This window comes from Janthinobacterium sp. CG3 (genome assembly GCF_000344615.1).
GTDB lineage: Bacteria > Pseudomonadota > Gammaproteobacteria > Burkholderiales > Burkholderiaceae_D > Janthinobacterium.
The window spans coordinates 957,939-1,013,797 of sequence record NZ_KB467824.1 but is presented as its reverse complement, the minus strand read 5'-3'; the positions used below and the strand labels follow the sequence as shown (position 1 = coordinate 1,013,797).

General features: G+C 66.2%; 53 protein-coding genes (1 of these 53 only partly in view). 21 read left to right on the top strand and 32 right to left on the bottom strand.

Annotated elements, in window-relative coordinates:
- Nucleotides 1-128 precede the first annotated feature (128 nt).
- On the bottom strand, nt 129-611 hold the full coding sequence (locus JANGC3_RS0104500; RefSeq protein WP_017875290.1) for an RrF2 family transcriptional regulator: 483 nt from the start codon (nt 609-611) through the stop codon (nt 129-131).
- 214 nt (nt 612-825) lie between these two features.
- On the opposite strand from JANGC3_RS0104500, the gene JANGC3_RS0104495 reads away from it, so the two are divergent.
- The 3 genes from JANGC3_RS0104495 (at nt 826) to JANGC3_RS0104485 (ending at nt 4,019) form a co-directional block, all read left to right on the top strand.
- Nucleotides 826-3,102, top strand: coding sequence for a nitric-oxide reductase large subunit (locus tag JANGC3_RS0104495; protein WP_026132543.1), 2,277 nt, complete (start codon nt 826-828; stop codon nt 3,100-3,102).
- A gap of 77 nt (nt 3,103-3,179) precedes the next feature.
- Nucleotides 3,180-3,443, top strand: a complete 264-nt coding sequence (locus JANGC3_RS0104490) for a DUF2249 domain-containing protein (RefSeq protein WP_017875288.1) — start codon at nt 3,180-3,182, stop codon at nt 3,441-3,443.
- Between the two features lie 276 nt (nt 3,444-3,719).
- Nucleotides 3,720-4,019: a hypothetical protein gene (locus JANGC3_RS0104485; protein WP_017875287.1), complete on the top strand. Its 300-nt coding sequence runs from the start codon at nt 3,720-3,722 to the stop codon at nt 4,017-4,019.
- Between the two features lie 126 nt (nt 4,020-4,145).
- Here JANGC3_RS0104485 and JANGC3_RS28365 read toward each other — a convergent pair whose 3' ends face one another.
- Complete coding sequence (locus tag JANGC3_RS28365; protein WP_157406447.1) at nt 4,146-5,030, bottom strand: hypothetical protein; 885 nt, start codon at nt 5,028-5,030, stop codon at nt 4,146-4,148.
- 401 nt (nt 5,031-5,431) lie between these two features.
- Between JANGC3_RS28365 and JANGC3_RS32315 the strand changes: the two genes are divergently transcribed.
- On the top strand, nt 5,432-5,593 hold the full coding sequence (locus JANGC3_RS32315; RefSeq protein WP_157406446.1) for a hypothetical protein: 162 nt from the start codon (nt 5,432-5,434) through the stop codon (nt 5,591-5,593).
- A 249-nt stretch (nt 5,594-5,842) separates the two neighbouring features.
- On the opposite strand, the gene JANGC3_RS0104470 is transcribed toward JANGC3_RS32315, so the two are convergent.
- From JANGC3_RS0104470 to JANGC3_RS33505, 3 genes are all read right to left on the bottom strand, one after another.
- On the bottom strand, nt 5,843-6,946 hold the full coding sequence (locus JANGC3_RS0104470; RefSeq protein ID WP_157406445.1) for a hypothetical protein: 1,104 nt from the start codon (nt 6,944-6,946) through the stop codon (nt 5,843-5,845).
- A 77-nt stretch (nt 6,947-7,023) separates the two neighbouring features.
- A complete protein-coding gene (locus tag JANGC3_RS0104465) occupies nt 7,024-7,458 on the bottom strand; it encodes a hypothetical protein (RefSeq protein WP_157406444.1) in 435 nt (144 codons plus the stop codon).
- Between the two features lie 106 nt (nt 7,459-7,564).
- On the bottom strand, nt 7,565-7,714 hold the full coding sequence (locus JANGC3_RS33505; protein WP_232429653.1) for a hypothetical protein: 150 nt from the start codon (nt 7,712-7,714) through the stop codon (nt 7,565-7,567).
- A 230-nt stretch (nt 7,715-7,944) separates the two neighbouring features.
- Between JANGC3_RS33505 and JANGC3_RS0104460 the strand changes: the two genes are divergently transcribed.
- Genes JANGC3_RS0104460 through JANGC3_RS0104450 form a run of 3 tightly spaced genes read left to right on the top strand, consistent with a single transcriptional unit; the run spans nt 7,945 to nt 10,896 of the window.
- Nucleotides 7,945-9,996 carry a ribonucleoside triphosphate reductase gene (locus JANGC3_RS0104460; RefSeq protein ID WP_051068218.1) on the top strand — a complete coding sequence of 684 codons (2,052 nt, stop codon included), beginning with the start codon at nt 7,945-7,947 and terminating at the stop codon, nt 9,994-9,996.
- On the top strand, nt 9,993-10,187 hold the full coding sequence (gene nrdD / locus JANGC3_RS0104455) for an anaerobic ribonucleoside-triphosphate reductase (protein ID WP_017875282.1): 195 nt from the start codon (nt 9,993-9,995) through the stop codon (nt 10,185-10,187). Before JANGC3_RS0104460 ends, nrdD begins: the two co-directional genes overlap by 4 nt.
- Before the next feature lies 1 nt (nt 10,188).
- Nucleotides 10,189-10,896, top strand: coding sequence for an anaerobic ribonucleoside-triphosphate reductase activating protein (locus JANGC3_RS0104450; RefSeq protein WP_017875281.1), 708 nt, complete (start codon nt 10,189-10,191; stop codon nt 10,894-10,896).
- A 107-nt stretch (nt 10,897-11,003) separates the two neighbouring features.
- Here the strand turns inward: JANGC3_RS0104450 and JANGC3_RS28360 are convergent, their stop codons facing one another.
- Nucleotides 11,004-14,777: a response regulator gene (locus tag JANGC3_RS28360; RefSeq protein ID WP_017875280.1), complete on the bottom strand. Its 3,774-nt coding sequence runs from the start codon at nt 14,775-14,777 to the stop codon at nt 11,004-11,006.
- A 320-nt stretch (nt 14,778-15,097) separates the two neighbouring features.
- Between JANGC3_RS28360 and nirK the strand changes: the two genes are divergently transcribed.
- Genes nirK through JANGC3_RS28355 form a run of 3 tightly spaced genes read left to right on the top strand, consistent with a single transcriptional unit; the run spans nt 15,098 to nt 18,107 of the window.
- Nucleotides 15,098-16,588 carry a copper-containing nitrite reductase gene (nirK, locus tag JANGC3_RS0104440; protein ID WP_017875279.1) on the top strand — a complete coding sequence of 497 codons (1,491 nt, stop codon included), beginning with the start codon at nt 15,098-15,100 and terminating at the stop codon, nt 16,586-16,588.
- 14 nt (nt 16,589-16,602) lie between these two features.
- On the top strand, nt 16,603-17,391 hold the full coding sequence (locus JANGC3_RS0104435) for a formylglycine-generating enzyme family protein (protein WP_017875278.1): 789 nt from the start codon (nt 16,603-16,605) through the stop codon (nt 17,389-17,391).
- Nucleotides 17,388-18,107, top strand: a complete 720-nt coding sequence (locus JANGC3_RS28355) for an SCO family protein (RefSeq protein WP_085945287.1) — start codon at nt 17,388-17,390, stop codon at nt 18,105-18,107. Before JANGC3_RS0104435 ends, JANGC3_RS28355 begins: the two co-directional genes overlap by 4 nt.
- A 7-nt stretch (nt 18,108-18,114) precedes the next feature.
- Here JANGC3_RS28355 and JANGC3_RS0104425 read toward each other — a convergent pair whose 3' ends face one another.
- The gene (locus JANGC3_RS0104425; protein WP_017875276.1) at nt 18,115-18,822 is read right to left on the bottom strand and encodes a histidine phosphatase family protein; all 708 of its coding nucleotides are present in this window, start codon (nt 18,820-18,822) and stop codon (nt 18,115-18,117) included.
- A gap of 123 nt (nt 18,823-18,945) precedes the next feature.
- Here JANGC3_RS0104425 and JANGC3_RS0104420 point away from each other — a divergent pair, with 123 nt between their 5' ends.
- Entirely contained in the window at nt 18,946-19,866 is a 921-nt protein-coding gene (locus tag JANGC3_RS0104420; protein WP_017875275.1) for a LysR family transcriptional regulator, read from the top strand.
- A gap of 36 nt (nt 19,867-19,902) precedes the next feature.
- On the opposite strand, the gene JANGC3_RS0104415 is transcribed toward JANGC3_RS0104420, so the two are convergent.
- On the bottom strand, nt 19,903-21,591 hold the full coding sequence (locus tag JANGC3_RS0104415; RefSeq protein ID WP_026132539.1) for an AMP-binding protein: 1,689 nt from the start codon (nt 21,589-21,591) through the stop codon (nt 19,903-19,905).
- A 310-nt stretch (nt 21,592-21,901) separates the two neighbouring features.
- Between JANGC3_RS0104415 and JANGC3_RS0104410 the strand changes: the two genes are divergently transcribed.
- Nucleotides 21,902-22,558 (top strand): hypothetical protein, encoded by a 657-nt coding sequence (locus JANGC3_RS0104410; RefSeq protein ID WP_157406443.1) that lies wholly within the window; start codon nt 21,902-21,904, stop codon nt 22,556-22,558.
- Nucleotides 22,559-22,884: 326 nt separating this feature from the next.
- On the opposite strand, the gene JANGC3_RS0104400 is transcribed toward JANGC3_RS0104410, so the two are convergent.
- Nucleotides 22,885-23,040 carry a hypothetical protein gene (locus tag JANGC3_RS0104400; protein WP_157406442.1) on the bottom strand — a complete coding sequence of 52 codons (156 nt, stop codon included), beginning with the start codon at nt 23,038-23,040 and terminating at the stop codon, nt 22,885-22,887.
- An 89-nt stretch (nt 23,041-23,129) separates the two neighbouring features.
- On the opposite strand from JANGC3_RS0104400, the gene JANGC3_RS0104395 reads away from it, so the two are divergent.
- Nucleotides 23,130-23,492, top strand: a complete 363-nt coding sequence (locus JANGC3_RS0104395) for a DUF4870 family protein (RefSeq protein ID WP_017875272.1) — start codon at nt 23,130-23,132, stop codon at nt 23,490-23,492.
- 155 nt (nt 23,493-23,647) lie between these two features.
- Here the strand turns inward: JANGC3_RS0104395 and JANGC3_RS0104390 are convergent, their stop codons facing one another.
- The 4 genes from JANGC3_RS0104390 to phaC form a co-directional block, all read right to left on the bottom strand.
- Nucleotides 23,648-24,817, bottom strand: a complete 1,170-nt coding sequence (locus JANGC3_RS0104390) for a cystathionine beta-lyase (RefSeq protein ID WP_017875271.1) — start codon at nt 24,815-24,817, stop codon at nt 23,648-23,650.
- Nucleotides 24,818-24,965: 148 nt separating this feature from the next.
- The gene (rimO, locus tag JANGC3_RS0104385) at nt 24,966-26,321 is read right to left on the bottom strand and encodes a 30S ribosomal protein S12 methylthiotransferase RimO (protein ID WP_017875270.1); all 1,356 of its coding nucleotides are present in this window, start codon (nt 26,319-26,321) and stop codon (nt 24,966-24,968) included.
- Nucleotides 26,322-26,566: 245 nt separating this feature from the next.
- Complete coding sequence (gene phaR, locus JANGC3_RS0104380; protein WP_017875269.1) at nt 26,567-27,121, bottom strand: polyhydroxyalkanoate synthesis repressor PhaR; 555 nt, start codon at nt 27,119-27,121, stop codon at nt 26,567-26,569.
- Nucleotides 27,122-27,338: 217 nt separating this feature from the next.
- Nucleotides 27,339-29,090: a class I poly(R)-hydroxyalkanoic acid synthase gene (phaC, locus tag JANGC3_RS0104375; protein ID WP_026132537.1), complete on the bottom strand. Its 1,752-nt coding sequence runs from the start codon at nt 29,088-29,090 to the stop codon at nt 27,339-27,341.
- Between the two features lie 51 nt (nt 29,091-29,141).
- On the opposite strand from phaC, the gene JANGC3_RS0104370 reads away from it, so the two are divergent.
- Nucleotides 29,142-29,333, top strand: a complete 192-nt coding sequence (locus JANGC3_RS0104370; RefSeq protein WP_017875267.1) for a hypothetical protein — start codon at nt 29,142-29,144, stop codon at nt 29,331-29,333.
- 127 nt (nt 29,334-29,460) lie between these two features.
- On the opposite strand, the gene pgeF is transcribed toward JANGC3_RS0104370, so the two are convergent.
- Nucleotides 29,461-30,255, bottom strand: a complete 795-nt coding sequence (gene pgeF, locus JANGC3_RS0104365) for a peptidoglycan editing factor PgeF (RefSeq protein WP_017875266.1) — start codon at nt 30,253-30,255, stop codon at nt 29,461-29,463.
- A 2-nt stretch (nt 30,256-30,257) separates the two neighbouring features.
- Nucleotides 30,258-31,280: an RluA family pseudouridine synthase gene (locus JANGC3_RS0104360; RefSeq protein WP_017875265.1), complete on the bottom strand. Its 1,023-nt coding sequence runs from the start codon at nt 31,278-31,280 to the stop codon at nt 30,258-30,260.
- A gap of 89 nt (nt 31,281-31,369) precedes the next feature.
- Here JANGC3_RS0104360 and JANGC3_RS0104355 point away from each other — a divergent pair, with 89 nt between their 5' ends.
- Entirely contained in the window at nt 31,370-32,173 is an 804-nt protein-coding gene (locus JANGC3_RS0104355; protein ID WP_026132535.1) for an outer membrane protein assembly factor BamD, read from the top strand.
- A 125-nt stretch (nt 32,174-32,298) separates the two neighbouring features.
- Here the strand turns inward: JANGC3_RS0104355 and yaaA are convergent, their stop codons facing one another.
- The gene (gene yaaA / locus JANGC3_RS0104350; RefSeq protein WP_017875263.1) at nt 32,299-33,069 is read right to left on the bottom strand and encodes a peroxide stress protein YaaA; all 771 of its coding nucleotides are present in this window, start codon (nt 33,067-33,069) and stop codon (nt 32,299-32,301) included.
- A 38-nt stretch (nt 33,070-33,107) separates the two neighbouring features.
- Here yaaA and JANGC3_RS0104345 point away from each other — a divergent pair, with 38 nt between their 5' ends.
- The 4 genes from JANGC3_RS0104345 to JANGC3_RS0104330 all read left to right on the top strand — a co-directional run bounded on the left by JANGC3_RS0104345 (nt 33,108) and on the right by JANGC3_RS0104330 (nt 36,841).
- Nucleotides 33,108-33,542 (top strand): putative toxin-antitoxin system toxin component, PIN family, encoded by a 435-nt coding sequence (locus JANGC3_RS0104345; protein WP_017875262.1) that lies wholly within the window; start codon nt 33,108-33,110, stop codon nt 33,540-33,542.
- An 81-nt stretch (nt 33,543-33,623) separates the two neighbouring features.
- On the top strand, nt 33,624-34,802 hold the full coding sequence (locus JANGC3_RS0104340) for a pyridoxal phosphate-dependent aminotransferase (RefSeq protein WP_017875261.1): 1,179 nt from the start codon (nt 33,624-33,626) through the stop codon (nt 34,800-34,802).
- Between the two features lie 37 nt (nt 34,803-34,839).
- A complete protein-coding gene (locus JANGC3_RS0104335; protein WP_017875260.1) occupies nt 34,840-35,943 on the top strand; it encodes an HD-GYP domain-containing protein in 1,104 nt (367 codons plus the stop codon).
- A 157-nt stretch (nt 35,944-36,100) separates the two neighbouring features.
- Complete coding sequence (locus JANGC3_RS0104330; RefSeq protein ID WP_017875259.1) at nt 36,101-36,841, top strand: hypothetical protein; 741 nt, start codon at nt 36,101-36,103, stop codon at nt 36,839-36,841.
- A gap of 261 nt (nt 36,842-37,102) precedes the next feature.
- On the opposite strand, the gene JANGC3_RS0104325 is transcribed toward JANGC3_RS0104330, so the two are convergent.
- The 16 genes from JANGC3_RS0104325 to JANGC3_RS0104250 all read right to left on the bottom strand — a co-directional run bounded on the left by JANGC3_RS0104325 (nt 37,103) and on the right by JANGC3_RS0104250 (nt 53,618).
- Entirely contained in the window at nt 37,103-38,215 is a 1,113-nt protein-coding gene (locus JANGC3_RS0104325; protein ID WP_017875258.1) for a tetratricopeptide repeat protein, read from the bottom strand.
- Entirely contained in the window at nt 38,212-39,105 is an 894-nt protein-coding gene (locus JANGC3_RS0104320; protein WP_017875257.1) for an ExeA family protein, read from the bottom strand. The genes JANGC3_RS0104325 and JANGC3_RS0104320 overlap by 4 nt, the downstream gene beginning before the upstream one ends.
- 1 nt (nt 39,106) lies before the next feature.
- Nucleotides 39,107-40,900, bottom strand: coding sequence for a pilus (MSHA type) biogenesis protein MshL (gene mshL, locus JANGC3_RS0104315; protein WP_017875256.1), 1,794 nt, complete (start codon nt 40,898-40,900; stop codon nt 39,107-39,109).
- A gap of 32 nt (nt 40,901-40,932) precedes the next feature.
- The gene (locus JANGC3_RS0104310; protein WP_081611754.1) at nt 40,933-41,319 is read right to left on the bottom strand and encodes an MSHA biogenesis protein MshK; all 387 of its coding nucleotides are present in this window, start codon (nt 41,317-41,319) and stop codon (nt 40,933-40,935) included.
- Nucleotides 41,304-42,059, bottom strand: coding sequence for a type II secretion system protein GspM (gene gspM, locus JANGC3_RS0104305; RefSeq protein ID WP_017875254.1), 756 nt, complete (start codon nt 42,057-42,059; stop codon nt 41,304-41,306). The genes JANGC3_RS0104310 and gspM overlap by 16 nt, the downstream gene beginning before the upstream one ends.
- Entirely contained in the window at nt 42,056-42,742 is a 687-nt protein-coding gene (locus JANGC3_RS0104300; protein WP_017875253.1) for a hypothetical protein, read from the bottom strand. The genes gspM and JANGC3_RS0104300 overlap by 4 nt, the downstream gene beginning before the upstream one ends.
- Nucleotides 42,739-43,683, bottom strand: a complete 945-nt coding sequence (gene pilM, locus JANGC3_RS0104295; protein ID WP_017875252.1) for a type IV pilus biogenesis protein PilM — start codon at nt 43,681-43,683, stop codon at nt 42,739-42,741. The genes JANGC3_RS0104300 and pilM overlap by 4 nt, the downstream gene beginning before the upstream one ends.
- Nucleotides 43,684-43,838: 155 nt before the next feature.
- A complete protein-coding gene (locus tag JANGC3_RS0104290; RefSeq protein ID WP_026132533.1) occupies nt 43,839-46,991 on the bottom strand; it encodes a DUF11 domain-containing protein in 3,153 nt (1,050 codons plus the stop codon).
- Complete coding sequence (locus tag JANGC3_RS0104285) at nt 46,978-47,463, bottom strand: hypothetical protein (protein WP_017875250.1); 486 nt, start codon at nt 47,461-47,463, stop codon at nt 46,978-46,980. Before JANGC3_RS0104285 ends, JANGC3_RS0104290 begins: the two co-directional genes overlap by 14 nt.
- Nucleotides 47,460-48,338: a prepilin-type N-terminal cleavage/methylation domain-containing protein gene (locus JANGC3_RS0104280; RefSeq protein WP_017875249.1), complete on the bottom strand. Its 879-nt coding sequence runs from the start codon at nt 48,336-48,338 to the stop codon at nt 47,460-47,462. Before JANGC3_RS0104280 ends, JANGC3_RS0104285 begins: the two co-directional genes overlap by 4 nt.
- Entirely contained in the window at nt 48,335-48,934 is a 600-nt protein-coding gene (locus JANGC3_RS0104275) for a prepilin-type N-terminal cleavage/methylation domain-containing protein (protein ID WP_017875248.1), read from the bottom strand. Before JANGC3_RS0104275 ends, JANGC3_RS0104280 begins: the two co-directional genes overlap by 4 nt.
- Nucleotides 48,924-49,508 (bottom strand): pilus assembly FimT family protein, encoded by a 585-nt coding sequence (locus JANGC3_RS0104270; protein ID WP_232429652.1) that lies wholly within the window; start codon nt 49,506-49,508, stop codon nt 48,924-48,926. The genes JANGC3_RS0104275 and JANGC3_RS0104270 overlap by 11 nt, the downstream gene beginning before the upstream one ends.
- A 104-nt stretch (nt 49,509-49,612) precedes the next feature.
- Nucleotides 49,613-50,086 (bottom strand): prepilin-type N-terminal cleavage/methylation domain-containing protein, encoded by a 474-nt coding sequence (locus tag JANGC3_RS34040; protein WP_026132531.1) that lies wholly within the window; start codon nt 50,084-50,086, stop codon nt 49,613-49,615.
- 70 nt (nt 50,087-50,156) lie between these two features.
- A complete protein-coding gene (locus JANGC3_RS28345) occupies nt 50,157-50,681 on the bottom strand; it encodes a type II secretion system protein (RefSeq protein WP_157406441.1) in 525 nt (174 codons plus the stop codon).
- On the bottom strand, nt 50,678-51,913 hold the full coding sequence (locus tag JANGC3_RS0104255) for a type II secretion system F family protein (RefSeq protein ID WP_017875244.1): 1,236 nt from the start codon (nt 51,911-51,913) through the stop codon (nt 50,678-50,680). The genes JANGC3_RS28345 and JANGC3_RS0104255 overlap by 4 nt, the downstream gene beginning before the upstream one ends.
- A gap of 1 nt (nt 51,914) precedes the next feature.
- Nucleotides 51,915-53,618, bottom strand: a complete 1,704-nt coding sequence (locus tag JANGC3_RS0104250) for a GspE/PulE family protein (RefSeq protein ID WP_026132530.1) — start codon at nt 53,616-53,618, stop codon at nt 51,915-51,917.
- 301 nt (nt 53,619-53,919) lie between these two features.
- Here JANGC3_RS0104250 and JANGC3_RS0104245 point away from each other — a divergent pair, with 301 nt between their 5' ends.
- A complete protein-coding gene (locus JANGC3_RS0104245; protein WP_026132529.1) occupies nt 53,920-54,636 on the top strand; it encodes an ABC transporter ATP-binding protein in 717 nt (238 codons plus the stop codon).
- Nucleotides 54,637-54,650: 14 nt separating this feature from the next.
- Nucleotides 54,651-55,859: the 5' portion of an ExeA family protein gene (locus JANGC3_RS0104240; protein ID WP_017875241.1), read on the top strand. 66 nt of this gene lie beyond the right edge of the window; only the first 1,209 of its 1,275 coding nucleotides appear in the window; its start codon is at nt 54,651-54,653; the stop codon falls past the right edge of the window.

The window sequence follows — 55,859 nt, the reverse complement described above, 5'->3', positions numbered from 1 at the left end:
ACCCTCCTTAGACGCAGCAACCGATACGGCACAGCTTACGTCGCGGGCGGCAACGGCACTATTGGCCGTAGGGGTACTTCGGCGAAGGCAAGCTACCTAGCCGAGTCGTCCGAATGGAGTAGGTCGGATTACGCCGTGCGGGCTAGGCGAGGCTTCGGATTTTCATAGGTCGGGTTAGCTGTTGCCAGCGCCACCGGCTGGAAGCGCTGCTCGCCGCCGATCAGGTCGGCCAGCGAGACGCCGTCGAGCACGGCCAGATAGGCCGCCGTCGCCGCGCACAGCGCACTCTTGAGTTTGCACGCCGACGCGTACGCGCAGCCCGCCTGGCCCGCCTTGAAGCACTCGGCCATGAAAAAATCGGTTTCGGTGCCGCGCACCACCGCGCCGACGTTGATGCTGGCCGGCTCGGCGCCCAGTCGCAAGCCGCCGTTGCGCCCGCGTACGGTCTTCACCAGCCCGCTCTGGCCCAACTGGTGCACGACCTTCATCAGGTGGTTCTTGGAGATGTCGTGTAACTCGGCAATATCCTGGATCGTCACCAGCCGGCCCCGGTGCAATCCCAGATAGATCAGCGTACGCAAGGCGTAGTCGGTATAGGCGGTGAGTCTCATCGCTGGCAAAGCTCCTTGTGTCATGCCCTTCAGGCCGGGACTGGAAACGGTCGCGACAAATAGAGTATGCATAATATTTGTTTAAAGGACTACACGGCAATACTCCCGAATGCCTATGGTCAAAGTCGTATTAAGGTAGATAAGATACATCTTTAACGGTGCAGGCACCCCTGCAACGCTCCGCTTTTTCAACCTCCGATAAGGAACCCCCATCATGCATGCCACACGCAAACTATGGACCTGGCTCGCAGTCATCTGCGTGCTGTCCTTTGCCGTCCTCGGCTGGGTAGGCACAGAGATTTATTTGACGGCGCCGCCGATCCACAAGCAAGTCGTCAGCACCGACGGCTCCGTGCTGTTCGAAGAAGGTTCGGTCCAGCGCGGGCAGCAAGCCTGGCTGACCGCCGGCGGGCAGCAACTCGGCTCGGTCTGGGGCCACGGCAGCTACCTCGCGCCGGACTGGTCGGCCGATTGGCTGCACCGCGAAGCTGTGGCGCTGCGCGCCATCTGGGCGCAACAGGACTTCGGCAAGCCGTTCGAGCAGTTGAGCGTCGGCCAGCAGGCCGAACTGGGCGCCCGCCTGAAAGGCGAAATGCGCCGCAACACCCATGACGCCGTCACCGGCGTGGTCACGTTGTCGCCGCAGCGCGCCGCCGCCGTGCGCGAAGTCACGGCCCACTACACGGCCCTGTTCGGCAACGACCCGAACCTCGACAAGCTGCGCGAACAGTACGCGATGAACCCGGGCACCCTGCCCGACCCGGCCGATTTGAAGGCGCTGCCGTCGTTCTTCTTCTGGTCGGCCTGGTCGGCCGCCACCGACCGTCCCGGCGAAACCGAGCTGAGCTACACCAGCAACTGGCCGCACGAACCGCTGGTGGCCAACACGCCGACCGCCGGCGCCGGCATGTGGTCGATCGCCAGCATCATCTTCATGATCGCCGCCATTGCCGGCATGATCCTGTTCCACTCGGCCAGCAAGGAAGAAGGCGACCCGACGCCGCCGAAGGCCGATCCGCTGTTCGACCTGAAACCGACGCCGTCGATGCGCGCCACCAAGAAGTACTTCTTCGTCGTCATCGGCCTGATCCTGGCCCAGGTCGGCATGGGCGTCATCACCGCCCACTACGCCGTCGAGGGCCAGAGTTTCTTCGGCTTCCCGCTGGGCCAGATCCTGCCGTTCACCGTCAGCCGCACCATCCACACCCAGTTCGCGGTACTGTGGATCGCCACCGCCTGGCTGGCCACCGGCCTGTACATCGCCCCGGCGATCTCCGGCCACGAGCCGAAATTCCAGAAACTCGGCGTCGACATGCTGTTCTACGCGCTGCTGTTCATCGTCGTCGGCTCGACCGCCTTCGGCTGGCTCGGCACGCTGCAACACCAGGGCAACGACTTTAGCTTCTGGATCGGCAACCAGGGCCTGGAATTCACCAGCATGGGCCGGGTCTGGCAAATCCTGTTGTTCGTCGGCCTGCTGTTCTGGGTCCTGCTGCTGGGCCGCGGCTTGATGCCGGCGCTGAAAAAACCGTCGGAAAGCCGCGGCCTGATCGCCATGGTGTTCCTGGCGGCGATGTGCATAGGCGGTTTCTACGCCACCTCGCTGACCTGGGGTCCGCATACCCACTATTCGATGGTCGAATACTGGCGCTGGTGGTTGGTCCACCTGTGGGTCGAGGGTTTCTTTGAAGTGTTCGCCACCGCCGTCATCGCGCTGCTGTTCACCCGTCTGGGCCTGATCCGCGCGGCCACCGCGAATACCGCCATCGTGCTCGAAACCATCGTGTTCCTGTTCGGCGGCATCCTCGGCACCCTGCACCACCTGTACTTCACCGGCACGCCGACCTTCGTCATCGCCATCGGCGCCATGTTCTCGGCCCTGGAAGTGGTGCCGCTGGCCATGATCGGCGTGGAAGCGCTGCGCAACTACCAGCGCTCGAAAGCGGCGCCATGGGTGCAGGCGTACAAATGGCCGATCCTGTGCTTTATCGCCGTGGGCTTCTGGAACGTGATCGGCGCCGGCCTGCTGGGCTTCACCATCAACACGCCGATCGCGCTGTACTACATGCAAGGCTTGAACATGACGGCGGCGCACGGCCACGCCGCGCTGTTCGGCGTCTACGGCATGCTCGGCATCGGCCTGCTGCTGTTCTGTCTGCGCGGCCTGAGCGAGCGCGCCGCTTGGTCCGACAAGTTGTTGGCGCCGATGTTCTGGATGCTCAACATCGGCCTGGCCATGATGGTGTTCATCTCGCTGGTTCCGGCCGGCATCTACCAGGCTTGGGCCAGCATCACCAAGGGCATGTGGTACGCCCGCTCGCCGGAGCTGGTCCACTCGCCGTTTATGGAAACGCTGGTGTGGATGCGGGTGCCGGGCGACGTCGTCTTCGCCATCGGCTGCGGCTTGCTGGCGCTGTTCGCGCTGCGCCTGCTGACCAAGGGCCGCAAGCAGCCGCAACTGGTGCCGGTCGCTGGCGCCAAGCAGGCGTAAGCAAGTAAGAGCAAAGCAATAGCAGCAACGCCGCGGGCGACTCGCCCGCGGCGTCAACCAAGACAAGGAGTTCCACCATGGCACACGATTGTTACAACCCGGTCCGCCACGACGCAGTCTATCCGTTCGACGCCCGCGGCGTCGCCAAGCGCTTCCGCCACGCCGCCATCTTCGGCGCCCTCGACGCGCTGCGCCAAGGCGAAGTGATGCGTTTTTGCAACGACCACGATCCCCTGCCGCTGCTCGACCAGATCGGCCAATACTTCGGCGACCGCGTCAAGATGGCCTACGTCTCGCGCGCGCCCGGCGAAATCGTCATCGACTTCCTGATCGCGGCATAAACCGTGCGGCGGCGCCGCTTGGCGGCAGCCTTTCTCGCGCCGGCTGGCGGCAAGTCTCGTCGGGCAGCCTTGCCCCGCCCAGTGAAGCGGTAAAACTTGCTAAAAATCAATTCGCAAAATCGCCAGTCGGCGACTCTATGGAGGTGGGCGCGGAGCTGGCAGGCCTTGCACCCGCACATGTTGGTAAAACTGTAGGGCAAATTTGTTGCAGATATGTTACTTTCGTATCTAGCACTGTTAACTGATAAATATCGAAACCATAACGGGGAACTCCAGATGGCTCTCAGGGACGACGTCAAAACAGATGTAGTTTTAGTATTCGATATCATTTGCTCGCTCAGCCTGGCGCACATGGCCGGGGACGAGGTCGAGGTTATCCGGATCAAGGAAACCGCCGGCGTGTTGGCGCCTATGACAAAGGCGCTCAACGTGCCCTTCTCCCGCATTGCGCGGATGTATGGCAAGGAAAACAGCAGGACCATTTCATCGATTGAAACCGGCCGGCTGAAAACGGTCGGCGGCGCGATCAACCTCACCATGGCCGCCGCGGAGGGCAGAACGTTCGACGGCGAGTAGCCCGCCACCGCGTGCCATACCGGCAAAGAGTTTCGCAGGTCGGCTCAGCCCGCCATCCTTTACACAGCGTCGGTAAGCCGACCGGCGCAGCGGCGGCTTGGTTTGCAAAAGTTTGTAGCCCCGGCGTCACGGCGCTGTGGCGTTAGCAATTCCACCCAGCCGCAGCCGCTTGAGCAAGCTCGCGACCGCGCCGGCAAAACGACGCAGCTCGAAATTTTGAGGGTCGTCGTGGCCGTCGGGAATGCCCTCATCGAGCGCCGCGTGAAACGCCGGAATCATAAACACGCCGCTACGCGCGCTTGCCGCCGCATACAGCAAAGCGAGTTTTTCATACTGGGCGGCGGTAAACCCGGGTTTCGGCGCAATGGCGTCGTTGTTACGGTTGACGGACGCATCGCGGCGTCGCGGCTGCAGCAACTCAACATGCAAAAACATGCCCTTTGCCGGCTCGCCCACGACGTCGTTTTCCAGTTTCGTGCCGCGCCAGGGTATGCCGAAATCATGACCTTGCAAGGTATTGCCAAGGCGATCCACGAATACATGCGCGACCGACTCCGGCCCGGCGTACCGGTCCAAGGCGTTGAGCTCCGCCGTTTTATCACCCGGGAATTTTTTGGCATTGGCATACAATGGCCAGCTCGTGTCATGGATAACGAAATAACGCGCGACGGGCGCGCTGGCGGCGCCATCCCGGCCGCGCGAAAGCTCGGCGTCGAGCGACCCACCTATCTCGTTCTCGCTCATTTTTGTCGCGACGAGGTAGCGGCCCAAGTCTGCCCGCAGCGTATTGACCGGCTTTCCGATAATGGCATCCAAAGGCGCCGGCAAAGTAGCCGCGCCCGGCTGCACCTTTCCCCATTTGGCCACATGCCGCAACAAGCACGAGGCTTGTTCGCGTGGAGCGCCGGAGAACTGAAGATCGGCTTGATCAAAACGGCAACGTCCAAGTTCGCTCGCCTCCGACAATGGCGCAACAAGCACTAACAGCGGCAACCAGAACGACGTTCTCATTTATATCTCTTCAATATCCTTCGCATTTGAATCGCGCACCTGCCCTGGGGCGCCGTGGCAAACAGCTCAATGTGCCTCGGCACGCTCCTTCCACAGCTTATCATTGATTTCTTGGCTTCACCCTCGACATAGCCTCGCTCGACAAGCTGGTGCTCAAACCCGTTGAGAAAAGGCCGAAGCGAGCGTCGGAGGACAATTGACGAAATTGGCGGCTTTCTCCAATAGCCGCGGATAGTCCCTCGCAAATAGCCATCGTCCTCACTGCCTGGCGTCCACCATCATTGCTGTTGAGCAACATCAACCTACACTCCGCGCAGCGGGACGATAATGGTAAGCAACATTCCTCCCACACCATAGCCGGGCGGCAGTCTCTCACAGGCTAAAAACAAGGAAGCACCAAGATGAAATCCCGTCAACTCGCGGTATTGATGATCGCCGGCATCGCCATGGCAACCCAGCTGGGCAGCATGGCGCCGCCGAAGCGGCCCTGGCCCGGCGCGACGATGGTGGCGTTCTCCGGGGAGCCAAGCGGCGCCTCAAACAACACCTACCCCCGCCAATAACAAGCTTGTGGACATGCGTGCTGGCCGCGGGTACTGTCCGCTGCTCCGCAAAATCGGGGCGCCCGGCAAATCCGGTGAAAAATAAGACGGCGTTGATCCACCGCGCCCGCGACACCTCTCCCTGAGGCTGAGGCGGTTCGGGAATCCGAAGGGGTTTGCTGGCCATTGGCCATTGGTATACGCGCAGCGATTGCCCCCTGCCCGTCCACGGCGACGGCAACGCCGCGACGCACCGGAAAAATTATCACTTTATAGCTCAACACGCACCACAAAAGTGCGCCTGAGCGCTTCCGTCGGCTCCTCCCCGGCGACCGGCACAAAGCTGCCGGCCAATTCGTAGTCGCCCGCCGGTATTCCCTTCGGCAGTTCGACGTCGACCGACACCCGGTCGGGCCGCAGCGAAAACAGCGGCGCCAGGCCCGGCACGGCCGGCGTCATCTGCAAGAACGCCGCCTCGCGCAGCAAGCGGTTCGCCTTCACGGTGGCCGTCAGCGCGGCGGTCCTGGCCAGCGGGCGCACCACCTGCGCGGCCGGCATCAGCTCCAGCGCCGCCTGCGCCGGATCGGCCCTCGGCGCCGTCCACGTCGCCCGGTCCGACTGCGCGAACGCCTGGCGCAGCGCGACCGAGTCCGCGCTCATGTCGACGCGAAAAAAGACCGGCTCCGGCGCCGTGCGCGGCGCATGAGCGGCCGGCCCGTGCGCCGCCGCCAGCCCGTGCGCCACGGCCGTGCGCGCCCACGCGGCCGCGTCCAGCCGCACCAGCATCTCCGCCAACGCCAGCCTGGCCGTGAAAATCTGCGTGGCGATACTCGACGGCGCGCCCGGCTGGCCGCGCAATTCCAGCAACAGCGCCAGCTTGCGCTGCGCGATGTCGACATCGAGCTGCGCGTCCCGCCGCAGCTTGTCGGCGCCGGCCAGCGCGGCGCGCTCGCGCTCGGCGGCGGCCTTCTCGGCGGCGGCCTCCGCCTTGGCCCGCGCGGCGGCGGCGTCGGCCCCGGCGGCGCGCGCGCTCGCCGCCGTCTGCACCAGTTGCTTGCCGATGCCGCTGCCGTCACCGTTGAACGACACGGTGTCGAGAAAGCCCTTCTCGTTGCGCTCCACCGCCAGCGTATAGTTGCCCAGCACCGACTTGGCCGAAATTACATACTCGTTGTCGGGGTCGGGCAGATACACCTTCTCGACCGAGAGCGTGCCGTCCAGGTTCGGCGTGACCAAAATGAAAGGCTGCGGCAGGAAGTAGTGGATGCCGGCGCTATCCGGCGTGGCCCTCTGGCTACCGATCACCGACACGCAGCCCGGCAGGCAGAGCGCGGCGAAGGCGGCGGCGAGCGCGGAGCGCAGGGGCAATCGCATGGCCCGCCCTACTCCGGCAAATAGCGAATGACGGCGGGCCGGCCGTCGAGGTCGAGCGCCTGGCCGCCGGCCAGCGCCTAGTTGCCGTTCCTTTTGACGATACGAAACAAATACGGCGCCGGGATCTGCTTGCCGGGGCCGGCCGCCATGCCGCCGGCCAGCGCCGCCTTCTCCAGCGCCGCCAGCACGCCGACGGGAATGGCCGCCTCGTTGACGACCGCCTTCGCCTCGACCAGCCGACCGTTGTCGAAGCGGAAAGTGCTGTCGTTGGAAGCCGCGTAGTTGTACGGCCGGATCGAGCGCTTCTTGCTCGTGTCCGGCAGGTAGAGCAGCTCGGACTTTACGCCGCCTCTGGTGTCGGTATAGACCAGCAGGAATGGCGAGGTGTCGTAGTAGCGGAAGCCGGTGGCCCTGGCGTCGGCCGCCGCGTCGGGGATGGAGAGCACTTCCACCCCCGCGCAGCCGGTGAGCGCCAGCAGGCCAAGGCAGAGGGGTAGTGTGCAGGTGGGCATGTTTTATCTCCCGTGGCGGCTTTGCGAATTTGGCGCCGCTCCAGCACGGCGGTCTCGGGCAACATCGCAGTAAATCATGGCTCTCCTAGGCCACTGTAGATTCACATCAATACTTACGGAAGTAAACAGCCAACAAATCGAGGCGCTTGCCGCTTGTCCGGCCCGCCGGCCCTGCCGGCGAAAGCACGAAGCTATCCCCAAAGCGGTCGCTGCTGACATGTTCGCCTTTTTCCAAAACAATTATCGTGGTTCTCAAGTTTTCCTCGAAACAATTCCATGGTTCTTTTTGATGTCATCATGGGACTCAGGCGGCAGACCACTTATTGCGAGATAAGCAAACCTCCCAACATCCACATTCGCGCGAGCGGCGCGTCAAATTAACCCAAGTCAAGGATTTTAAAAACAAGCTGCGCTTTCGTTGACCACACTACATCTAGTGGCTATTCTGCTTCCCAACACCACATCTTGTGTTCATACGGAGCCACAATGTCAGCCACAGCAGCAATTTCAACTCTCAGCAGCATCATCAAGCGCGACGGCAGCTTGCAGCCTTTCGACGCCGGCAAAATCGAGTCGGCGCTGCTGCGCGCCGGCCTGGCCAGCGGCGAGTACAACATCCACGAAGCGGTTTGCCTAGGCGCCAGCGTGCTGTTGCAACATGTCGCCGCCCACGGCCGCGACACCGCGCAGATCGAGCAGATCCAGGACGCGGTCGAAGCCGTGCTGTACGACGCCGGCTACCGCCAGACGCTGCGCGCCTTCATCCTCTACCGCGAGCAGCACCACGCGCTGCGGCGCGAGCGCCAGAGCCAGATCGACGTCGAATCGTCGATGAACGAATACCTGAACCAGCTCGACTGGCGCGTCAACGCCAACGCCAACCAGGGTTATTCGCTGGGCGGGCTGATCCTCAACGTCTCGGGCAAGGTCATCGCCAATTACTGGCTGAACCACGTCTATCCGCCGGAAGTCGGCGCCGCCCACCGCAACGCCGACCTGCACATCCACGACCTCGACATGCTGTCGGGCTATTGCGCCGGCTGGTCGCTGCGCACCTTGCTGCACGAGGGTTTGAACGGCGTGCCCGGCAAGATCGAGTCGAGCCCGCCGAAGCATATGTCGAGCGCCATCGGGCAGATCGTCAATTTCCTCGGCACGCTGCAAAACGAGTGGGCCGGCGCGCAGGCCTTCAGTTCCTTCGACACCTACATGGCGCCCTACATCCGCAAGGACAACCTGTGCTACGCCGACGTCAAGCAGTACATCCAGGAACTGATCTACAACCTCAACGTGCCGTCGCGCTGGGGCACGCAGACGCCGTTCACCAACCTGACCTTCGACTGGGTCTGCCCGGAGGATTTGCGCGAGCAGGTGCCGCTGATCGGCGGCGTCGAGATGCCGTTCACCTACGGCGACCTGCGCCCGGAGATGGACATGATCAACCGCGCCTATATCGAGATCATGATGGCCGGCGACGCCAAGGGCCGCGTGTTCACCTTCCCCATTCCGACCTACAACATCACCGAGGATTTCGACTGGCACAGCGCCAACGCCGACCTGCTGTTCGAGATGACGGCGCGCTACGGCCTGCCCTACTTCCAGAACTTCATCAACTCGGAGCTGAAGCCGAACATGATCCGCTCGATGTGCTGCCGCCTGCAACTGGACCTGCGCGAATTGCTCAAGCGCGGCAACGGCCTGTTCGGCTCGGCCGAGCAAACCGGCTCGCTCGGCGTGGTGACGATCAACTGCGCCCGCCTGGGCCACCTGTGCCAGGGCGACGAGGCGGCGCTGCTGGCGCGCCTGGACGTGCTGCTGGACCTGGGCAAGACCAGCCTGGAGATCAAGCGCAAGGTGATCCAGCGCCACATGGACGACGGCCTGTTCCCGTACACCAAGCGCTACCTCGGCACGCTGCGCAACCATTTTTCGACCTTGGGCGTGAACGGCGTCAACGAAATGGTGCGCAACTTCACCGACGACGCGCACGACATCACCAGCGAGTTCGGCCACGCGCTGGCGATCCGCCTGCTCGACCATGTGCGCGCGCGCATGCTGGCGTTCCAGGATGAAACCGGCCACATGTACAACCTGGAGGCGACGCCGGCCGAGGGCACCACCTATCGTTTTGCCAAGGAGGACCGCAAGCGCTATCCGGGCATCCTGCAGGCGGGCACCAAGGACATGCCGTACTACACCAACTCGTCGCAGTTGCCGGTCGGCTTCACCGACGACCCGTTCGAGGCGCTGGAGCGCCAGGACGATTTGCAGCGCAAGTACACCGGCGGCACCGTGCTGCATTTATACATGACCGAGCCGCTGTCGAGCGCCGACGCCTGCCGCACGCTGGTCAAGCGCGCGCTGAGCCGCTTCCGCCTGCCCTACATCACGGTCACGCCGACGTTTTCGATTTGCCCGCGCCACGGCTACCTGGGCGGCAAGCACGAGTTTTGTCCGAAATGCGATGAGGAAATCATCGCCCGCAAGCGGCGCGAAGCCGCGTCGCCAACCTTAACCACCAAGAAGGAAACAGCATGACCAACCCGAGCCATCCCGTTTTTATCGCGCCGCAAAGCGTCACCCTCGCCGATTCCGAGCGCCAGCCGTGCGAAATCTGGACCCGCGTCATGGGGTATCACCGGCCGCTGTCGTCGTTCAACATCGGCAAGAAGGGCGAGTTCCACGAGCGCACCTACTTCGATGAGCAATGTTCGGGCATGATCAGCTAGCATGGGCGCGCGCTTGCTGAAGGTGGGCGGCGTGACCGCGTTCACCGCAACGGACTATCCCGGCCAGTTGGCCGCGGTGGTCTTCGTGCAGGGGTGCCCGTGGCGCTGCGCTTACTGCCACAACCCGCATTTGCAGGCGCGCCCGCCGCGGGGCGCGCTGCATTGGTCGGCGCTGCTGGCCAAGCTGGCGCGCCGCGTCGGCCTGGTCGACGCCGTGGTGTTCAGCGGCGGCGAGCCGACCATGGACCCGGCGCTGCCCGACGCTATCGCCGAGGTGAAGGCGCTGGGCTTCAAGATTGGCTTGCACACGGCCTGCGTTTACCCAAAACGGTTGGCGGCGGTGCTGCCGCTGGTCGATTGGGTGGGCTTTGATATCAAGGCGCCGTTTGACCGCTACGCCCGCATTACCGGCGTGGCCGACAGCGGCGCGCAGGCGCGCGCCTGCGCCGAGGCGGTCATCGCCAGTGGCGTCGAGTACGAGTGCCGCACGACGATTCATCCAAGCTTGCTGGCCGAGGCGGAGGTGCTGGAGCTGGCCGATACCCTGGCCGGCATGGGCGTCGACAATTACGCCTTGCAGATTTTCCGGCCGCAGGGCTGCGGCGACGGCGCCTTGAACGCGGTGGCGACGGCGGGCTATCCGAGCCAGGCCGCGCTGGCGCGCATCGGCGCGCGGTTCACCCGCTTTACGCTGCGCCGCAACGGCTAGTCGCGTATTTCCGCAGGTCGGATCGGCGCAACGCCCCATCCGACGCCGGGCCGCCGCCGGCGCCAGTCGGGTTACGCGTTGCGCTACCCCGGCCTACCAATGCCCATTCACCCGGAAATGCCGCTGACGCGCTTTGCCGCGTCCTGGAAGTCGAGGCTGTCCATGGCGCGGTCGAGGGCGGCGGCGTCCACCGCGTCCAGGCGGACGTGCAGCGCCAGCCGCAGTCCCGCGTACAGCTCGCACGCGGCCAGGTCGCGCTCGGCCAACAGGCGGCGGAAGCGTTGCAGTTGCGCCTCGTCCGCCGTCACGGCGGCATACGCCTGCCCTTCAACCCCTTGTTCGTTCAACCAGGCGCGCGCCGCGCTCAGCGTCGCGGCGAATTCCTGCTCGACGCTGAACAGCAGCGCGGCCAGCGCGGCCGGTTCGGCATGGCCATCGCTTAACGCCTCCTCCAGCGCCAGGGCCACGTGCACGAATCGTTGCGCGCCCAGCGTGCCGATCACGCCGCGCATGGTGTGCAGCAGGCGAACGGCGTCCTCGCTCCGCCCGGCGTTCCACGCCTGGCGCACTTGCGCCAGCCGGTCGGCGCCGTTGTCGGTAACCCGGCGCACCAAATCGGCGGTGTCGCGCAGGTGCGTGGGCTTGCCCTCCGATACCGACAGCAGCGTCGCGACGTTGAACACGCCGCTGCGTTCCACGCCGGCGCGCATCGGCGCCGGCGGCGCCTCGGGCGAACTGTCCGGCAAATGCCGCAGTATCGTGTCGAGCAATTGTTCGACGTCGATCGGCTTGCCGATAAAATCGTTCATGCCCGCCGCGATGCACTGCTCGCGCTCGTATTCCAGGACGCCGGCCGTCATCGCCAGTATCGGCACGCTCAGCCGCAGTTCCTGGCGGATCAGCCGGGTCGCGCTGAAGCCGTCCATGACCGGCATCTGCACGTCCATCAGCACCAGGTCGTAGGCCGCCCCGTTGGCGCGCAACAGCTCCAGCGCGATCTGGCCGTTGTCGGCGACGTCGACGGTGGCGCCGGCGTGCTCCAAAATGCCTTTCGCCACCATTTGGTTGATCGGATTGTCCTCCACCAGCAGCAGGCGCGCGGCCATGCGCCTGTCCATCAGCGGCGTCGGCCTGCGCTCGGTCGCCGTGCCGCCGCGCTGCGTTAGCGCTTCGTGCACGGTGTCGAACAGGCTCGAGGCCGTGACGGGCTTGGTCAGCAGCACGAACGGGTCGTCCGTCGCCTGCTCCTGCAGCAGTTTGCCGCGGCCGAAGGCGCTCGCCATGATCACCACCGGCATCGCCGACGACGGCAGCAGTGTGCGGATCGCCTGCATCGTGGCCGCGCCGTCCATGCCCGGCATGCGCCAGTCGACCAGCACGACGTCGTAGCCGGCGCCGTCCGCTTGCAGCCGGCGGATGCTGTCGAGCGCCTGCGGCCCCGATGCCACGCTGTCGACGTCCCAATTCCACGCCCGGATGGTCATGCCCAGATAGGCGCGGCTGGTCGGGTTGTCGTCCACCACCAGCACGCGCAGGCGCCCCAGGTCGGACGACGGCGCGCGCGCGACCCCGCCGGCGGCCAGCGCAAACGGCAGCGTGACGCAAAATTCGCTGCCCTCGCCCGGCGCGCTGCGCAAGGCGACGGTGCCCTGCAACAAGTCGATCAAGCCCTTCGAGATCGTCAGGCCCAGCCCGGTGCCGCCATAGCGGCGCGTGGTCGACGAGTCCGCCTGCGTGAAGGGCGAGAACAGGCGTTCCTGTTGCTCGGCGCTGATGCCGATGCCGGTGTCGCGCACGATGAAGCGCAGCGTGGCGCCGCCGTCGCCCTGCCCGGCCAGTTCCACCAGCACCGACACTTCGCCCTCGTGGGTGAATTTGACGGCGTTGCCGGTCAGGTTGACCAGCACTTGTTGCAGGCGCATGGCGTCGCCCACCAGGGCGTCGGGCACGTCCGGCTGCACGCCGATGGCCAATTCCAGGTCCCTGTCGCCGGCGCTCACGCTCATGATCGCCGCCACCTCGTGCAGCACCTCGCTCAACTGGAATGGCGCCGGCGACAGTTCCACCTTGCCCGCTTCGATTTTAGAGAAGTCGAGGATGTCGTTGAGTATCACCAGCAGCGAATTGCCGGAGCTGCGGATCATGTCGAGGTAGCGCCGCTGTTCCATCGACAGCCGCGTCGTCCCCATCAGGTGCGCCATGCCCAGCACCGCGTTCATCGGCGTGCGCAGCTCGTGGCTCATGTGCGCCACGAAAGCGCTCTTGGCGCTGTTGGCCAGTTGCGCCTGTTCCATGGCGACCCGCACGTCCTGTTCGGCGCGCTTTTTCTCGGTAACGTCGCGCACGATGCCGACGAACAGGCCGCGCCCCTGGATTTCAATGGCGTTGACGGCCAGCTCCAGCAGGAAGGTGCTGCCGTCCTTGTGCAAGCCCGGCAACTCGACGCGCTCGCGCCCGACCACCCGCGGCGCGCCGCCGGCCAGATAGCGCGCCATGCCGTCCCGGTGCATGGCGCGCATCGCCGGCGGCATCAGGCGCTGGATGTTGGCGCCGATGATTTCCTGCGCCGCGTAGCCGAAAATGCGCGACGCGGCGCGGTTGAACGACTCGATGTCGCCATGTTCGTCAAGCGTGATGATGCCTTCGCCGACGTTTTCAACGACCGTGCGTATGCGCAATTCGTTGTCGGTTGCCTCGCGTTCGGAGTCGAGCAGCTTGCGGTTGCTGTCCTCGGCGGTGTCGCGCGCCGCCTGCATTTGCTCGTTGGCCTCCTTCAGTTGCAAGGTGCGCTCGGCGATCTGGCTTTCCAGGTGGTTGCGGTGGCGCAGCAATTCCGCCTCGACGTTGAGCAAGGTCGCCGCCGCCTGGTCCGCCTCCAGGAACACCGAGTTTTCAATGCTCAGCGGGCGGCCGGACCCCAGCGCCGCGGCCGAGGTCGACAGCGCGCGCACCGAGCGGCTGATTTTTCCGCCGAGGAACCAGGCCATGCCGAAGCCGGCCGCGAACAACAACAGCACCGTCCAGCCGATCCACTCCAGCGACGCCAGCATGCCCGTCAGCACGGCGCTGCGCGGCACGCCGACGACGACGGTCCAGCCCGATGTCGGCGAGCGGCTGAACATCGAGTACACCGGAATGCCTTCCAGCGTGGTCGCTTCGATGGTGTCCTCGCCGGCGTGGCGCAAGCGCTCCAGCAGCGCGGGCGCGGCTTTTTTGCCGACGAACTTCTGCGGGTCGTGCGTGCGCGCCACGATCACCCCGCGGCTGTCGAGAATGGCGACGACGCGGTTGGCGGCAAGGCGCTGCTCGGAGATCGCCTGTCCCAGGCGTTCCGGCACCAGAGCGATCGACAGGCAATACACCACCGCGCCGTTGCGCACCACCGGCACGTGCACGGCGACCAGGGGCCGGCGCAGGGCGGCGCCGATGAACAGGTCGGAAATGACCGGTTTGCCGGTCTGGAACACGCGGCGGATGCGTTCGAGGCTGCCGGGGTCGGACATGGTCTCGCCGAACGGGCGCACGGTGTTGAGCAGTTGCAGTGCATCGCGGTCGCTGAGCACCACGTTGAAACCGGGGAATTGCGGGCGCAAGGCGCCCCGGGCTTGCGCGTAAAAGGCGCCCAGGTCGTTGGCGTCGAGGCTGGGCGAACCGGCGAGCGCGAACGCCACGCTGATGCCGGCGTTCAAGTCGCGGTCGACCGCTTGCACCAGCGCGCGGGCGGTGATCAGCGAGCCGGCCTGTATTTGGGCCCATTCCCGCCCATAAAAATGATGGGTGAGCAGCGCGAATCCCACCGCCGCCGGCAACGCGCACACCAGTACCACGACCGCCAGTTTTTTGCGTATCGTCGGAAGCCGGTGCTGAAAACGAACTCGCAAAATAGTCCCTAAAATGGTCAACTGTCTTAATAGCCCGTAGTGTATCTGTTTCTGCGGCAAGATGGCTGACAGTTCAACCGTCCCCGCAAGCGCCGCCTTGCGCCGCCCCGCCGCGCCCGCTACTCCTTTCTGCCTAAGCACCTAGCTACCCTGCGTGGGCCGGCAAGCCGGTAGGCGAATGGTGCGTTTCCAACAAACAACATAATCTGATAACACGACGGTCGGTTTGGCAAAACGCCATCCGAGCAACCCGCGCGGGGCGGCCACCAGCACTGCGCCGGCGGCGTTCGCAGCGGTTTTTTTCACCACCAGGGGCATTTATGACACTGTTACCCAAATCCATCGCCGCGCTGTTTGCGGCTTGCACCATGCTGCTCGGCGCCAGCGCCGGCGCCGCCGCCGTGTCCGCCAAGGCCGGGACCGGCGGCGACTTCGGCCCGCCGCAGGGCATGCCGATCCAGGCGATACTCACCAGCCCGCCAATGGTACCGCCGCCGATCACGCGCAAGTATCCGGCCAAGGTCGTTGTCGAACTCGAAGTCATCGAGAAGGAGATGCCGATTTCCGAAGGCGTCGGCTATACCTTCTGGACCTTCGGCGGCACGGTGCCGGGCAGCTTCATCCGCGTGCGCCAGGGCGACACGGTCGAGTTCCACCTGAAGAACCACCCCAGCAGCAAGATGCCGCACAATATCGACCTGCACGGCGTTACCGGCCCTGGCGGCGGCGCGGCGTCCAGTTTCACCGCGCCGGGCCACCAGTCGCAGTTCACCTTCAAGGCGCTCAACGAGGGCATCTACGTCTACCACTGCGCCACCGCGCCGGTCGGCATGCACATCGCCAACGGCATGTACGGCCTGATCCTGGTCGAGCCGCCGGGGGGCCTGGCGAAGGTCGACCACGAATATTATGTGATGCAGGGCGATTTCTACACCGAGGGCAGATACCGCGAAAAAGGCCTGCAGGGTTTCGACATGGCCAAAGCCATCGACGAACGGCCTAGTTACGTGCTGTTCAACGGCGCCGAGGGCGCGCTCACCGGCGACAAGGCCCTAAAGGCCAAAGTCAACGAATCGGTGCGCCTGTTCGTCGGCAACGGCGGCCCGAACCTGGTGTCGAGCTTCCACGTCATCGGCGCCATCTTCGACAAGGTGCGCTACGAGGGCGGCAGCAACTTCCAGAAAAACGTCCAGACCACGCTGATTCCGGCCGGCGGCGCGGCCGTCGTCGAGTACCGCACCCGCGTGCCGGGCAGTTATGTGATCGTCGACCATTCGATTTTCCGCGCCTTTAACAAGGGCGCGCTGGCCATCATGAAAGTGGAAGGCAAGGAGGACAAGGCCATCTATTCCGGCAAGGAAGTCGATTCGGTGTACCTGGGCGACCGCGCCGCGCCGGACATGAAGTCGATCACCACCGCCACCGCCAACGCCGCCAGCGGCAAGCTGACCCTGCAAGACCAGATGGCCGCGGGCAAGTCGCTGTTCAACGGCACCTGCTCGGTGTGCCACCAGTCGAACGGCGCCGGCATGGCGGGCGTGTTCCCGCCGCTGGCCAAGTCGGACTATCTGAACGCCGATCCGAAGCGCGCCGCCAGCCTGGTGCTGCACGGCCTGTCCGGCAAGGTCAGCGTCAACGGCAAGGAGTACGACTCGGTCATGCCGCCGATGAACCAGCTGAACGACGACGCCGTGGCCAATATCATCACCTACGTGCTGAACAGCTGGGACAACAAGGGCGGCAAGGTCTCGACCGAGGAAGTGAAGGCGATCCGCGCCAAGGGCGGCCCGAAATCGACCGCTGAACACTGAGCCGGGAGTATGCCGTGACCCTCTACGCGATATGCGCGGCGGCGCTCGCCGCCACCCTGCTGGCGCCGGCCGCGCCGGCGTTGGCGGCGACCGGCGGCGACTATGTGGCGGTGGCCGCCGGCCGCTTCGCCAGCGTGCTGTCCGGCGGCGGCAACGCCAACGCCCCGGTCGACGTGGCGGCGTTCGCGCTGCGCGCCGCGCCGGTCAGCACCGGCGAATTCATCGCCTTCACCGCGCGACACCCCGAATGGCAGCGCGGCCGGGCGCCGGCGATCTTCGCCGACGCTAGTTACCTGCATGCCCTGGACACCGCGCCCGCCGCGGCGCGGCAAGCCGTCACCAGCGTCAGCTGGTTCGCCGCGCAGGCGTTTTGCGCCAGCGAGGGCGCGCGCTTGCCAAGCTGGTACGAGTGGGAGTATGTCGCCGCCGCCGACGCCAACAACGCCGACGCGCGCGGCAACCCGGCCTGGCGCGCGACGATTCTGGCCTGGTATGCGCAGTCGTCCAGCGTGGCGCGGCCGGGCGTGGGCGGCGCCGCCAATTTTTACGGCGTGCGCGACATGCACGGCCTGATCTGGGAATGGGTGGACGACTTCAACGCCCTGCTGGTCGCCGCCGACAGCCGCAACCAGGGCGACCCGGAGCAGTTGCAATTTTGCGGCGCCGGCGCCATCAGCCTGCAGGACCGCGACAACTACGCGATTTTGATGCGCATCGCGCTGCTATCGGCGCTCAACGGCGCCGACACCACCAACAACCTGGGCTTTCGTTGCGCCCGCAACCTTATCAAGGAACTACCATGAACGCTACGATGACGACGCGCCGACGGCCCACCCTGCCGCTACTGCCGCTGCTGATGCTGGCCGCGCTGGGATGCTCGGCGCCGGCCTCGGCGCAGACCGACGCCGCCGCCGCCGCGCATGCCGACCATGCGGCGCATAGGGCGCATATGGCGCAGGACGACGCGACCGAGTCCGCCGCCGACGCCAAGCCGGCGGCCGTGCCGGGCGCCTCGCTTTACCACTTGAAGGGAGCGCTGGTCGACCAGGACGGCCGCTCGTTCAAGCTGGAACAGCGGCGCGGCCAACCCATGTTGGTAAGCATGTTCTACAACTCGTGCAAATTCGTCTGTCCGATGTTGATCGACACGCTGCGCGCCACCGAGCAGACGCTGACGGCCGAGGAACGGGCCAAGGTGTCGGTGCTGCTCATTACGTTTGATCCGGCGCGCGACGACGTCAAGGCGCTGAAGGCGGTGGCGCGGCAGCGCGGCCTGGCGCCGGGACATTGGACGCTGGCGCGCACCGACGCCGGCAACGTGCGGCAGATCGCCGCCGCGCTCGACATTCAGTACCGCCAGCTGGCCGACGGCGAATACAACCACACCACGGTGCTGCTGTTGCTGGACGGCGAGGGGCGCATTGTCGGGCGCACCAAAAAGCTGGGCGCGGTCGATCCCGCGTTCCAGAAGCTGCTGCGGCAAACCATCCGGGCCGCGGGCAACGCCAAAGCCGGCTAACCCGCGCCTAGCGGTAAGTGACGGCGTCGGCCTCCCCCAGCCACTCCAAATGCGCGAAGTTGTTCAGGTAGCTCAGGCCGACCTTGCCCGGTTGGTACTGCAGCTTGGTCACCGAGCAGTTGGCCAGCGAACTGGTCAGCTCGAACAGGCCGTCGTCCGGCAGGCCCAGCAGGTGATGGCACAGGGTCGCGATGGTGCCGCCCGAGGTGAACACGACAATGGTCTGCGACGGCGCGGCGCTTTCCGCCAACCGCGTCAGCGCGCCAACGCAGCGGGCGCGGAACGCCGGCCACGATTCGCTGTAGTCGGCGTCGTGGGCGCCGCCCATCCAGCGCGCCATCGCCGCCTCGAAAATGCCGCGAAAGACGCGCTCGCCGTCGCCCTGCCGCGCCAGGAAGGGCTGGTAGCCGGCCGGATCGGCGAAGTCCGGGTGGTGCCGCACCAGCACCTGCTGGTGGTCGAACTCGTCGAAGCCGGCGTCGGTCTGCCAGTCGGTCTCGGTCAGCAGCGCCTTCGGCAATTGCGCCAGGCAGGCGTCGGCGGTCTGCCGGTGCCGCTTCATGGCGCCGGTAACGACGCGGTGGAACACCTGGCGCGAGTTGGCGAACCACTGCCCCAGCAGGCGCGCCTGTTCGACGCCCAACGTCGAGAGCTGGTCATAATCGGCGCTGCCGAAGGAGGCTTGGCCGTGCCGTACCAGGTAAATTTGTCCCATGGCGGGTATGCTTTCGTCTAGGTACTGGAGAGGAGGCGCCGCGCGGCGCCCATTTGTACAAAGCTTAGCGCACGCGGGTACAATTCATCAAATGAATAGTATTTATCCACTAATATCAATCTCGTGCATATATCCAGAGTCGACCTGAACCTCTTCATTGTCTTCGAGGCGATTTACGACGAGGGTAGCATTACCCGCGCCAGCCAGAAGATGAACCTGACCCAGCCGGCCATCAGCCACGCGCTGGGGCGGCTGCGCGAGCTGTTCGGCGATCCGCTGTTCGTGCGGCGCGACAAGACGATGGTGCCGACGCCGCTGGCGCGCAGCATCATCGAGCCGGTGCGGCAGTCGCTGCGCGGCTTCGAGCTGACCTTGACCGGCCTCGACCGCTTCGACCCGGCCAGCGCCAAGCGCCAGTTCACGCTGGCGCTGCGGCCGGTGCTGGAGCCGAGCCTGCTGCCGCCGCTGATGGCGCGCCTGGCCGCCAACGCGCCGCAGGTCGACCTGGCGGTGCTGCAAAGCGAACGGGGCGCGCTCGAAAGCGAACTGGCCGCCGGCACCCTCGACGCCGCCATCGACGTGCTGGTGCCGCTGTCGGGCGACATCCGGCACAGCCGCATCGGCACCGACAACACCGTGGTGCTGGCGCGCCAAGAGCACCCGCGGGTCGGCGCCGGGCTCGACCTGTACACGTATCTGCAACAGGAACATATATTAGTCAGTTCGCGCCGGCGCGGGCCGGGCTTCGAGGATTTCGAGCTCAGCCGCCTGGGGCTACAGCGCCGCGTGCGCCTGCGCTGCCAGCATTACTTCGCCGCCTGCCGCGTGGTCAGCCAGACCGACCTGGTGCTGGCGATGCCGGAGCGCTACGCGCGCGTCGTCAACCAGCAATTCGGCAACCAGATCCTGGCGTTCCCCTTGCCGATGCCGGCGATCGACAACCACCTGTACTGGCATGCCAACGTCGAGCACGATCCCGCCAATATTTGGCTCAGGGAGCAGGTGCTGGCGGCCATGCAAGGGCTGGGGCCGGCCTTGACATAAGCCACACCAAGGGCCTAGCCCCGGGGTTTAAGAAACTCAAGCGCCGGCCTCCTCGCGGTATTCGACGACGGCGATGCCGCCGGCGTGGTTCGCCGCCTCCTGCTTGCGCAGTTCGACCCGGCGTATCTTGCCCGAGATGGTCTTCGGCAGCTCGGTGAATTCAATGCAGCGGATGCGTTTGTATGGCGCCAGCTTGTCGCGCGCGAAGCGGAAGATGGCGGCGGCCGTCTCGGCGTTCGGCGCGTAGCCGGCGCGCAGGCTGACGTAGGCTTTCGGCACATACAGCCGCAGTGCGTCCGGGCTCGGCACGATGGCCGCCTCCAGCACCGCCTCGTGCTCGATCAGCACGCTTTCCAGTTCGAACGGGCTGATCCGGTAGTCCGAGCTTTTAAAGACGTCGTCGTTGCGTCCGACATAAAAATAATAACCGTCGGCGTCGCGCGTGGCGGTGTCGCCGGTGTGGTAGTGGCCGGCGCGCATGGCCTCGCCGGTCTTGGCGGCGTCGCCCTCGTAGGCCAGCATCAGCCCGAGCGGGCGCTGGTCGAGGGCGATGGCGATTTCGCCGCCGCCGCCGCCGCCCGCCTGCGCCAGCGGCGCGTCGTCGGCGTCCAGCAGCACGATGCGGTAGCCCGGCAGCGGCCGCCCCATCGAACCCGGCTTGAGCAACTGGCCCGGCGTGTTGCCGATCTGCGCCGTCGTCTCGGACTGGCCGAAGCCGTCGCGAATGCGGATGCCCCAGGCCCGCTCGACTTGGTCGATCACCTCCGGGTTGAGCGGTTCGCCGGCGCCAACCAGCTCGCGCAGCGGCACTTTGTACGCCGCCAAGTCTTCCTGGATCATCATGCGCCACACGGTCGGCGGCGCGCACAGCGAGGTGACGGCGCAGCGGCAGATGACTGCGAGCGCGCTCTTGGCGCTGAAGCGGGCGTAGTTGTAGACGAACACGGTGGCGCCGGCGTTGAACGGCGCGAAGAAGCAGCTCCACGCGTGCTTGGCCCAGCCGGGCGAGCTGATGTTCCAGTGCACGTCGCCGGGCTGCAGGCCGATCCAATACATCGTCGACAGGTGGCCGACCGGATAGCTCTGGTGGCTGTGCAGCACCAGCTTGGGCGCCGACGTGGTGCCGGAGGTAAAGTAAATCAGTAACGGATCGCTGGCCAGCGTCACGCCGTCGGGCGCGAAGTCGGCAGGGGCGGCGGCGCCGTCCTCCAGCGCCAGCCAGCCGTCGACGCGGCCGCCGACGGCGATACGGGTGTAGTCGCCGGCCACGCTGGCGAACTTGCCGGTCTCCGAGGCCAGCGCGACGACGTGGCGCGCCGAGCCGCGGGCGATGCGGTCGGCCAGGTCCTCCGGCGTCACCAGGGTCGTGGTCGGCACCATCACGGCGCCCAGCTTGATACAGGCCAGCATGACGTCCCACAGCTCGACCCGGTTCGGTAGCATCAGCAGCAGGTGGTCGCCACGCGCCACGCCGAGCGCGCGCAGGTGGTTGGCCATGCGGTTCGAGCGCGCGGACAGCTCGGCGTAGCTGATTTTCTGCTCGGCGCCGCCCTCGTCGACGACCCACAGCGCGGCCACCGCGTTGTCCTTGGCGTGGACGTCGAAGTAGTCGAGCGCCCAGTTGAAGCGATCCAGCACCGGCGCGCGGTAGTCGCGGTAGGCGGTGTCGTAGTCTTCCCGGTGACGCTGCAAGAAGTCGCGGGCTTGGATGAACGCTGCACTCATAAAGTTTACCTTGTCTCGGAGGGGGAAAGCCCGGTCGCTGCGCTGCGGCGGCTTTCACGGGCGCCGAATGGATTATAACGTTGAGGGAAATGCAAGCAAAACCCTTTCAGCATAAACACATCCGGCACCGCGAGCGTCGCCCGGCTCAGCCTTCGCTGCTGACGCGACGAGGACGGGTCGCGCCGGCTACCTCGCCGCCGTGCCGTCAAGCAGCGCAAGCCCACGCTAGCGCAAAGAGTGATATTATTGCAATGTTTGGCGGCGCTAGACGCGCCGGACAGATGACGACTTTTTGAATCCAGAGTGCCACATGCCCATGCCTAGCTACAGCCCGGATTACCCAGCGCATGGCGGCCGCCCTCAAGTTGTTTTGCTGGGCGCCGCCCTGTCGCTGATGCTGCACGCCGGCCTGCTCCACTACTTCGGTGCGCCGGCCGCGCGCGTGCCGGAACCGGACAACGGTCCGGGCACGCCCTACTCGATCGTTTGGATGGCGCCGCCGAAAGCGGTCGAGCCTTTGCCGGCGCGCCCGCCCATGCCTGCGCAGATGGCCAGCGCGGCGCCGAAGCGGGAGGCGGCAAAACGTGCCGCCGGCCGGTCGGCGCGGCCGGACCATGCGGCCGCGGCGCTGTTGCCGGAGCCGATTTCGGCGCCGGTGGCGCCAGGGCCGCAGCAGGCCACGGCCAGCGCCGATGTCGGCGCGCAACCCAAGTTCGACGTGAACGCCGCCTTGAAATCGGCCCGCAAACTTGCGACCGAGCGCGCCCATCCGGGCGATCCGCCTGTCGCGCAACTACAGGACAAGCCGATTAACGAGCCGCAAAGCGAGAGCCGGCTGGCGCGCAACATTCAACGCGCCAGCCGCGCCGATTGCAAAGACGTGGCCAGCGGCAGCGGCTTGCTGGCGCTGCTGGTGGTCCCCTATGTCGTTCTTACCGACAAGAAGGATTCCGGCTGCAAGTGGTAGTTGCAATGCGCTACCCGCCGTCATTCTTCATGATGCCGCGCACGTTGGTCGCGGCCAAGCAACAATTCAAGATGATCAGCGCCCACGCGCCATCGTTCCAGCCCCACATCACCCACAAAACGTTGCTGAACAAAAAACCCAGAAGCCGAGCAGCCTCCGCCTGGCGCTGCGCGAACCCACCAGCCACGCCGCCAGCAGCGACGCCCCCATTCCCGGCCATTGCAATAGTTCGATCAAGTCCGTCATGCGCGCCCCCCCTGTTGCGAGGAGTGTAGCCATGCCGGCGTTTTCGCAGCGCGCAGCTTGGCGATTCGGCCCTGCATCGCTTAACGCACATCTTTATCGGAATACCAGATGTAGCTGCGCACCGCGCGCGCCACCCGGTTCACGCTGCCCTCCATTTTGGTCGACGCGGCGATCCTGGCGTTATTTTGGTTGACGATCAGGTCGACTTCGGCTTTCGTATATATGCGTGGAAACACCGCCCGGCGCCGACGCCCGCTGTGCGCGCGATGGCGCGTCTTATTGCTATAATTGAAATTCGAATAAACGGGCAAGGACAGGACTATATATGTCGCAAGAAATCGTAGTGGACACCAATCAGCAGTCGGCGAAAACCGTGGCCTGGTGGTTGTACCTTTTCCACGCCGCCAGCTTTATCTTCACGCTCGGCGCCATTTCCTTCATCCCGCTGATCGTCAACTACATCAAGCGCGACGAGACCAGCGGCACCTTCGTCTACAGCCACCACACCTGGCAAATCCGCTCGTTCTGGTGGTACGTGTTCTGGGTGGTGCTGGGCGCGGTGTTGTTCCTGACCTTCATCGGCATTCCGCTGGCGTGGCTGATCTGGGGCGGCGCCTGGCTGTGGAAGGCTTACCGCCTGATCCGCGGCTTCCTCGACTTGAACAACAACAAGCCAATGCCGGTGTAACACACAATCCGCTGCCCAATCCGCCTGTTGAAATCGCTTAAACCGTATCTGTAACGCCGGCGGGCACCGTCGAACCGGGCAACCATGCCGGGCCGATGACGTGCTTGACCGCCACCGGCTCCTTGCCTCGGGTTTGTACCAGCGTTGCCGACCCATTACGACATCGCGGCAAACGCCCTTTCGATGTCGGCAATGAGGTCGGCCGGGTCTTCCAGGCCGATATTGAAACGCACCAGTTCGCCCGGCGCTTGCCAGCCCTTGCGCATCGCGCCGATGCGGTACGGTACGCACAGGCTGTTGGCGCCGCCCCAGCTGTAACCGATTTTGAACAGGGTCAGCGCGTTGACGAAGCGGTCGGTCTGGGCCTCGCTGTAGCGGGCGTCGAACAGCACTGAAAACAAGCCGCCGGCGCCGCTGAAGTCGCGTTTCCATATCGCGTGGCCGGGACAATCCTCGAAAGCCGGATGCAACACCGTGGCGATCTCCGCTCGCCCCTTGAGCCAGGTCGCGACGGTGCGCGCGGCCGCGTCGTGGGCGTCGAAGCGCAGCTTCATCGACGCCAGGCTGCGCAACACCAGGTAGGCATCGTCGGCGCCCACGCCCATGCCCAGGCGCATGTGCGCCATCGCCAGGCGTTCGTGCAGCTGCCGCTCGCGCGTGATGAGCGCGCCCATCAACACGTCCGAGCCGCCCGACTGGTACTTGGTCAGCGCCTGCATGATGACGTCGACGCCGAGGTCGAAGCCGCGCAGCGCCAGGCCGGCCGACCAGGTGTTGTCGAGCGCGACCAGCACGCCGCGCGCGCGCGCCGCCTGGCAGATCGCCGGCAGGTCCGGCACTTCCATCGACACCGAACCCGGCGCCTCGGTCCAGATCAGCTTGGTGTTCGGCTGGATCAACGCGGCGATGCCGGCGCCGATCAGCGGATCGTAATAGCGCGCGGTGATGCCGAAGTCTTGCGCCAGCCACTTGCCCAGTTCGCGGTTCGGGTTATAAACGTTTTCCGGCAGCAGCACGTCGTCGCCGGTGTTGAGCAGCGCGAAGTCGACCATGGCGATCGCCGCCAGGCCGCTGGGCGCCAGCAGGCAATATTTGCCGTCTTCGATCTCGGCCAGGCGCGCCTCCAGCGTGAAGGTGGTCGGGGTGCCGTGCAGGCCGTAGGTGTAGCCGTTCTTTTCCTTCCAGTCGCCCGAACGCATGGCCGCGACGTCCTTGAACAGGATCGTCGAGGCGTGGTGGATCGCGGCGGGAAAGGCGGCGAAGCCCTCCGGCGCCTTGTAGTCGGTGTGGACCAGGGCGGTTTGAAGCGATTTTTTGATGCTCATGGCAGCCTATAAAAAAAGGCGGATACCGCTTACGCCGATCCGCCTTGTTATCAATGACATGTTTCGCGGCCCCGGCCAACACCACATGCGTGGGGCGGCGGCCAGCCCCCCGGGGTCTGCCCCCGGGTGCCTGTTGCGAGGCCGCTTTTTACGCGGCGGCCCACAGGTCGTGCGCGTCGGCGGAGGTGACTTCGACGTCGTAGAACTCGCCGACCACCAGTTTGCGGTGCGGTTCGAACGGGCGCTTGACGTAGACCACGCCGTCGATTTCCGGCGCGTCGGCGCTGGAGCGGCCGATGGCGGCGCCGCTCGCTTCGACTTCGTCGATCAGCACGCGCACGGTCTTGCCGACCTTGGCCTGCAGGCGCTTCTTCGAAATTTCTTCTTGCAGCAGCATGACGCGGCCGCGGCGCTCTTCGCGCAGCTCTTCCGGCACCGGGTTGGCGATGGCGTTGGCGGTCGCGCCGTCCACCGGCGAGTAGGCGAAGCAACCCAGGCGGTCGATTTGCGCCTCCTTCAAGAACTCCAGCAGGTATTCGAATTCCGCCTCGGTCTCGCCGGGGAAGCCGGCGATGAAGGTCGAGCGGATCGTCAGCTCGGGGTTCATCGCGCGCCAGGCCTGGATGCGGTCGAGGTTTTTCTCGCCGCTGGCCGGGCGCTTCATGCGCTTGAGCACGTCCGGGTGCGCGTGTTGCAGCGGCACGTCGAGGTAGGGCAGGATGTGGCCGCCGCTCATCATCGGGATGATTTCGTTGACGTGCGGGTAAGGATAAACGTAGTGCAAGCGCACCCAGGCGCCGTATTGCGCGGCCAATTCACCCAGCGCGCCGACCAGCTGCGTCATGTGGGTCTTGACCGGGCGGCCGTTCCAGAAGCCGGAGCGGAACTTGACGTCGACGCCGTAGGCGCTGGTGTCTTGCGAAATGACCAGCAATTCCTTGACGCCGGCCTTGAACAGGTTTTCCGCCTCCAGCATCAGTTCGGCGATCGGACGCGAGACCAGGTCGCCGCGCATCGACGGGATAATGCAGAAGCTGCAACGGTGGTTGCAACCTTCGGAAATTTTCAGGTAGGCATAGTGCTTCGGCGTCAACTTGACGCCCTGCGGCGGCACCAGGTCGAAGAACGGCGCGTGCGGCTTGGGCAAAAATTTGTGGACCGAGTCCATCACCTCGCCCAGCGCGTGCGGGCCGGTCACGGCCAGCACCTTCGGGTGGATTTTCATGATGATGTCGTCGCCCGCGGCGTCTTTTTTCGCGCCCAGGCAACCGGTGACGATGACCTTGCCGTTTTCGGCCAGCGCTTCGCCGATGGCATCGAGCGACTCCTGCACGGCGGCGTCGATGAAGCCGCAAGTGTTGACGATCACCAGATCGGCCCCGTCATACGATTTCGCCGTCTCGTAGCCTTCGGCGCGCAGCTGGGTCAGAATTTGTTCGGAGTCGACCAGGGCTTTCGGGCAGCCGAGGGACACAAACCCTACTTTCGGCGCCGCGCCGGTCATGGCCAGAACGTTTTCTGGCTGGGCGGATACTACGGGAATACGGGAAATTGAGGACATAGGTAGATGCGAGGAAAAATATGAGGCGAATCTGCTATTGTACCTCGTCCGCCGCATGCCTTGCCGAACTAGTGTGACAAACAGCGCCGGTTGACTGCCAAGGCGACGCTAGCGTCAAAAGAACCACCGGCCTGGACCGGCGTCGGGCCGCGGGGGTGCGACCGCGGATCGCAGCCGCGGGCATCCATTTACTTCTTGTCCGTCGGGACCGGGAACGGGAAGGTGCCAAACAGGTTCTTGCTCTGGCTCTGCATTTGCTCTTGCATCTGCACGAACAGGCTTTTGCTCTGGTCGATGTAGTTGTTCATCATTCCCTGCATCATCGGCCCTTGCACACTCATGAACTGGGTCCACATTTCGGGGCTGAACGGCTTACCTTCGAAGGTGCCGGCCGAATTGCCGGTGAATTTGTGCTGGATGTCGGTGAAGGCCTGGACGTTTTTCTCCAGATAGGAACCCATCATGCCCTGCATGGCGTGGCCGTAGTAGCGGATGATTTGCGACAGCACGACGCTGGAGAACATCGGCGCGCCGTTGGCCTCTTCCTCAAGAATGATTTGCAGCAGGATGCTGCGCGTCAGGTCTTCGTTCGACTTGGCGTCGACGACGGCGAACTCCTCGCTGTCGAGCACCAGTTGTTTGACGTCGGTGAGCGTGATATACGAACTGGTTTGCGTATCGTACAGACGGCGGTTCGGGTATTTCTTGATCAGGCGTTCAATGTTTTTTTTTGCACTACTCATCTCAAGTCCACTTATTGCGCCGCAGCGCGTACTGATATATTCCTAAAAAAAAGCGCACTTCGGTCCGCTTTCGCACATACCTACAAATTCTATTATAGAGTGGAAGACAAGGGTTTTGCACATCCCACCATAAGTTTCCCACTTTTATTGCAACGCAACCTAAATGAGCGAAAAGCAAGGCGCCGGACCGCGCGCCCCGCCCCGGCCACCGGCTAGCCTACGCCTTTTCGGCGCGCACCTTGACGTAACGCCCCGGCGCCGGCTCGATCGCCTTGTAGCGACGGCTGCCCGGCTTGGCCGGCGCCTTGACGTCGTCGCCGCCGTGCTCGGCCAGGAAACCGGCCCATTCGGGCCACCAGCTGCCCGGGTGCTCGGTGGCGCCGCTGAACCAGTCGTCGGCGCTCAGCGTCTTGGCCTTGGCGCCTTTGGCCGGCTTGGCCGCGACGTTGCTCCAATAGCTGCGTTTTTTCTTCGACGCCGGGTTGATCACGCCGGCGATGTGGCCCGACGCACCCAGGATGAAACGGTTTTGCTGCGGTTTTTTGGTATTCAGCAAAGCGGTCGACGCGTAGGCCGCGCCCCACGGCACGATGTGGTCTTCGCGCGAACCGAAGACAAAGGTCGGCACGTCAATGCTGGACAGGTCGACCTTCGCGCCGGCGACGGTCAGCTTGCCGGGCACGCACAGGCTGTTTTCCAGGTAGGTGTTGCGCAGATACCAGCAAAACATCGGGCCGGGCAAACCGGTGCTGTCGGCGTTCCAGTACAGCAGGTCGAAGGCCGGCGGCTCGTTGCCCTTCAGGTAGTTCGACTGCACGTAATTCCAGATCAGGTCGTTCGGCCGCAGGCTGGAAAAGGTGCTGGCAAGGTCGCTGCCGGGAAGCAGGCCACCCTTGGCCAGCGCCTTTTCGCGGCGGCCGACCTGCTCTTCGTCGATAAAGACGTCGAGCACGCCGGTGTCGGAAAAATCGAGCAAGGTGGTCAGCAACGTCAGGCTGGCCGCCGGGCTCTCGCCGCGCGCTTTCAAGACCGCCAGCGCGGTCGCGGCGATGGTGCCGCCGACGCAAAAGCCGAAGACGTTGAGCTTGTCCTGACCGGAAATTTCCCGCGTCACGCGGACCGCCTCAATGGCGCCCTGCTCGATGTAGTCGTCCCAGGTAAGCTGGCCCATCGACTTGTCGGGATTGCGCCACGACATCAGAAATACCGTGTTGCCCTGCTCCACCGCGTAGCGCACCAGCGAGTTCTCCGGCTGCAGGTCGAGGATGTAGAATTTGTTGATGCACGGCGGCATCATCAGCAGCGGCCGCTGGTGCACCGCCGGCGTGGTCGGCGTGTATTGGATCAGCTGGAACAAATTGTTTTCAAACACCACCGTGCCGGGCGTCGTGGCGACGTTGCTGCCGACCTCGAACGCCGACTCGTCGGACTGCGAGATGCGGCCTTTTTGCATGTCGGCCAGCATGTTGGACAGCCCCTTGGTCAGGCTTTCGCCCTTGCTTTCGATGACTTTTTGCTGCGCCTCCGGATTCGTTGCCAGGAAATTGGCAGGCGACATCGCGTCAATCAGTTGCTGCACGGCGAAGCGGATTTTCTGCTTCTGGCGCGCGGTGGCCTCGACCGACTCGGCCAGCGCCATGAGAAATTCGCCGTTGAGCAGGTATGATGCGGCATTGTAGGCCGACAGCGGATTCTCGCGCCACGCCGGCGCCGCGAAGCGGCGGTCCGCCAGCGCCGGGGTTTTGCCCGCCAGGAAGTCGGCCCAGAGCGCGCCCAGCTTGCCCATGTACTCGCTTTTGAGCCGGTCCAGCACCTCCGGCTTGATGTTGGCGCCGGCATCTTGAAGCACGGCCGCGATCGGGTTTACCGGCGCTTCGGGTACCGCGCTAAACCAGGCTTTCCACAGGTTCGGGTCGTTCATCTGCGCTATCCACGCGTTGGTCATCACTTGAGGATCGGGCATATTCATATGTTTGAGTCCATTTAGAAATTAGAAACCTATCTTTACCAAGGCCGTTTTATGCTGATCGTCGCAGTTGCATGGATTTACGTGGTCGGGCTGATGGCCCTGACCGAACCGTCCATCGTCGCCGGGATGATGACCTTCCTCATCTACTGTGTGGTTCCTCTGTCAATACTATATTACCTGACCGGTTCGCGGCGGCGCAAAAGCAAACGCGACGCGGCTGAAAAAAAGATCCCCGAGGAGTGAAGGCGCAGCCCCGCGGGTCGGCTGAACGAACGCGTCATCCGACGCCGAGCCGTCGCCGACGCCGACGCCATCAGGCCATCGAAGAGTGAGACAGAAGCCCGGCACAATAGTCCGCTTTTCCGCCGGACTATTTGCGCCAGATCAAACTTGCTTGCCTTCCCGTCACGCCGTCGCGGCGATACGAGTAAAAACGCGCCGTTTCCGACGCGGTGCAGCAGTCGCCGCCGGCGACGCGCTCGACGCCGACGCCGCGCAGCACGTTGCGCGCCAGCGCGTAGATGTCGGCCAGGTATTTGCCCGGCCGCGCCGCCAGCGGCGCGAACGCGGCGTCGACCCGCTCCAGCGCGGCCGCGTCGGCGGCGCCGTCGCGGAACGCTTGCAGCACATCGGCGCCAACCTCGAACTGGCCCGGCCCGATCGCCGGCCCCAGCCAGGCCAGCACGTCGCCGGCGCCGGCGCCGCGCATCGCTTGCACGGTGCGCTCCAGCACGCCGCCGGCCAGGCCGCGCCAGCCGGCATGCGCCGCCGCCACCACCTTGCCGCCGGCGTCACAGAACAGCACCGGCAGGCAATCGGCGCTCAGGACCGCGCAGACGGCGCCGCGCGCGGCCGCGAAACTGGCGTCCGCCTCGGGCGCCGCGGCGTCAGCGACGTCCGCGGCCACCCGCGCCGCGTCCAGCACCACGCTGCCGTGCACCTGCGTCAGCCAGGCCGGCGACGCCGGCAACACGCCCTGCAACAAATAGCGGTTGCGCTGCACCAGTTCGGCCTGGTCGCCGACGTGCACGCCCAGGTTCAGTCCACCACCACCCCGGCCGTCGCCGTACGGGGCCGGGCTGACGCCGCCGCCGCGCATGGTCGTCAGCGCGCCGATGTTGGCGGGCGCGTCCGGCCAGTGCGGCAACAGGAACGGCGTCGCCACCGTTACACCAGCGCCGGTTCGTCGATGCCCGCCTGGGCGATCAAGCCGGCGAAGTCGGCGGCCAGCGGCACCAGCCACTCGACCGCCTCGCCGCTGCCCGGATGCACCAGGCCCAGGCGGCGCGCCTGCAAGGCCTGGCGCGGGAACACGCCGACCAGATGTTGCTTGCCGTACAGCGCGTCGCCGACCAGCGAAAAGCCGAGCGACTGCATGTGCACGCGGATCTGGTGGGTACGTCCCGTTTCCAGGCGGCACTGCACCAGGCTGACCGGACGGCGGTCGAGCAGGCCCGACTGCAGCAATTCGTAGTGGGTGATCGCCGGCTTCGCCGAGAAGTTCTCCGACACGGCCATTTTGATGCGGTCGCGCGGGTGGCGCGCCATCGACGCGTCGATGGTGCCGCTCTGCTTCGGCGTGCCCCACACCAGCGCGAAGTACTCGCGGCGCACGGTGCGCGCGGCCAGCTGGCGCACCAGGTCGGTCTGCGACGCCAGCGTCTTGCCCACCACCATCAGGCCGCTGGTGTCCTTGTCGAGCCGGTGCACGATGCCCGCGCGCGGCACGCCGGCCAGTTGCGGGCAATGGAACAGCAGGCCGTTGAGCAAGGTGCCCGACCAGTTGCCGGCGCCGGGATGCACCACCAGTCCGGCCGGTTTGTTGACGACGATGATATGCTCGTCCTCGTGCACGATGTTCAGTTCGATCTGCTCGGGCTTAAAAGCCTCGTCTTCCGGCGCGCTTTGCGGCAGAATGACAACCTTTTCGTCGCCATAGGCGGTGCCCTTGCTTTTCGCGACCTTGCCGTCGACGGTAACGAAGCCGGCGTCCATCCACAGTTGCAGGCGGCTGCGGGAGAATTGCGGAACCAGTTTTGAAATGACTTTATCGAGGCGTTGGCCGCAAGCGTCCGGCGTCAATTCCAGTTCAATCGGCGCCATCGAGTCGGTGACGTCGTCGGCGTCGTCGGCAGTAAAATCGACATCGAACTCGTCGTCGAGTTCGGGGTGAGACAGGGGGTCAGCCAAATTCGGCTTCGGAGTTAATATCACAGCATTCCCATCGGCTATAATCAGCCTATTGTAAAAACTTGGTTAAAACCTTCTTGCAAAACGTCATGCAAAAAAAATTATCGTTGGTTGTCGCTTCATTCGTTCTGCTCGGTTTGTCCGCTTGCAGCTTGTTGCCCGAAAAAGTCGATGAGACCAAAAACTGGTCAGTGTCGAAATTATACTCGGAGGCGCGCGAAGAAATGGCTGGACAGCACTATGAACGTGCCATCCAGCTGTTTGAAAAGCTCGAATCGAGCTATCCGTTCGGCACCTACGCCCAGCAAGCGCAGATGGAAATCGCCTACGCGCACTACAAGGCCGGCGACCAGGCCCAGGCGCTGGCGGCGGTCGAGCGCTTCATCAAGTTGCATCCGAACCACGCCAACGTCGACTACATGTACTACCTGCGCGGGCTGATCAACTTCAACGACCAGATCGGCTTCCTGAACTTCATCTACGAACAGGACCCGACCGAGCGCGACCCGAAGGCGACGCGCGAAGCCTTCGCGGCGTTCAAGCAACTGGTCGAGAAGTTCCCGAACAGCCAGTATACGCCGGACGCGCTGCAGCGCATGAACTACCTGATCAACGCGATGGCGCAGTACGAAGTGCACGTGGCGCGCTACTACTACCGCCGCGAGGCCTACCTGGCCTCGGTGAACCGCGCGCAAGGGGCCATTAACGACTTCCGCGACTCGCCGGCCGTCGAGGAAGCGCTGTTCATCATGTCGCGCGGCTACGACAAGATGGGCATGACCGACCTGCGCGACGACACCCTGCGCGTGTTCAACAAGAACTATCCGAACAGCCGCTTCCTGACCGCCGGCGGCGGCAAGGCCGAGCGGAAATGGTGGAAGTTCTGGCAATAACGACAAACCGGGGCGCGCCCCGGTTTTTTGTTGCAATAAAACCGGGGACAGACCACGATTTCCGGGAAATACTTTCCCGGAAATCGTGGTCTGTCCCCTAAGCCACCCTAAGCCACCTATGCCGCTCAGTCGGCGACGCGGCGGCGGAAGATCCAGGACTTGTCGGTCGAGTCTTTTTTGTCGAAGGCGTAGCCGTCCACCGTGAAGCCCTTCAGCTTTTCCGGGTCGCGGATGCCCTTGACCGCGGCGTAGCGCGCCAGCATGCCGCGGGCCCGCTTGGCGTAGAAGGAAATGATTTTGTATTTGCCGTTTTTCCAGTCCTCGAACACCGGGGAGATCACCGGCACCGACAGCTGGCGCGGCTTGACCGACTTGAAGTATTCCTCCGAGGCCAGGTTGACCAGCACCTTGGCGCCCTGCTCCTCGGCGCTGCGGTTGAGCGCCTCGGTGATGGTGTCGCCCCAGAACGCGTACAAGTCCTTGCCGCGCGCGTTGGACAGGCGGGTGCCCATTTCCAGCCGGTGCGGGTGGATCATGTCGAGCGGGCGCAGCAGGCCGTACAGGCCCGACAGGATGCGCACGCGCGCCTGCGCGTAGTCGAGCTGGGCCGGCTTGAGCGTGCGCGCGTCGAGACCGGCGTAGACGTCGCCGTTAAAGGCCATGACGGCCTGGCGCGCCTGGTCCAGGTTCGGCGTCCACGACGCGTAGCGCGCCACGTTGAGCGCCGACAAGGCGTCGGAGATGCCCATCAGACTGCCGACCTCGGCCGGCGTGAACTGGCGCATGCGGTCGATCAACACGGCCGAATGCTCGAGGAAGTCGGGCTTGCTGTGCAGCTTGGTGGTCGGGGGCGTCTCCAAATCGAGACTTTTGGCGGGCGAAAGCACAATCAACATAAGATTCCAATACACATCCATAGAATAGAATTGCCGACATGATACCCGCTCCGAAACGCATCGTCCTCGATACCAATGTTTGCCTCGACCTGTTCGTCTTCCACGACCCGCGCTGGACCGCCCTGCTGGCCGCCATCGAAAGCGGCGCGGTGCTGGCGATCACGCGCGAAGACTGCCGCGCCGAGTACCTGGTGGTGCTGCACTACAAGCACCTGCCGCTCGACGAGGCCAGCCGCGCCGTCAGCGCGGCCCGCTTCGACGCCCTCATCAGCGTGGTGGCGCCGCCGGTGTCGGGCGTGCGCCTGCCGGTGTGCACCGACAAGGACGACCAGAAATTCCTCGAACTGGCGCGCGACGCCAACGCCGACATCCTGATCACCAAGGACAAGGCGCTGCTCAAGCTGGGGCGCAAAACCGCCAAGGCCGGCATGTTCCAGATCATGGTGCCGGAAGCCTGGGCGTTGACGCCGTAATACACGCGGCGGGAATGCCACACCGAACCCGGCCGGCTGCGCTAGAATAGGCAAACCGAGCCATCCAACCGTCCCGCACCCATGAACAGCCGCCACACACCGCCACTGACGCCGACCCTGCACAGCAAACTGCCGGCCGTCGGCACCACCATTTTCACGCGCATGTCGAGCTTGGCGGCCGAGCACGGCGCCGTCAACCTGGGCCAGGGCTTCCCCGACTTCGACTGCCAGCCGCGACTGCTCGACATGGTCGACGCGGCCATGCGCGCCGGCCACAACCAATACCCGATGATGGCCGGCGTGCCGGCGCTGCGCGAAGCCATCGCCCAAAAGATCGCGGCGCAGTACGGCCACGCCTACCACGCGGGCGCCGAGATCACCGTCACCGCCGGCGCCAGCCAGGCCTTGATGACGGCGATCCTGTGCTGCGTGCACCCGGGCGACGAGGTGATCGTCATCGAGCCGGCCTACGACAGCTACCTGCCGGCGATCGCGCTGGCCGGCGGCGTGCCGGTGCCGGTGGCGATGCAGGTGGGGCCGCGGGGCTACCGCGTGCCCTGGGACAAGGTCGGCGCCGCCGTCACCGGCAACACCCGCCTGATCATCGTCAACTCGCCGCACAACCCGACCGGCTCGATCCTGCGCCGCGCCGACATCGACGCGCTGGCCGACATCGTGCGCGGCACCAACGTGCTGATCCTGTCGGACGAGGTCTACGAGCACATGGTCTACGACGGCGTGGCGCACGAATCGCTGTGCCGCCACCCGGAACTGGCGGCGCGCAGCTTCGTCGTCTCCAGCTTCGGCAAGACCTACCACGTGACCGGCTGGAAGGTCGGCTACGTCGCCGCGCCGGCCGCGCTGAGCGCGGAATTTCGCAAGGTCCACCAATACAACGTCTTCACCGTCAACACGCCGATGCAGCACGGCCTGGCCAGCTACATGGCCGACCCGGCGCCCTACCTGGAATTGCCGGCGTTCTACCAGCGCAAGCGCGACCTGTTCCGCGAGGGCCTGCGGGATAGCCGCTTCGAACTGCTGCCGGCCGACGGCACCTATTTCCAATGCGTCAAGTACGCGGCCATTTCGGGCGCGGACGAGACCGCGTTCGCCGAATGGCTGGCCAGTGACATCAAGGTGGCGGCGATTCCGGTGTCGGCCTTCTACCAGCAGGGCAAGGAATCGGGCATCGTGCGCTTTTGCTTCGCCAAGAAAGACGCGACGCTGCGCCTGGCGCTGGAACGGCTGGCGCGGATATAAACCAAGGCCGGCGGCGACCGGCGAAACGGGAAACATCATGGTTCAACGGCGCATCATTTTCTCCGACCTCGTCCCGGGCGCACCGCTGCCGTGGGACCTGTACAGCTTCGACCGCAACGGCGGCCCGCTGCTGCGCAAGGGCCAGTTGCTCAACGACCAGGGCCAGATCGACACGCTGCTGGCGGCGGGCCTGTTCGTCGTCGACGAATCGCCGCCGTCGGTGCTGCACCTGCTCAACGAAGCCAACAAACGCCTGGAACGGCTGCTGCACGAATTGCGCGACAAACACAACGCCGAGCACGAACTGCGCGACGTCGCCCGCGACGTGCTGCGGGCTTTCGAACTGAACCCCGACATCGCGCTGGCCTGCCTGTTCCTGAACCAGATCGCCGGCACCTACGCGGTGCGCCACTGCATTGAAACGGCGCTGGTGGCGATCCTGGTGGCGCGCGGCATGCAGAAAACGCGCCAGGAAACCCTGGTCATTACCGCCGCCGCCCTGACGATGAACGTCGGCATGCTGCGCCACAACGACAGCTTCCAGAGCAAACACACGCCGCTGACGCGCGAGGAAATGGAAATCGTCCGGCGCCACCCGGAAGAAAGCGCCGACCTGCTCAAATGCGCCGGCATCGACGACGAGGAATGGATTTCCTGCGTCATGCTGCACCATGAAAACGACGACGGCAGCGGCTACCCGGGCGGCAAGACCAGCGACGAAATCACCCAGAACGCCAAGCTGATCGGGCTGGCCGACCGCTACTGCGCCCACGTCTCGGCGCGCAACTACCGGCGCTCGGTGCTGCCCGACCAGGCGCTGCACAAGATCTTCCTCAACACCGAATACAAGATCGACCCGGCGCTGGCCGAACAATTCGTGCTGCGACTGGGCAAATACCCGCCGGGCAGCCTGGTGCGCCTGCGCAACGGCGAAGTCGGCGTGGTTACCGCCGCATCCGGCAGCCACGTCCACGCGCTGCGCGACGCGGCCGGCATCGTGATCCCGGCCGCGCTGCTGGCGTCGGCGCCGCTGCGCAGCACCAGCGAACCCGAGTTCGCCATCGCCGAAGCGCTGCACGAAGACCAGGCCGGCGTGCGCTTCAGCATGAAAAACGTCTGGGGCGACCAGGCCCGGCTGTAAAAACAAGCACGCCGCGACGCGCGCCCAATACCCGCGGCGCCACAACGGGGCACCTGTCGGGGGACATGGGTAACACCTTGATGAGGCTGGCGGACGGCCTCATACGCGGCCTGGGCGGTAGAATACTGCCGACTTTATAAAACAACATCGAATCGCCATGATGAAACCCCTCATTCGCACTGTCTTCCTCACCACCCTGCTCTCGCCTGTCCTGGCCGTGGCGTCTTGCGAGGATATTGGTGGCAGCCCCAGCCTGCAAGACTATGCCGGCGACATCGGCGGCAAGTATAAGATCCAGTTGACCCTTGCTTTTAAGGGTGACTCCGTCTCGGGAGAATATTTCTACCTGTCGCAGTTGAAGGGCATTCCGCTGCGCGCCGTATCGGGCGATAGGAACAAGCTGGTGCTTGAGGAGCGCGGCGCCAACGGCGAGGTGACGGCAAGCTTCACCGGAGCGCTTTCCGCCGATTGCGGCAAGTTCGACGGGACGTGGCAAAAGACCGGCTCAAGCAGCAAGCTGCCCTACAGCCTGAAACACACCGAAAGCAACAGCGGCAGCCTGGGACATCGTTATTACACGGCGGGCGCCGAGTCGGACGACATCGTCCATGCCAACGCCTACAAGTTCTGGCTGGGCGTGAAAAATGGCGACAAGAAAGCTGTTACATCCGTTCTCGCCTATCCGGTGCGGGCGCAGATCGCCGGCAAGAAAACAACTTTTCGCAACGCCAACGAGTTCAGCGCCAAATATGACGCCGTCTTCTCGCCGGCGTACCGCCAAGCCGTCATCGACGCCGTTCCACGCAACATGGGCTCGTCGTGGCGAGGAGTCATGTTAGGCGAACAAGGCGAGGTCTGGCTCAATCACCTGGGCAAGCCATTCGCCCTGAACAACTGATTCCATACGGGCGACAAGCTTGCCAACTGCTCCCGCAGCGCCTCGTGGGCAGGGGAAAGCATATCCCAATTCAATAGCTATTCGTTGGCTATATGCAAGGGGTTGGGTAGGAATGAAATGTTCAGCGTTGTCGTTCTGGAAGGTCAGCGCGTACAGGCGCGTGTGGCTGGAAAACCCGGCGCGTGGTGGAGTAGGACTTCCGCCCTTTGGCGGAAGAGTTTAGGCAGGCGGCGCCGCGCGCGGCGGCGATGCTTCAAGGCCTCAGTGCGGCAGTTGCTGCAACTTGCGTTCGACGAAGGTCTGCAACTCGGGCGACAGACTGGCGCTGCCCTTGGCGCGGGCGAAGGCGTCTTTCGCTTCGACTAGACGCTGTTCGGCCTGCAACGAGATGCCCAGGCCCATCCACCAGACGCCGTTTTGCGGCGCGCCGCGCAGGGCCAGCTCGTATTGCTCCGCAGCTTCCTTGTGACGCTGGCCGCGTTGCAGCACCGCCGCCAGGAAGGCGCGGTAGTCGCCGTCTGCGCCGGCGAAAGGCAGCGTACGCATCAGTGTTTCAACGGCCGGGCCACCGCTCTCCAGTTGCAGGCGCGCCAGCATCATCGCCATGGCCGGCTGGGCCGGGTCGAGCGCTAACCCCAGTTGCAGGTGGCGTACGGCGTCGTTCGGCCGCTTGCCTTCCAGTAGCAGCCGGATCAGTGTCTCGCGCGCGGCCTGGTGCCGCGGATCTATCGCCAGCGCTTGCTCCAACCCGGCGATGCACTCATTCACCCGCCCTTCCTGCAAAGCCGCCAAGGCGCGCCGATACTCGTTTTCGGCGCGCTGCTGGACATTGCTTTCCTTGCCCTGCAACGCCACTGGCGCCGCGTTAATCGTCGCGCGGGTGGCCTCGGCGTCGGCGCGGGCCGGCGCCGGCTTTGCCGTTTGCGCCGCCTTGACGCGCCTGACGGATTTGAGGGATTCGTCTGTCTGAATGCGCTCGCCCGCCGTGGCGCCTTGGGCTTTGACCGCTTCGATTGCCGGCGCGGCCGGTTCTGGCGCGGCCGGCGCGGCGGCCGCGGCCACTGGCTCGGCGGCAACCGCGACCGGCAGCGGCGGCGTTGCCGCGGCGGGCGCTGGCGGCGACGCCGCCGCTACCACTACCACGGCGGGCGCGGCGGCGCGCGGCGGCACCGGCGGCGCCGGCTTGTGCAACACGCGCCAGCCCAGCGCGGCGCCGCCGGCGCCGACCAGTACCGCCAGCGCGCCAATCATCACCATGCGCGGCGCGGCGGCGCGCTCGCGCCCGGGCACCGGCCGCACCGCGTCCTGCGCCCCGGCGGCGCCCTGCGAACCGCGCGCGTCCAGGTCCTGCAGCATTTTGTTAATCAGGCTCATTTACTTAGGGTCCAGGTTAGGCCGCACGCGGCAATCAGCAGTCCGGCCCCGGCGCCGGCCAGCCATGGCCAGCGCGGACGTTTGCTCGAGACGGTGTCCTTGGCGGCGGCGCGCACGTGGCCGCGTCCCACTTGCTGGCGGCCTTCGCCGTAGCACAGCATCAACGCCTTGTGCGCCAGGATGTTGACCAGGCGCGGAATGCCGCCGCTGGCCGAATACAGTTTCGCCACGGCGGCGCGGCTGAACAGGCGGCTGCCGCTGAAACCGGCCACGCGCAGCCGGTGCGCGATGTAGTATTCGACGTCGTCGCGGCTCAACGGCCCCAAGTGGTAATGGAAGGTGATGCGCTGCGCCAGCTGGCGGATCGAATCGAGTTCCAGGTGGCGGTTCAGCTCGGGCTGGCCGAACAGGACGATTTGCAGCAGTTTGCGCTTTTCCGTCTCCAGGTTGGTCAGCAGGCGCAACGCCTCCAAGCTCTCCAGCGGGATCGCCTGCGCCTCGTCCAGGCACAGCAGCACGCGCTTTTCCCCGGCCGCCAGGTCCAGCAGGCGCTGCGTGATCGATTTGAGCAACTGGTGCTGGTCGACGTCCTTCTCCAGCTTCAAGCCCAGCTCGTCGGCCAGCGCCAGCATCAGCGTGCGCGGCTCCAGATACGGATTGGGGATGTAGGCGGTGACGAATTCCGGCCCCAGCGTGGCCAGGAACTTGCGGCACAGCAGCGTTTTGCCGGTGCCGACCTCGCCGGTGATCTTGATGAAGCCCTCGCCGTTCTTTGCCGCCACCAGCAGCGTGTTGAGCGCCTCTTGCGAGTGCGGGCTGGTGAAGAAGAAGCTGGTGTCCGGCGTGATGCTGAACGGCACCTCACGCAAGCCGAAGTGGGCCTTGTACATATTAGTTGCGCTCCGCCGGACGGCGCGGGTCGAGCGCCTCCATGCGCCGCCCGGCGTCGAGCAGGTCTTCGTTCCAGCTGCTGGCGCCCTCGACGATGGTGGGCTTGATCAGCACCACCAGTTCGCGCTTTTGCGTGACCTGGCCGGTGTTGCGGAACAGCGCGCCGAGTACCGGCAGCCCGCCCGCGCCGGGCACCTGCGAACGGTCGGAAGTCGACGACTGGCGCATCAGGCCGCCGATGGCGACGATGCCGCCGTTCTGGCCGCGCACCATGCTGTCCATTTCCGAGGTGTTCGACGCCGCCAGCGGCAAGGTCAGCCGGCCGGCGCTGCCGAGGTCGATGTCCTTGCTGACGGTGGTGACCTGGCTGACCGACGGGTGCACGTGCAGGATGATGTTGCCGCGGTCGTCGATCTGCGGCGTGACGTCCAGCACCACGCCGGAAAAGAACGGTTGCAAGGTCACGTTCGGGCTGGTGGTGGCGCTGGCCGCGCTGGTGTTGGTGGTGGTGCTCACGCCGGTGACGTAAAACTCGTCGGTGCCGATCTTCAGCACCGCCTTCTGGTTGTTCAGCGTGGCGATGCGCGGACTCGACAGCACGTGCACCGTGCCTTGCGATTCGAGGAAGGAAATCATCGCGGCGAAGTTGCTGGTCTGGAAGGCCAGGCCGAACAGCGAGCCGGCCGCCGTCGCCGCGCTGCCCAGCGCGAAGCCGGTGCTGGCGGCGATGGCGGTCGCGCCCGTCGAACTCATCGTCGGCGGCTGGCCGCCGGCGAACGGCAGCGGCGCCAGCGTGGTGCCGGGCGAGACGAAGCCGGTCGAGACGCGGTTGCCGTGGCCGCTCTTGATGGAGGCGAACGAGGCCCAGTTGATGCCGGTCTGGAAGCCGTCGTTGAGCTGCACCTCGAGGATCTTCGCCTCCAGGATCACTTGGCGGTCGACCGACAACTGGGTCGCCTTCAGGTACAGGTCGACGTTGCGCAACTCGTCGGGCATGGCGCGGATCACCACGACGCCGGACTGCGGGCTGAGCACGACGTTGCGCCCGTCCTTGCCGGCGCCGACGATGGCTTCCAGCGACGCCTTCAGCTCAACCCAGAAATCGCTGTTCGAGGTGGTGCTGACGTTGCTGCTGTCGCGCGCCTGGCCCGCCTGCGGGCCGCCGCCGTTGTCGTTGGCGCCGTTGTTGCTGTTGTTGCCGCCGCCGCTATTGTTATTGTTGTTGCCGCCCTGCCCGGAGGCGAGCGAACTGGCGTTGCCAACCGAGGTCGACGACACGCGCAGGTTGGAGCTGCCCTTGCGGTTGCCGGTCAGGTAATTGACTTGGAACATGCGGGTCTGGATCGTCGCCGGCTTGATGTAGATGCGGCTGCCGTCGACCCGGTAGTCGTAGCCGTACAGTTCGCGCACCGCGTCGAGCGCCTCGAACAGGGTGACGTCCTTCAGGTTGGCCGAGACGGTGCCGCCGATGTCGGGGTGGACCAGCATGTTGTAGCGCGTGCCGGTGACGAGGGAATTGAAAAACTGCTGCGCCGGCACGTTGTTGAAGGACACGTTGAAGCGCTCGTCGAGCGCGGCGCGGGTGCGCGGCAGTTGCCCGGCCAGCGCGCTGAGCGGCGGCAACAGGGCGTTCTCGACCGCCGCGGGCTGGCTGGCCGCCGGCGCCTGCGCGGCGGCGCTCTTCATTTGCGCATTGATGGCGTTGAAGGTGTCGCGCTGCGACTGCGCGCTATTGCAGCCGCTTAAGCCGGCGCCGACGCCCAGCGCGCAGGCGATGATCAGGTTTTTTTGCATTCTCGTCCGCTCTGTATTGTTATGCATATGCTTTATGGCTTCGCCGGGCCGGCGCCGTCGTTCACCTTGCTGGGATACAGGCGCAGCGTCTCCAGCGCCCTGCCGCGCCTGAGCACGACCTCGGTCTGGCTGATGCGCACCAGCACGGCGTCGCCGACCTTGCCGCCCAGGCGCACGGTCTGGCCGCTGATCACCGCCACCGCCCTGCCGCCGGGATTGCGCGACACCAGCACCGATTGCAACATCGGCGCGCCGGGAACCCCGAGCGCGCCGTCGGACGGCGCCGTCAGCGCGGCCGGCGGCCGGGTCGGATCGAACAGGCTTTGGGCCGCCACCGGCGCGCCGCCCAAGACCAGGCTTAAGCCGCAAGCGAGGCCGAAGCGTAAAGCAGGCCGGCGCGCGCTCACAGCGCGATCCATTTCGGCGCCAGGCTCAAGGTGTACAGCGTCAGGGTCAGGCGCGCGTTCGGGTAGTCGCCGGCGTGCAAATTGGCCTTACCCCAGAACAATTGCGTCGGCATCGCTTCCAGCGCCTCCATATAATTCACCATGTCGAGATAACCGCCCTGCAATTCGAGTTCCACGCCGTGCCGGTACAGCAGCGGCGCCTGTTTGACCGGCGCCGCCGGCGGCGCCGCCGGACTTGGCGGCTGCGCGATCTTGAGCAGCAGCTTGCCGCCGGCATGCATCGGCTCGGGCGCGTCGGCCGGGACCGGATCGGAAAAGCGGCCGTCGGCCAGGCCGGTGGCCGGCAGCGTCTTCAGCGACACCAGGCGCAGCTTGGTATTGCTCCTCAACAGCTGCTCCAGCAGCAGCACGATGCGCTCCGGCGCGACCAGCCCCTTCTGCATGGCGCGCAGCGCGCCGCCCAGTTGCGCGACCTCGCCGCGCAGCGCCTGCAGGCTGGCCCGGCTGGCGCTGTCGGGGTCGTGCGCGTGCAGCAGCACCGCGTTGGCCACTTCGGCGTCGATGCCGGCCATCTGGCTTTGCTGTTGGCGGAACTGCGCGACGAGCTTTTTCTGCTTGGCGAACATCGGGTCTAGCAGCAGCAGAAACGCCAGGAACAGCAGCACGACCATGCCGGCGGCGAAGGCCATGACGCGCTCGCGCAGACTGAGCGCGTCGATTTTGGCGGCGAGTTTCAGCCAGGACTGTTTCATTTGGCCACCTCCGCAGGCGTGGCCTGCAGACTAAATTCAAGAAAGCCCGGCGCGGCGGGCGTGGCCGAGGTGGCGGCGCCGGCGGCAGCCGCGGCCGGCGCGGCCGGCGCCGGCGCGTCGGCGCCGGCCGGCTTGGCGGGCGGCGCCAGTTCCAAGCGCGCGAACGTCTTGCCCTTGAGCACGGGTTCGCCGGCCAGGCCACCGATGTAGCGCGGCAGCAGCGCCGGCGACAGCACCCTGCCCTGCAAGCCGATGGCGTTGCCGGCGCCGAGGATGTCGACCTCGGTCAGCCACAGGCCGTCGACGCGGGTGCGGGCGAACGCGCGGAAGTAGGCCGAGTAGCCGCGCGTGTTGCCGAATTCGCCGCGCGCCAGGATCGACTGCAACTGCAGCAGCGACTGGCGTTCGGCGCCGGCTTGAACGATGTCCTGTTCGATGTCCTGGTCCTTTTTCCGCGGCGCGTACGCCACCATCACCTCGGCCTGGCGGGCCTGGCGCTTGGCCAGTTCGAGCTTGCCCGCGGCCACTTGCCGCTCCAGCGCGGCGACCTGGCGGTTGCCGTACAGCGCCAGCAACGCGGCGCCGAGCAGCACCGCCAGCATGGCTTGCGCCATGGTCTTCGCCGACAGGTAGTTCTTGCGCTTTTGCAGCAGCGGGTTGAAGAGATTGATTTGCTGGCTCACGGCGCGCCCCCGTCCAGGCGCAGCGCCGCGCCCAGCGCCATGAAGTGGCGCGCCTGCTGCGCCGCCTCGCGCAGCGCCGGCGCCTTCGACAGGTCGAACACGCTGTCGAGGTCGAGCGCCTCGACCGGCATGTACAGATTGCCGGCCAGGTAGGTATGCAGACCGGGGGCGCCGGTTGGCGCCAGCACCAGCTTGGCCACCGCGATGAAGTGGAACTGGCGCTCGAAATGGTCGAGCGAGCGCTGCAGCTCCAGCGTGATCTTGTCGTGCACCTGGCGCTGCTTGTCCTCGTCGCCGTCGAGCAACTGGGGCAGGCGCACGTCGATGCGCCGCGACAGGTACAGCTCGGCGTTGAAGGTGACGGTGAGCAAGCCGCCGTCGGCGTCGAAGGACAGCATGGCCAGGCCGCGCCCGGCCGGCTCGAGCAGGGCCGAGATATTGCGTTGCGCCATGTCGGGGATGTCGATCGCGTCCAGCTTCAGCTTGTGCTCGCTGAACAGCAGCTGGCGCGGCGCGATCACGCTGTTGCGCGCGGCCACCGCGAACAGCGTGCGGTTGCGCACCGGCGCGTTGGCGTCGGGCGGGATGTCGAGCAGGTCGATGGTCGCCTCGGCCACCGGAAAGTCGAGCATGTCCTTGAGGCGCCAGCCGAGCGCGGTTTTCAATTCGGCCGGCGGCACGTTGGGCGCGTCCACCGACAGCAACTGGTAGTCGGCGGCGGCGAGCAGGCTGGCGCACTGGTAACGGGCCGGATGGGCTTCCTTCTTGACGCGCTCGAGCGCGCCGCCCTCGCCCTTCTCGTCCGGATAGAAGGCGGCCCATTCCACCACCGGCTTGGCGTTGACGACGCGCTTGACGGCGGCGCCGACGACGCCGTCGGCGCCAAAGGCGATCGCCAGCCAGCCATCATTATTTTTTTTTGCTTTAGCGAATAGACCCATGCCGACGTCTCAATGATTAGCGCTGCGCGAAGAAAACCCGGCAGATGCTTGATTATATTCAAGTTCCAACGATTTACCCGCCATATTTGCACAGGAGCAAAAATACCCGGCGATTTTTTGCGCCCAGGTCACACTTTCACTCCCTTGTCGCCCGTTCAATGCAGTTCGCGCAGGTAAATCAGCGGGCTGCGGTATTGGCCGAACACCAGCCGCGCGACCGTGCTGGGCAGCCAGAGCGGATCGCCCATGCGCAACTCGGCGCCGCCGCCCACGCCGGGCGCGCGCAGTTGCAGTGTGGCGAGCCCGGCCGCCATCGGCAGCGTCGCCGGCGCCGCGGCGGCCGCCAGCGCGCCGACCTTGCAGGCGCCGGCGACGGACAAAAACTTGGAACAGTTGCCAAACACGGCCCCGGCCGCGGTCACCGCGCTGGCCTTGGCGCCGCCGTCGCCGTCATGCAGACGCCAGCCCTGGTTGGCCGCGTAGCCGGTGAAATACTCGGCCCGCAGCGCAATGCGCAGCGGGCTCAATTCCGAACCGTAGGCGTTGCCCAGATTCAGGCGGCCGCTGGCCACCGTCACGCCGCCCTCCTTGCTGGCGGCGCCGCGCGACGAGGTCGCGCCGTCGCCGCCGGCGCTTTCGGCGGCGCGCAGGTAGACCGGCGTCGGCGCCGCCAGGCCGGTCGCGTGCGGCGCGGCGCCGTCGAAGGCGCGCGCAAACGCGTAGCTCGCCTTCAGCTTGGCCACGCCCGGCCCCAGCAGCGGGTCGGCGCCGAAGCTGGCGGCCGCCAGCGTGGCCGGCGCCAGCAGCGCGCCGGCCGGCGTGGCCGGCGGATTTTGCGTGGTGGCGCCGCTGCCGGCGCCGTTCCACGCCGTCAGCGTGGCGGCGCGGGCGAACGGGCCGCTGTAATTCAACAGCGTGGCGCCGGCCGCGTTGACCGCCGTCACCTGCAGCTCGAATTCCTGGCGCGAATACACCATCGTCGGCGCGCCGGCCGGGCACACCATGCCGGTGCTGGCGCAGGGCAGCGGCCCGCTGGCCTGGGTTTCGAAGTGGTCGGCGACGAAGCGTCCGACGTTGAGCGGGGCGCCGCTGACGTTGCCGGCGCCGAGGTAGTCGGCGCTTTCCAACTGCGCCGTCAGCTTGATGACGCCGACGTCGCCGAAGGAGAAGCCGCTGCCCTCGGCGGCGCCGCCGCTGACCGCGCCAAACACCCCGCTCAGGTTCGGCAGGTTGACCATGCCGGCCAGCGGCGCGCCGGCCGCGTCGGTCGCGGCCTCGACCTTGAGCTTGATCCTGGCCGGGATTTGCTCGCGGCCGAAGCTGCTGGCCAGCACCGGCGTGACGCCGCCCGTCATCGCGCTCCAGCCCAGTTTGAAGGCGGCGCCGGCGGCAACGAAGGCCGGGTTGCTGGCCAGCGCCGGGGTGGTGGCCTGGTTGGCGCCCAGCCCCAGCGTGCTGGCCGTCAACAGGAAGGTCTGCGGCTTGGAGACGAAGGCGCCGGTGCTGCCGAGGCGGTTGCCGGCGTCGCTCATGTACATTTCGATGCGGCCGACGTCGGGATACAGCAGCTTGTTGTTGAGTCCGGTGATGGTGGTCGTGCCGCCCGACGTCGTCGCCGTGCCGACCGTCGGCGAATTGCCGGGGAAGCTGACGTTGACGGCCGCCGACCAGGCGCCGCTGGTGGGTCCGGGCATGGCGCCGGCGCCCACGCACAGGGGCATTTTGTTGCTGGCCGTGCCGACGCTGGTGAAACTGGCCTGCTTGCCGGCGTTGGCAACCGGGTCGTGGCAGGACAGCGCGAAGCGCATTGGCACGTTGGTCGCGCCGCTGCCGAGCGCGGTCGGCACGCCCGCGCTGACATAGGTGATGTACAGGCCGGCGATGTCGACGTTGGCGATCGAGGAGGTCAGCGTGACCGGCTTGCACGGCTGGCCCGCGTTGCCGAACGGCACGTTGTGCACGCACAGCGCGTCGGTCAGCATATACGCCGGCACGAACTGGGCGGCGCCGACGATGGCGCTGACGCTGGCGGTGTTGTTGCCGTCGTAATAATCGAACAGCGCGCCGCCGACGCTGGCGCTGTTGGTGATCGAGCCGCTGGCGTTGGCCGCCGCCGTCACCGTCACCACCAGCGGCGCCAGCGTGGCGCCGACCGCCAGCGGGCCGGGGTTGCTGCAGGAAACCAGTTGCCCGGCCACCGTGCAGCTCCAGCCGCTGCCGCCGGCGCCGCCGACGATGAAGGCGGCCGGCAGCGTGTCGGTGACGGTGATCGGGCCGCTTTCGCTGAGCGGCCCGTTATTGCCCAGCGTAATGGTGTACTTGCTGGTTTTCGATTGCGCCAGCGGGCCGTCGAGCACCATCGCGATCGAGCGGTCGGTGGCCGGCACGTTCGGCGCGGCGATGATCTCGGCGTTCAGCAGCACCAGGTCGGCGCCCGAGCTGTAGGCGGTGCTGGCGCTGGTCTGGCCGGACAGGATCACCGGCGACTGCACGGTGTAGGCGTCGAAGTCGATGCCGTAGGAGGCGGCGTCGGCGTTGATGTTGCTGGCCGAGTTGAACTGGTTGCCGGAAACGTTGCTCGCGTCGACCTGGCCGACGCCGTTGTAGCGCAAATCCTCGCCGCCTCCCGACAGCGTGGTGTCGCCCTCCCAGGTGATGTGGCCGACCCGCCCGGTGGCGCTGCCGAGCGGATTGGGAATCTGGAAATTGCTCAGGTTCAGCGACAGCGACGAGTTGCGGATGTACTGGAAGCCCTCGTACAGGTTGAGCACGCGGAAGGTTTCGCCGGCCTTCGAATAGATCACCAGCAGCTGGAAGCCGCCCAGCACGCCCTCGACCGCGCAATGCGGCGCGCCGTTGTTAAAGCTCAGCCCGGACAGCAGATAGGTGTTGTTTTTTTTCGCATTGACCTGGCTGGTGACGTCGGCGGCGCCGCTGAAATAGTCGTAACCCACCGTCGCCGAGGAAAACTGGCGGTTGCCCGGCGCCGCCACGGCGACGCCGTCGAGCAGCACCGAGTAGTCCGGCGTGCTGCCCGAACCGGCCCAGTACAACTGGGCGTTCAGCACCACCGCGCCGGTCGGAATGCCGTTCAGCGTCAGCGTCGCCGACGTCGTTACGTCGCAAGGGCCGCTGGCGTTCGATTTGGTGCGCAGGGTTTTTTGCGCGCCGGTGAAGTTGACGTTGCCGGCGAAGCTTTTAAACAGCGTGATCGGGGTGTCGGCGGCGCGCGCGGCGGCGCAGGCCAGGGCCGCCGCCAGCAGCAACGCGGCCGCGGCGCGCCGGCGCGGTGGTCTAAAACTGGACATTGAGGACGCGCTGGACATAGTCGGGGTCGTTGCTGGGGTTGGGACACTGGCCGGCCGCCGGGCGGTTGCAGGCGGTCGCCGTGACCTGGCGCACCGTCACGGCGCCGGCGCCGGCGCCGGCGCCGGTGGTGAGCGCGTTGCAGCGTACCGTCACGCTGAAGGCACTCAGGCTGGTGCCGGTCGGCAGCGCGAAGCTTTGCGGGGCGGCGTTGCCGGGACAATTTCCCGCGCGCAGCGCCTGGTACACGCCGAATTCAATACCGGCGCGGGCGGCCTGGTAGGCGCGCGCGCCCTGCGCGTCCAGCGCCACGCTGGCGTTCTGGGTGGTGCTCAAGGTCATCATCGCCACGCCCATGCCGGACAGCACCACCAGCAGGAAAATCGCCGTCACCAGGCCCAGGCCGGCGCTGCGCCGGCCCGGCGGCGAGGCGGCGCCGCGGGCGCGCGCGGCTTGCGCCAGCGGGCGCGTCATGGCGTGTTGTCCACGTGAACCTGGTGGAACAGCTTGATGAACTCGGCGTTGCCGGGCCGCTGCAGCGTCAGGCTGATCGCCACCAGCCCGCTGCGGGTGTTGGCCGGCAACACGTAGTTGAACGCGCAAGCGCTGACGTTCTCGGCCAGCAGCGCGCCCACGCCGGGCGGCGGCAGCGTGCCGGCCGCGGCAAGCTGGCGGTCGGCCCAAAAGCGCGTCAGCGTCCGGTTGACGGTGTCGCACACGTAGGTGACGGTGCCGGTGACGACCTGGAAGCGACTGGTCGGCGAACTCATGACCGGGTTCGCGCTGGCGAAGGGGTTCGCCGCCATCGTGATGACGTTGCCGGCCACCGCGGCCACGGCGGCGACGTTGAGGCTGGCGGGGGCGCCGCCGGCCGGATTGGCGTTGGCCGGCTCGTAGCCCGGGCCCAGGTTGTAGACGACGATGAAGTCGCCGGGCACGATGGCTTGCTGGCCGGCCGGCATGGCGCCCAGCACGTTGAAGTCGAGTACCGCGGCGTTCTCGAAGTCGAGCGGCGTACCGCCCGCCAGCGCGTCCTCGACGGCCTGGTAGCGCCCGCCGGTCTTGGTCAGCAGGAAGCTCATCGTCCGGCCGTCGCCCGACGCCACCACGCTGTTGGGCAGCGCCAGGCGCACGTCGCGCCCGACGCGGCGCACCGCCGTGTCGGCGATGTCGCCCAGCTCGGCGCGCGCCGCCAAGTCGGTGTAGGCCTGCACCGGGACGCGGATGAACACCGCGACGATGCCGCCGATGATGCCGACGATGACGATCACCATCACCGCCTCGACCAGGGTGAAGCCCGCCTGCCCGCCGCGTCGGCCGCGTTGGCCGCGTTCCTTGGCGCCGTTCATATCGACCTCGGCGCGTAGCGCGTGCGGTAGCCGTCGAGTACGACGCTTTCGTTGCCGACGTTGACCGTGACGGTGATGCGCAGCACGTCCATCGTCGCCGGCGCCGCGCTCGAAACGATGGGCGCCGCGGCCGGCCCGAGGTTCTCGGGCGCGATGCGCAGCGTCGCGGTATAGCCGGTCACGGGCAGCGCCGCCAGGTTGACGTCGGCCAGGGCGCCGGCGGCGTTGTTGAAGGCCGCCTCGGCCGCGCCGAACTGGCCGACGTAATCGTTGACGTTGTCGAACGGCCGGCTTTCGCCGGCCAGCCGGCCGACCGTTTCGACGGTCGCGGCGCAGCCGGCGGCGCCGACCACGGCGGCGGTGGCGGTCTCGGCGTTGGCGTCGTTCGGGTCGCAAAAGGTGAAATGGGCCAGTTGCACCTCCTCCAGCAGCGACTCGGCGATCAGCAGCGCCTGCTTGCGCGCCAGCGGGTCGGCGCTGGCGCGCACCGTCAGGTTCATCACCTGCACCAAGCCGAGCACGGCGATGCCGACGATGACCATGAACATGATGAGTTCAACCAGGCTCAGGCCGCCCTGGCGGCGCTTAATGGACATAGCCGGTCTCCGCCTCGACGGTAATCGGATGGACGTCGGCGGCGCCGCCGCGCACCGTCATGACCAGCGTGGCGAAAGTCGAGACCCGGGCGCCGTCGGCGTCGAGCGCCGCGAAGGGCTTGCCGAGGGCGCTGAAGTAGAAGGAGGAGATGGCCGGCGCCTTCGTATAGCTGACGCCGGAGGGCGCGCCCTCGCAGTGCCAGCGCGCGTCGCCGGCGCATTGAGCGACGGTGGCGGCGGCGCCGCTGTTGCCGCCCGACGGCGGCACCACGCGGGCGGCGGCGGTGCAGGCGGCGTCGAAACACAGCGCCACGCCGCTGCCGTTAAGGCGCACGAACACGCGCCGGTTCTGCGCGATCGCCACTTTCTGCGCGTAGCGCAGCATGGACTGGCTTTGTTCGGCGAAGTTGCGCGCGTCGAAGGCCTGGCGCTCGAAAAAGCGCGGCATGGCCAGCGTCGCCAGGATGCCGGTGACAAGGATCACCGCGACCAGTTCGACGAGGGTAAAGCCGCGCTGGCCGAGGCCGGCCGCGCGCGCATGGTTGCGCATCTTCATGGCGATAGAACTCTGCATAGCGAAGCAAGGGCGCAACGCGTCGGCGGCCGACGCCAGCGGCAACGCCGTCGCAGGCGGCGCGCCGGCGCGGCCGCGCGTCGATACCCGACAATCGCCGCCGCTTACGGGGCGGGAGCGGCGGGGTTGGCGGCCGAACAGTTGGTCGCCGTCCCTTGCAGCGTGGTCGTGCCCGACGCCTCGACGTAGGTGACCGAGCAGGCCAGATGCTCGGCGTCGGCGGACACCACCGCGCCGGCGATGGAGTAATCGGCAAGGCCGCCGGCGGCGACGACGATGCCCGCCGCGGTCGGCCAGCCCAGGGTCGTCATGCCTATGCTCTGCCCTTCCATCGTCACGGGGGTGTTGGCCGCGCCGCCCCGCGCCAGCCAGGTCGAATGGGCCAGCGCCGCGCCGCTTTGGATCGCCGCGCGCGCGGCCTGGACCTTGGCCAGGCGGGCGTCGCCGCTCAGATCGGCGAAACGCGGCAGGGCGGTCGCCGCCAAAATCCCCAGGATGACGATCACGACGATCAATTCGATCAGCGTGAAGCCCGCTTGCGCCTTGCCGGAAAAACCTTTCATTGACTGCCTGTTCATACTCGTCTCCAAATCATTTAACAATCCATCCGCACGGCGGAAAATCTACCATGCCATATATAACGACAAGTTATTCATAAACTTGATTCAAAACAATACTCATCCCCTTGGATTGCACAGGCAGGTTCTGGGCCGGGCCGGATAAGCTTACCTTGAATTGCAAGGCCTTTGGCTGGGATCCGCTAAAAATTTTTCCCTCGGCCAACAAATACACCAGCTTGCCGGCGCCGCGGTCGAAGTACCACTGGCCGGCGGCCACCTCGCCGCTGGCCGGCGCGGCGTATTCGCCGGCGTAGTTGGCCGGCCTCGCGGCCAGCCATTCCATCGGGTTTTGCCGCGCCAGCGCCGGCATTTCGGCCTGCCGGTTGCCGGCGTAAAGGTGCGCCAGCTTCAGCGCCAGCGCGGCCCGCAGCAGGTTCGCCGTGCGCGCCACGGCGGCCAGCTCGGCCTGCTCCTGGTAGTACGCCAGCCGCGTCAGCAGCACCGCGCCGAGCACGCCGACGACGATCGCCGCCACCGCGCTTTCGAACAAACCGATGCCGCGTTGCGCGCCGCGCCGGCTGTTGTTCCAGCACAACAATGGCCGGCGGCTCATTTGCGCAGCGCCACTTTGCCCAGGTCCCAGACCGGCAGGAAAATCCCCAACGCCAGCACCAGCACCATCAGGCCCAGGAAGGTGATCAGGATCGGCTCGATCTGCGCCGACAGGGTCTTCAATTCATAGTCGACCTCGCGCTCGTACATCTGGGCGATTTCATCCATCAGCTCGTCGAGCGAGCCGGACTCCTCGCCGACGGCGATCATCTGCAGCACCACCGGCGTGAACACGCCGGCCGCCACCGAGGTGCGCAGGATGCTTTCGCCGCGCTCGACGCCGTCGCGCATCTGCTCGACGCGGGCGCACAGATAGGCGTTGTCGACGGTCTGCGACACCACCGTCAGCGCCTGCACGATCGGCACGCCGCTGCGGCTCGACAGCGAGAAGCTGCGGGCGAAGCGCGCCATCGTGCCCTTCAGGATGATCTTGCCGGCGATCGGCACGCGCAGCTTGTGCCGGTCCCAGGCGTAGCGGCCGGCCGTCGTGCCCAGCCAGGCGCGCACGCCCAGCACGGCGGCGCCCGTCAGCAGCAGCAGCAGCAGCCAGTAATTGACCATGAAGTTCGAGCTGCCGATCAGCACCCGCGTCATCAAGGGCAGCTCGGCGTTGAAGCTGGCGAACACCTTGACGAACTGCGGGATCACGAAGACGTTCACCACCACCATCGCGATCAGCATCGCGGCCACCACGAAGACCGGGTAGCGGGTCGCGCTCTTGACGCGGGCGCGCATGTCGCGGTCGAATTCGAGGTGGTCGAACAGGCGCAGGAAGACCTCTTCAAGGCGGCCGGTCATCTCGCCCACGCGCACCATCGACAGGTAGAAATTGGAAAACACCTCGGGGTGGCGGCGCATCGCCGCCGACAGCTCGCGCCCGGCGTCGAGCGACTCGCGCAAGTCCTTGATGACGCGCCCGAAGGCCTTGCTGATGGCCGACTCCTGCAAGCCGGCCAGGCCGCGCATGATCGGCACGCCCGACTTGAGCAGCGTGTAGAGCTGGCGGCTGAACAGTTGCACGTCCATCGAGTTGACCTTTTTCTCGGTCAGGCGCTGCCACAGGCCCTGGTCGGCGCCGGCCGCGCTGACGGCCTTGCTGGTCTGCGCGATCTCGACCGGCGTGGCGCCGGTGGCGAACAACTGGTCGGCCACGACGCCGCTGTCGGCGCCCTCCAGCACCCCGCGGATCAACTCGCCGGCGCCGTTGCGGGCTGTGTAGGCGAAAAAAGGCACGTCACTCCTCGATCTGGTTACTGATGCGCATCGCCTCGGCCACCGTCGTGCGGCCCTGCACCACCAGGTGCACGGCGTGCCGGCGCAGCGTCTCGCCGGCCATCTGCGCCGACGCCACCTTCAGGAAGTGCGCCGGGTCGGGGTCGTTGGCGGCGTCGGCCACCGCCTGCGTCATCTCCAGCAGCTCGTAGACGCCGGTGCGGCCGCGGTAGCCCATGCCGTTGCAGTGCGAGCAGCCCTTGCCGTGGAAGTAGTGGTGCTGGTCGACCAGCGCGCCCAGCTCCTGGCGCAGCCATTCGCGCTCGGTCGGCGCCAGCGGGTGCGGCTCGCTGCAGCTTTCGCAGATCACCCGCACCAGGCGCTGCGCCAGCACCGCCTGCAGCGCGCTGCCGACCATGTAGCGCGGCACGCCCATGTCCATCAGCCGCAGCGGCGTGCTGCGGGCGTCGTTGGTGTGCAGCGTCGACAGCACCAAATGGCCCGTCATGGCCGCGCGCAGGCCGATCTGCGCGGTTTCCTGGTCGCGCATCTCGCCCACCAGCACGATGTCGGGGTCCTGCCGCAGCGCCGAGCGCAGCACGCGCGCGAAGTCGAGCTCGATCTTGTCGTTGACCTGCACCTGGTTGATGCCGGCCAGGCGGTACTCGACCGGGTCCTCGACGGTGATGAGTTTTTTCTCCACCGAGTTCAACTCGGCCAGCGCGCAATACAGCGTGGTGGTCTTGCCGCTGCCGGTCGGGCCGGTCACCAGCACCAGGCCGTTGGGGCGCTGGACGATGGCGCGAAAGCGCGTCACCAGCGCCGCCGGCATGCCGATGGCGTCCAGGCGCAGCGTGGTGCCGCCCTGGTTCAGCAGCCGCATCACCACCGACTCGCCGTACTGCGTCGGCATGGTCGAGATACGCACGTCGACGCGCTGGTTCTTGACGCGGATGGCGAAGCGGCCGTCCTGCGGCAGGCGCTTTTCCGAGATGTCGAGGTCCGACATCAGTTTCAGGCGCAGCGCCAGCGAACTGGCCACCTTGATGTCGGCCTCGGTCTGCAGGTGCAGCACGCCGTCGATGCGGAAGCGGATCTGCAGGCGCGCCTCCTGCGGCTCGATGTGGATGTCGGAGGCGCGCACCTGGGTGGCGTCGTCGAACACCGACTGCAGCAGCTTGACGATGGGGGCCTCTTCCAGCCCCGGGTTGGCGGCCAGCGCGCCGAAGTCGACGGCGCTGTCGCCCAGGTCCTGTTCGAGCTCGCGGGTCAGCTCGGTGATGTCCTCGGTGCGCCGGTAGATCCGGTCGATCGCCGCCAGCACCTCGCTCTCGTTGACCACGGCCAGCTCGATGTTGCGCTTGACCAGGCGCGCGATCTCGTCGTAGGCGAACAGGTCGGTGGGGTCGGACATGCCGACCAGCAGCGTGTCGATGCGCTGCTCGAGCACCAGCGCGCGGAAGCGCCGCGCCTGGGTTTCCGGCAGCAGGCGCACCACCTCGGCGTTGATGTTGTAGAACTTCAGGTTGATATACGGGATGTCGAACTGCTTGGCGAGCGCGCCGGAGATTTGCTCCTCGGTGACGAAGCCGTGCTCGACGAAGACCCGGCCGAGCTTGCGGCCGGTGCGCTTCTGCTCGGTCAGCGCCAGGCCCAACTGTTCTTCGGACAGCAGCTTTTGCTGCACCAAAATCTCCCCCAGCCGGACTTTTTCTGGCCTTGCCATACCCACTCCTCGGTTCGCGCACGTCAATTAAGCTGCCACAGCAGGCAGCGGCCCATTTTATGCCAGAAAGCGGCCGCGCCAAAACAATCGGCCGCGAATAGTCATCCACGGCAACAACAAACGCCAACGCGACGGGGACCAACGCGACGGGGACAGACCACGATTTCCGGGAAAGTATTTCCCGGAAATCGTGGTCTGTCCCCGGTTTGCGCTTGCCGCGCGTGGCCAGAAGTGACGATAATGCGCTACAGTCTGCTCCGGGCAGCCCCGCCCGCGCCAACCCCACAGCGTCCGGCCATCCATGAGTGTTTCAGCAGTGCGTTTTCAACAGGTTGTCAAAAGCTATGCCGGCGGCGCGGTGCTGCGCGGCGTCGAGCTGGAGGTGCGCGCCGGCGAAAGCTTCGGCCTGGTCGGCGTCAACGGCGCCGGCAAGACCAGCCTGGTCAAGTGCATGTTCGACTTTTGCGCGCTCGACGCCGGCGCCATCGCCATCTTCGGCCTGTCGCACCGCCTGCCGGCGGCGCGCGCGCCGCTGTCCTTCCTGCCCGAGCGCTTCAGCCCGCCCTACTACCTGAGCGGCGCCGCCTTCCTGCGCTACATGCTCAAGCTGCAGGGCCTGCCCTACGACGCCGCCCGGGTCGGCGCCATGCTGGCCGCGCTCGACCTGGAGCCGGCCGCGCTGACGCGCCAGGTGCGCGCCTATTCGAAGGGCATGACGCAAAAGCTCGGCCTGGCCGCCTGCCTGCTGTCGGACAAGCCGATGCTGGTGCTCGACGAGCCCACCAGCGGCCTCGACCCGAAGGCGCGCGCGCTGCTCAAGCGGCAGTTGCGCCTGCTGCGCGACGCCGGCCGCACCCTGCTCTTCACCTCGCACGCGCTGGCCGACGTCGAGGAGTTGTGCGACCGCATGGCCATCCTGCACGAGGGCCGCATCCGCTTCGTCGGCACGCCGCGGCAATGCCGCGCCGACTACGCCGCCGCCAACCTGGAGCAGGCCTTCCTGCACTGCATCGCCTGAACCGGAGCCACAGCATGTACCACGCCCACTTCGGCCTCGACGAGGCGCCCTTCAGCATCACGCCGAACCCGGCGTTTTTCTACAGCGGCAACACGCGCGGCGCCATCCTCGACGCCCTGCTCTACAGCGTCATCCACGGCGAGGGCATCATCAAGGTCACCGGCGAGGTCGGCAGCGGCAAGACCATGCTGTGCCGCATGCTCGAAAGCCAGTTGCCGCCGCACATAGAGGTGATCTACCTGGTCAACCCCAGCCTGGCGCCGGACGAGGTGCTGTTCGCCATCGCCGGCGAACTGAACCTGGCAAGCGGCGGCAAGCGCGCCGACGAGGTGCTGCGCCTGCTGCACGGCGACCTGATCGACAAGCACGCGGCCGGCCGCCAGGTGGTGCTGCTGGTCGAGGAGGCCCAGGCGATGCCGCTGGCCACGCTCGAACAGATCCGCCTGCTGACCAACCTTGAAACGGCGCACCACAAGCTGCTGCAGATCGTGCTGTTCGGCCAGCCCGAACTGGACGCCAGCCTGAACCTGCCCGAGATGCGCCAACTCAAGGAGCGCATCACGCACAGCTTCGCGGTGCCCTTGATGGCGCCCGAGCTGGTGCCGGAGTTCCTGGCCTGCCGCCTGGGCGCCGCCGGCCACCGCGGTGCGGCCCTGTTCGACGCCGAGGCGGTGCGCCAGCTGGCGGCCGTGTCGCGCGGCATCGTGCGGCGCATCAACATCCTGGCCGACAAGGCCATGCTGGCCGCCTTCGCCGACGACGCCGCCGTCGTCGGCGCCAAGCACGTCCGCGCGGCCATCGGCGACAGCGCCTTCGGCCGGCCCGCGCGCCCGGCGCGGCGCGTCGCCGCCGCCGCGCTGGGCGCGTTGCTGCTGGCCGGCGCGGCGGCCTGGGCCTGGCTGCCGGCGGCGCCGGCGCCGGCGGCGGCGCGCGCCCGGGTGCAGCCGCTGCAAGCCTGCCTGGACGCCAGCCGGGCCTGGCTGGCGGGCGCGCCGGCGCAGCACCTGGCGCTGCAAATCATGGTCTTGCCGTCCAGCGACCGGGCCGGCCTGAACAACTTCCTGCGCGACACCGGCGACGCCATCGGCCTGCAGCAGGTGCACGCCTATCCGCTGCGGCTGGACGGCGCCGCCCACACCGCCATCGTCTACGGCAGTTTCCGCACCCGCGCCCAGGCCGAGGCGGTGCAGGCGCTGCTGTCCGAGCAGGGCCCGTACCGGCCG

Excerpts from the sequence above, each read along its gene's own strand:
- JANGC3_RS0104500 (WP_017875290.1), bottom strand. The coding sequence starts at position 611 with ATGAGACTCACCGCCTATACCGACTACGCCTTGCGTACGCTGATCTAT.
- JANGC3_RS0104495 (WP_026132543.1), top strand. The coding sequence starts at position 826 with ATGCATGCCACACGCAAACTATGGACCTGGCTCGCAGTCATCTGCGTG.
- JANGC3_RS0104490 (WP_017875288.1), top strand. The coding sequence starts at position 3,180 with ATGGCACACGATTGTTACAACCCGGTCCGCCACGACGCAGTCTATCCG.
- JANGC3_RS0104485 (WP_017875287.1), top strand. The coding sequence starts at position 3,720 with ATGGCTCTCAGGGACGACGTCAAAACAGATGTAGTTTTAGTATTCGAT.
- JANGC3_RS28365 (WP_157406447.1), bottom strand. The coding sequence starts at position 5,030 with ATGAGAACGTCGTTCTGGTTGCCGCTGTTAGTGCTTGTTGCGCCATTG.
- JANGC3_RS32315 (WP_157406446.1), top strand. The coding sequence starts at position 5,432 with ATGAAATCCCGTCAACTCGCGGTATTGATGATCGCCGGCATCGCCATG.
- JANGC3_RS0104470 (WP_157406445.1), bottom strand. The coding sequence starts at position 6,946 with ATGCGATTGCCCCTGCGCTCCGCGCTCGCCGCCGCCTTCGCCGCGCTC.
- JANGC3_RS0104465 (WP_157406444.1), bottom strand. The coding sequence starts at position 7,458 with ATGCCCACCTGCACACTACCCCTCTGCCTTGGCCTGCTGGCGCTCACC.
- JANGC3_RS0104460 (WP_051068218.1), top strand. The coding sequence starts at position 7,945 with ATGTCAGCCACAGCAGCAATTTCAACTCTCAGCAGCATCATCAAGCGC.
- nrdD (WP_017875282.1), top strand. The coding sequence starts at position 9,993 with ATGACCAACCCGAGCCATCCCGTTTTTATCGCGCCGCAAAGCGTCACC.
- JANGC3_RS0104450 (WP_017875281.1), top strand. The coding sequence starts at position 10,189 with ATGGGCGCGCGCTTGCTGAAGGTGGGCGGCGTGACCGCGTTCACCGCA.
- nirK (WP_017875279.1), top strand. The coding sequence starts at position 15,098 with ATGACACTGTTACCCAAATCCATCGCCGCGCTGTTTGCGGCTTGCACC.
- JANGC3_RS28355 (WP_085945287.1), top strand. The coding sequence starts at position 17,388 with ATGAACGCTACGATGACGACGCGCCGACGGCCCACCCTGCCGCTACTG.
- JANGC3_RS0104425 (WP_017875276.1), bottom strand. The coding sequence starts at position 18,822 with ATGGGACAAATTTACCTGGTACGGCACGGCCAAGCCTCCTTCGGCAGC.
- JANGC3_RS0104415 (WP_026132539.1), bottom strand. The coding sequence starts at position 21,591 with ATGAGTGCAGCGTTCATCCAAGCCCGCGACTTCTTGCAGCGTCACCGG.
- JANGC3_RS0104410 (WP_157406443.1), top strand. The coding sequence starts at position 21,902 with ATGCCCATGCCTAGCTACAGCCCGGATTACCCAGCGCATGGCGGCCGC.
- JANGC3_RS0104395 (WP_017875272.1), top strand. The coding sequence starts at position 23,130 with ATGTCGCAAGAAATCGTAGTGGACACCAATCAGCAGTCGGCGAAAACC.
- JANGC3_RS0104390 (WP_017875271.1), bottom strand. The coding sequence starts at position 24,817 with ATGAGCATCAAAAAATCGCTTCAAACCGCCCTGGTCCACACCGACTAC.
- rimO (WP_017875270.1), bottom strand. The coding sequence starts at position 26,321 with ATGACCGGCGCGGCGCCGAAAGTAGGGTTTGTGTCCCTCGGCTGCCCG.
- phaR (WP_017875269.1), bottom strand. The coding sequence starts at position 27,121 with ATGAGTAGTGCAAAAAAAAACATTGAACGCCTGATCAAGAAATACCCG.
- phaC (WP_026132537.1), bottom strand. The coding sequence starts at position 29,090 with ATGAATATGCCCGATCCTCAAGTGATGACCAACGCGTGGATAGCGCAG.
- JANGC3_RS0104370 (WP_017875267.1), top strand. The coding sequence starts at position 29,142 with ATGCTGATCGTCGCAGTTGCATGGATTTACGTGGTCGGGCTGATGGCC.
- JANGC3_RS0104355 (WP_026132535.1), top strand. The coding sequence starts at position 31,370 with ATGCAAAAAAAATTATCGTTGGTTGTCGCTTCATTCGTTCTGCTCGGT.
- yaaA (WP_017875263.1), bottom strand. The coding sequence starts at position 33,069 with ATGTTGATTGTGCTTTCGCCCGCCAAAAGTCTCGATTTGGAGACGCCC.
- JANGC3_RS0104345 (WP_017875262.1), top strand. The coding sequence starts at position 33,108 with ATGATACCCGCTCCGAAACGCATCGTCCTCGATACCAATGTTTGCCTC.
- JANGC3_RS0104340 (WP_017875261.1), top strand. The coding sequence starts at position 33,624 with ATGAACAGCCGCCACACACCGCCACTGACGCCGACCCTGCACAGCAAA.
- JANGC3_RS0104335 (WP_017875260.1), top strand. The coding sequence starts at position 34,840 with ATGGTTCAACGGCGCATCATTTTCTCCGACCTCGTCCCGGGCGCACCG.
- JANGC3_RS0104330 (WP_017875259.1), top strand. The coding sequence starts at position 36,101 with ATGATGAAACCCCTCATTCGCACTGTCTTCCTCACCACCCTGCTCTCG.
- JANGC3_RS0104325 (WP_017875258.1), bottom strand. The coding sequence starts at position 38,215 with ATGAGCCTGATTAACAAAATGCTGCAGGACCTGGACGCGCGCGGTTCG.
- JANGC3_RS0104320 (WP_017875257.1), bottom strand. The coding sequence starts at position 39,105 with ATGTACAAGGCCCACTTCGGCTTGCGTGAGGTGCCGTTCAGCATCACG.
- mshL (WP_017875256.1), bottom strand. The coding sequence starts at position 40,900 with ATGCAAAAAAACCTGATCATCGCCTGCGCGCTGGGCGTCGGCGCCGGC.
- JANGC3_RS0104310 (WP_081611754.1), bottom strand. The coding sequence starts at position 41,319 with ATGGATCGCGCTGTGAGCGCGCGCCGGCCTGCTTTACGCTTCGGCCTC.
- gspM (WP_017875254.1), bottom strand. The coding sequence starts at position 42,059 with ATGAAACAGTCCTGGCTGAAACTCGCCGCCAAAATCGACGCGCTCAGT.
- pilM (WP_017875252.1), bottom strand. The coding sequence starts at position 43,683 with ATGGGTCTATTCGCTAAAGCAAAAAAAAATAATGATGGCTGGCTGGCG.
- JANGC3_RS0104290 (WP_026132533.1), bottom strand. The coding sequence starts at position 46,991 with ATGTCCAGTTTTAGACCACCGCGCCGGCGCGCCGCGGCCGCGTTGCTG.
- JANGC3_RS0104285 (WP_017875250.1), bottom strand. The coding sequence starts at position 47,463 with ATGACGCGCCCGCTGGCGCAAGCCGCGCGCGCCCGCGGCGCCGCCTCG.
- JANGC3_RS0104280 (WP_017875249.1), bottom strand. The coding sequence starts at position 48,338 with ATGAACGGCGCCAAGGAACGCGGCCAACGCGGCCGACGCGGCGGGCAG.
- JANGC3_RS0104275 (WP_017875248.1), bottom strand. The coding sequence starts at position 48,934 with ATGTCCATTAAGCGCCGCCAGGGCGGCCTGAGCCTGGTTGAACTCATC.
- JANGC3_RS0104270 (WP_232429652.1), bottom strand. The coding sequence starts at position 49,508 with ATGCAGAGTTCTATCGCCATGAAGATGCGCAACCATGCGCGCGCGGCC.
- JANGC3_RS34040 (WP_026132531.1), bottom strand. The coding sequence starts at position 50,086 with ATGAACAGGCAGTCAATGAAAGGTTTTTCCGGCAAGGCGCAAGCGGGC.
- JANGC3_RS28345 (WP_157406441.1), bottom strand. The coding sequence starts at position 50,681 with ATGAGCCGCCGGCCATTGTTGTGCTGGAACAACAGCCGGCGCGGCGCG.
- JANGC3_RS0104250 (WP_026132530.1), bottom strand. The coding sequence starts at position 53,618 with ATGGCAAGGCCAGAAAAAGTCCGGCTGGGGGAGATTTTGGTGCAGCAA.
- JANGC3_RS0104245 (WP_026132529.1), top strand. The coding sequence starts at position 53,920 with ATGAGTGTTTCAGCAGTGCGTTTTCAACAGGTTGTCAAAAGCTATGCC.